Source organism: uncultured Sunxiuqinia sp. (genome assembly GCF_947495665.1).
GTDB lineage: Bacteria > Bacteroidota > Bacteroidia > Bacteroidales > Prolixibacteraceae > Sunxiuqinia > Sunxiuqinia rutila.
In genome coordinates this window covers 173,014-229,719 of the sequence record NZ_CANLZV010000007.1, presented here as the reverse complement: position 1 = coordinate 229,719, position 56,706 = coordinate 173,014, and the positions used below count along the sequence as shown (strand labels likewise).

At 43.4% G+C, this 56,706-nt stretch carries 62 protein-coding genes and 1 pseudogene (2 of these 63 cut by a window edge); 50 read left to right on the top strand and 13 right to left on the bottom strand.

Annotated features, from left to right (window positions below; genetic code table 11):
• The 6 genes from dnaJ to Q1A18_RS11140 all read right to left on the bottom strand — a co-directional run.
• On the bottom strand, positions 1–585 hold the 5' portion of the coding sequence (gene dnaJ / locus Q1A18_RS11165; RefSeq protein ID WP_299579747.1) for a molecular chaperone DnaJ. It extends 582 nt beyond the left edge of the window; only the first 585 of its 1,167 coding nucleotides appear in the window; its start codon is at positions 583–585; the stop codon falls past the left edge of the window.
• Between the two features lie 17 nt (positions 586–602).
• Positions 603–1,214, bottom strand: a complete 612-nt coding sequence (locus Q1A18_RS11160) for a nucleotide exchange factor GrpE (protein ID WP_299579744.1) — start codon at positions 1,212–1,214, stop codon at positions 603–605.
• 162 nt (positions 1,215–1,376) lie between these two features.
• Positions 1,377–1,901: a TlpA disulfide reductase family protein gene (locus tag Q1A18_RS11155; RefSeq protein WP_299579741.1), complete on the bottom strand. Its 525-nt coding sequence runs from the start codon at positions 1,899–1,901 to the stop codon at positions 1,377–1,379.
• A gap of 126 nt (positions 1,902–2,027) precedes the next feature.
• Positions 2,028–3,335 carry a UDP-N-acetylglucosamine 1-carboxyvinyltransferase gene (murA, locus tag Q1A18_RS11150; protein WP_299579738.1) on the bottom strand — a complete coding sequence of 436 codons (1,308 nt, stop codon included), beginning with the start codon at positions 3,333–3,335 and terminating at the stop codon, positions 2,028–2,030.
• A 17-nt stretch (positions 3,336–3,352) separates the two neighbouring features.
• Entirely contained in the window at positions 3,353–3,973 is a 621-nt protein-coding gene (locus Q1A18_RS11145; RefSeq protein WP_299579735.1) for a DUF4290 domain-containing protein, read from the bottom strand.
• Between the two features lie 181 nt (positions 3,974–4,154).
• Entirely contained in the window at positions 4,155–6,467 is a 2,313-nt protein-coding gene (locus Q1A18_RS11140) for a UvrD-helicase domain-containing protein (RefSeq protein ID WP_299579732.1), read from the bottom strand.
• A 178-nt stretch (positions 6,468–6,645) separates the two neighbouring features.
• Here Q1A18_RS11140 and Q1A18_RS11135 point away from each other — a divergent pair, with 178 nt between their 5' ends.
• From Q1A18_RS11135 to Q1A18_RS11120, 4 genes are all read left to right on the top strand, one after another.
• Positions 6,646–7,929: a gliding motility-associated C-terminal domain-containing protein gene (locus tag Q1A18_RS11135; protein WP_299579729.1), complete on the top strand. Its 1,284-nt coding sequence runs from the start codon at positions 6,646–6,648 to the stop codon at positions 7,927–7,929.
• A gap of 132 nt (positions 7,930–8,061) precedes the next feature.
• On the top strand, positions 8,062–8,946 hold the full coding sequence (locus Q1A18_RS11130) for a glycosyltransferase (RefSeq protein WP_299579726.1): 885 nt from the start codon (positions 8,062–8,064) through the stop codon (positions 8,944–8,946).
• 1 nt (position 8,947) lies between these two features.
• Positions 8,948–10,093, top strand: a complete 1,146-nt coding sequence (locus Q1A18_RS11125; RefSeq protein WP_299579723.1) for a glycosyltransferase family 4 protein — start codon at positions 8,948–8,950, stop codon at positions 10,091–10,093.
• 63 nt (positions 10,094–10,156) lie between these two features.
• On the top strand, positions 10,157–11,092 hold the full coding sequence (locus tag Q1A18_RS11120) for a hypothetical protein (RefSeq protein WP_299579720.1): 936 nt from the start codon (positions 10,157–10,159) through the stop codon (positions 11,090–11,092).
• A gap of 111 nt (positions 11,093–11,203) precedes the next feature.
• Here Q1A18_RS11120 and Q1A18_RS11115 read toward each other — a convergent pair whose 3' ends face one another.
• Both Q1A18_RS11115 and Q1A18_RS11110 read right to left on the bottom strand, forming a co-directional pair.
• Positions 11,204–12,517 carry an LruC domain-containing protein gene (locus tag Q1A18_RS11115; protein ID WP_299579717.1) on the bottom strand — a complete coding sequence of 438 codons (1,314 nt, stop codon included), beginning with the start codon at positions 12,515–12,517 and terminating at the stop codon, positions 11,204–11,206.
• A gap of 308 nt (positions 12,518–12,825) precedes the next feature.
• A complete protein-coding gene (locus tag Q1A18_RS11110) occupies positions 12,826–14,982 on the bottom strand; it encodes an elongation factor G (protein ID WP_299579714.1) in 2,157 nt (718 codons plus the stop codon).
• A 467-nt stretch (positions 14,983–15,449) separates the two neighbouring features.
• Here Q1A18_RS11110 and Q1A18_RS11105 point away from each other — a divergent pair, with 467 nt between their 5' ends.
• The 34 genes and pseudogenes from Q1A18_RS11105 to rplQ form a co-directional block, all read left to right on the top strand.
• Positions 15,450–17,639 (top strand): peptidase domain-containing ABC transporter, encoded by a 2,190-nt coding sequence (locus tag Q1A18_RS11105; RefSeq protein ID WP_299579710.1) that lies wholly within the window; start codon positions 15,450–15,452, stop codon positions 17,637–17,639.
• A gap of 128 nt (positions 17,640–17,767) precedes the next feature.
• A complete protein-coding gene (locus Q1A18_RS11100; protein ID WP_299579707.1) occupies positions 17,768–19,078 on the top strand; it encodes an HlyD family efflux transporter periplasmic adaptor subunit in 1,311 nt (436 codons plus the stop codon).
• Between the two features lie 195 nt (positions 19,079–19,273).
• The gene (rpsL, locus tag Q1A18_RS11095) at positions 19,274–19,648 is read left to right on the top strand and encodes a 30S ribosomal protein S12 (RefSeq protein ID WP_299579704.1); all 375 of its coding nucleotides are present in this window, start codon (positions 19,274–19,276) and stop codon (positions 19,646–19,648) included.
• A 119-nt stretch (positions 19,649–19,767) separates the two neighbouring features.
• Positions 19,768–20,244 carry a 30S ribosomal protein S7 gene (rpsG, locus tag Q1A18_RS11090; protein WP_299579701.1) on the top strand — a complete coding sequence of 159 codons (477 nt, stop codon included), beginning with the start codon at positions 19,768–19,770 and terminating at the stop codon, positions 20,242–20,244.
• A gap of 48 nt (positions 20,245–20,292) precedes the next feature.
• Positions 20,293–22,404: an elongation factor G gene (gene fusA / locus Q1A18_RS11085; RefSeq protein ID WP_299579698.1), complete on the top strand. Its 2,112-nt coding sequence runs from the start codon at positions 20,293–20,295 to the stop codon at positions 22,402–22,404.
• A gap of 20 nt (positions 22,405–22,424) precedes the next feature.
• Positions 22,425–22,730 carry a 30S ribosomal protein S10 gene (gene rpsJ / locus Q1A18_RS11080; RefSeq protein ID WP_299579695.1) on the top strand — a complete coding sequence of 102 codons (306 nt, stop codon included), beginning with the start codon at positions 22,425–22,427 and terminating at the stop codon, positions 22,728–22,730.
• Positions 22,731–22,751: 21 nt separating this feature from the next.
• Positions 22,752–23,369: a 50S ribosomal protein L3 gene (gene rplC, locus Q1A18_RS11075; RefSeq protein ID WP_299579692.1), complete on the top strand. Its 618-nt coding sequence runs from the start codon at positions 22,752–22,754 to the stop codon at positions 23,367–23,369.
• Positions 23,369–23,998: a 50S ribosomal protein L4 gene (gene rplD, locus Q1A18_RS11070; RefSeq protein ID WP_299579689.1), complete on the top strand. Its 630-nt coding sequence runs from the start codon at positions 23,369–23,371 to the stop codon at positions 23,996–23,998. Before rplC ends, rplD begins: the two co-directional genes overlap by 1 nt.
• Positions 23,999–24,010: 12 nt before the next feature.
• Entirely contained in the window at positions 24,011–24,301 is a 291-nt protein-coding gene (rplW, locus tag Q1A18_RS11065; RefSeq protein WP_299579686.1) for a 50S ribosomal protein L23, read from the top strand.
• Positions 24,302–24,310: 9 nt separating this feature from the next.
• Entirely contained in the window at positions 24,311–25,135 is an 825-nt protein-coding gene (gene rplB / locus Q1A18_RS11060; RefSeq protein WP_299579683.1) for a 50S ribosomal protein L2, read from the top strand.
• A 15-nt stretch (positions 25,136–25,150) separates the two neighbouring features.
• On the top strand, positions 25,151–25,417 hold the full coding sequence (rpsS, locus tag Q1A18_RS11055) for a 30S ribosomal protein S19 (RefSeq protein WP_299579680.1): 267 nt from the start codon (positions 25,151–25,153) through the stop codon (positions 25,415–25,417).
• Positions 25,418–25,454: 37 nt separating this feature from the next.
• Positions 25,455–25,868 (top strand): 50S ribosomal protein L22, encoded by a 414-nt coding sequence (gene rplV / locus Q1A18_RS11050; RefSeq protein WP_299579677.1) that lies wholly within the window; start codon positions 25,455–25,457, stop codon positions 25,866–25,868.
• Positions 25,869–25,878: 10 nt separating this feature from the next.
• Complete coding sequence (gene rpsC, locus Q1A18_RS11045) at positions 25,879–26,601, top strand: 30S ribosomal protein S3 (protein WP_299579674.1); 723 nt, start codon at positions 25,879–25,881, stop codon at positions 26,599–26,601.
• Positions 26,602–26,627: 26 nt separating this feature from the next.
• Positions 26,628–27,062 (top strand): 50S ribosomal protein L16, encoded by a 435-nt coding sequence (rplP, locus tag Q1A18_RS11040; protein WP_299579671.1) that lies wholly within the window; start codon positions 26,628–26,630, stop codon positions 27,060–27,062.
• A 2-nt stretch (positions 27,063–27,064) separates the two neighbouring features.
• Positions 27,065–27,268, top strand: a complete 204-nt coding sequence (gene rpmC / locus Q1A18_RS11035; RefSeq protein ID WP_299579668.1) for a 50S ribosomal protein L29 — start codon at positions 27,065–27,067, stop codon at positions 27,266–27,268.
• A 10-nt stretch (positions 27,269–27,278) separates the two neighbouring features.
• Entirely contained in the window at positions 27,279–27,536 is a 258-nt protein-coding gene (gene rpsQ, locus Q1A18_RS11030) for a 30S ribosomal protein S17 (protein WP_299579665.1), read from the top strand.
• A 2-nt stretch (positions 27,537–27,538) separates the two neighbouring features.
• Positions 27,539–27,904 (top strand): 50S ribosomal protein L14, encoded by a 366-nt coding sequence (gene rplN / locus Q1A18_RS11025; RefSeq protein ID WP_299579662.1) that lies wholly within the window; start codon positions 27,539–27,541, stop codon positions 27,902–27,904.
• A 17-nt stretch (positions 27,905–27,921) separates the two neighbouring features.
• Complete coding sequence (gene rplX / locus Q1A18_RS11020) at positions 27,922–28,245, top strand: 50S ribosomal protein L24 (protein WP_299579660.1); 324 nt, start codon at positions 27,922–27,924, stop codon at positions 28,243–28,245.
• Positions 28,245–28,802, top strand: coding sequence for a 50S ribosomal protein L5 (rplE, locus tag Q1A18_RS11015; RefSeq protein ID WP_299579657.1), 558 nt, complete (start codon positions 28,245–28,247; stop codon positions 28,800–28,802). The genes rplX and rplE overlap by 1 nt, the downstream gene beginning before the upstream one ends.
• A 3-nt stretch (positions 28,803–28,805) precedes the next feature.
• The gene (gene rpsN, locus Q1A18_RS11010; RefSeq protein WP_053187487.1) at positions 28,806–29,075 is read left to right on the top strand and encodes a 30S ribosomal protein S14; all 270 of its coding nucleotides are present in this window, start codon (positions 28,806–28,808) and stop codon (positions 29,073–29,075) included.
• A gap of 19 nt (positions 29,076–29,094) precedes the next feature.
• Positions 29,095–29,502, top strand: a complete 408-nt coding sequence (gene rpsH / locus Q1A18_RS11005; RefSeq protein WP_299579651.1) for a 30S ribosomal protein S8 — start codon at positions 29,095–29,097, stop codon at positions 29,500–29,502.
• A gap of 15 nt (positions 29,503–29,517) precedes the next feature.
• A complete protein-coding gene (gene rplF / locus Q1A18_RS11000) occupies positions 29,518–30,075 on the top strand; it encodes a 50S ribosomal protein L6 (protein WP_299579648.1) in 558 nt (185 codons plus the stop codon).
• 14 nt (positions 30,076–30,089) lie between these two features.
• Complete coding sequence (gene rplR / locus Q1A18_RS10995) at positions 30,090–30,446, top strand: 50S ribosomal protein L18 (protein ID WP_299579645.1); 357 nt, start codon at positions 30,090–30,092, stop codon at positions 30,444–30,446.
• Positions 30,447–30,451: 5 nt separating this feature from the next.
• On the top strand, positions 30,452–30,967 hold the full coding sequence (gene rpsE, locus Q1A18_RS10990; RefSeq protein ID WP_363322889.1) for a 30S ribosomal protein S5: 516 nt from the start codon (positions 30,452–30,454) through the stop codon (positions 30,965–30,967).
• Positions 30,968–30,972: 5 nt separating this feature from the next.
• Positions 30,973–31,152: a 50S ribosomal protein L30 gene (gene rpmD / locus Q1A18_RS10985; RefSeq protein ID WP_299579642.1), complete on the top strand. Its 180-nt coding sequence runs from the start codon at positions 30,973–30,975 to the stop codon at positions 31,150–31,152.
• 20 nt (positions 31,153–31,172) lie between these two features.
• Positions 31,173–31,619 (top strand): 50S ribosomal protein L15, encoded by a 447-nt coding sequence (gene rplO / locus Q1A18_RS10980; RefSeq protein ID WP_299579637.1) that lies wholly within the window; start codon positions 31,173–31,175, stop codon positions 31,617–31,619.
• Positions 31,620–31,623: 4 nt separating this feature from the next.
• Positions 31,624–32,967 carry a preprotein translocase subunit SecY gene (secY, locus tag Q1A18_RS10975; protein ID WP_299579634.1) on the top strand — a complete coding sequence of 448 codons (1,344 nt, stop codon included), beginning with the start codon at positions 31,624–31,626 and terminating at the stop codon, positions 32,965–32,967.
• 40 nt (positions 32,968–33,007) lie between these two features.
• Positions 33,008–33,229, top strand: a complete 222-nt coding sequence (gene infA / locus Q1A18_RS10970; protein ID WP_053187509.1) for a translation initiation factor IF-1 — start codon at positions 33,008–33,010, stop codon at positions 33,227–33,229.
• Positions 33,230–33,240: 11 nt separating this feature from the next.
• Positions 33,241–33,357, top strand: a complete 117-nt coding sequence (gene ykgO / locus Q1A18_RS10965; protein ID WP_082326576.1) for a type B 50S ribosomal protein L36 — start codon at positions 33,241–33,243, stop codon at positions 33,355–33,357.
• Positions 33,358–33,384: 27 nt separating this feature from the next.
• A complete protein-coding gene (gene rpsM, locus Q1A18_RS10960; protein WP_299579610.1) occupies positions 33,385–33,762 on the top strand; it encodes a 30S ribosomal protein S13 in 378 nt (125 codons plus the stop codon).
• 11 nt (positions 33,763–33,773) lie between these two features.
• Positions 33,774–34,163 (top strand): 30S ribosomal protein S11, encoded by a 390-nt coding sequence (rpsK, locus tag Q1A18_RS10955; protein WP_299579607.1) that lies wholly within the window; start codon positions 33,774–33,776, stop codon positions 34,161–34,163.
• Between the two features lie 20 nt (positions 34,164–34,183).
• Complete coding sequence (gene rpsD, locus Q1A18_RS10950) at positions 34,184–34,792, top strand: 30S ribosomal protein S4 (RefSeq protein ID WP_299579604.1); 609 nt, start codon at positions 34,184–34,186, stop codon at positions 34,790–34,792.
• Between the two features lie 19 nt (positions 34,793–34,811).
• Positions 34,812–35,804 carry a DNA-directed RNA polymerase subunit alpha gene (locus Q1A18_RS10945; protein WP_299579601.1) on the top strand — a complete coding sequence of 331 codons (993 nt, stop codon included), beginning with the start codon at positions 34,812–34,814 and terminating at the stop codon, positions 35,802–35,804.
• Positions 35,805–35,810: 6 nt separating this feature from the next.
• Positions 35,811–36,161: pseudogene (gene rplQ / locus Q1A18_RS10940) on the top strand (50S ribosomal protein L17); the annotation flags it as partial.
• A 280-nt stretch (positions 36,162–36,441) separates the two neighbouring features.
• On the opposite strand, the gene Q1A18_RS10935 reads toward rplQ, so the two are convergent.
• Complete coding sequence (locus Q1A18_RS10935; protein WP_299579598.1) at positions 36,442–36,807, bottom strand: response regulator; 366 nt, start codon at positions 36,805–36,807, stop codon at positions 36,442–36,444.
• A gap of 142 nt (positions 36,808–36,949) precedes the next feature.
• Here Q1A18_RS10935 and ettA point away from each other — a divergent pair, with 142 nt between their 5' ends.
• From ettA to Q1A18_RS10885, 10 genes are all read left to right on the top strand, one after another.
• On the top strand, positions 36,950–38,635 hold the full coding sequence (gene ettA / locus Q1A18_RS10930) for an energy-dependent translational throttle protein EttA (protein ID WP_299579596.1): 1,686 nt from the start codon (positions 36,950–36,952) through the stop codon (positions 38,633–38,635).
• Positions 38,636–38,898: 263 nt separating this feature from the next.
• A complete protein-coding gene (locus Q1A18_RS10925; protein ID WP_299579593.1) occupies positions 38,899–40,068 on the top strand; it encodes an OmpA family protein in 1,170 nt (389 codons plus the stop codon).
• A 230-nt stretch (positions 40,069–40,298) separates the two neighbouring features.
• The gene (gene priA, locus Q1A18_RS10920) at positions 40,299–42,770 is read left to right on the top strand and encodes a primosomal protein N' (RefSeq protein ID WP_299579590.1); all 2,472 of its coding nucleotides are present in this window, start codon (positions 40,299–40,301) and stop codon (positions 42,768–42,770) included.
• Between the two features lie 195 nt (positions 42,771–42,965).
• Positions 42,966–43,967 carry a bifunctional ADP-heptose synthase gene (locus tag Q1A18_RS10915; RefSeq protein WP_299579587.1) on the top strand — a complete coding sequence of 334 codons (1,002 nt, stop codon included), beginning with the start codon at positions 42,966–42,968 and terminating at the stop codon, positions 43,965–43,967.
• Positions 43,968–44,085: 118 nt separating this feature from the next.
• Positions 44,086–44,886 (top strand): AAA family ATPase, encoded by an 801-nt coding sequence (locus Q1A18_RS10910; RefSeq protein ID WP_299579584.1) that lies wholly within the window; start codon positions 44,086–44,088, stop codon positions 44,884–44,886.
• A gap of 15 nt (positions 44,887–44,901) precedes the next feature.
• The gene (locus tag Q1A18_RS10905) at positions 44,902–45,786 is read left to right on the top strand and encodes a ParB/RepB/Spo0J family partition protein (protein ID WP_299579581.1); all 885 of its coding nucleotides are present in this window, start codon (positions 44,902–44,904) and stop codon (positions 45,784–45,786) included.
• A 22-nt stretch (positions 45,787–45,808) separates the two neighbouring features.
• Positions 45,809–46,399, top strand: coding sequence for a DUF5683 domain-containing protein (locus Q1A18_RS10900; RefSeq protein ID WP_299579579.1), 591 nt, complete (start codon positions 45,809–45,811; stop codon positions 46,397–46,399).
• A gap of 8 nt (positions 46,400–46,407) precedes the next feature.
• Positions 46,408–48,027 carry a transglycosylase SLT domain-containing protein gene (locus Q1A18_RS10895; RefSeq protein WP_299579576.1) on the top strand — a complete coding sequence of 540 codons (1,620 nt, stop codon included), beginning with the start codon at positions 46,408–46,410 and terminating at the stop codon, positions 48,025–48,027.
• Positions 48,028–48,096: 69 nt separating this feature from the next.
• The gene (locus Q1A18_RS10890; protein WP_299579573.1) at positions 48,097–49,461 is read left to right on the top strand and encodes a hypothetical protein; all 1,365 of its coding nucleotides are present in this window, start codon (positions 48,097–48,099) and stop codon (positions 49,459–49,461) included.
• Entirely contained in the window at positions 49,458–50,978 is a 1,521-nt protein-coding gene (locus Q1A18_RS10885) for an MBOAT family protein (protein ID WP_299579571.1), read from the top strand. The genes Q1A18_RS10890 and Q1A18_RS10885 overlap by 4 nt, the downstream gene beginning before the upstream one ends.
• A gap of 80 nt (positions 50,979–51,058) precedes the next feature.
• Here Q1A18_RS10885 and Q1A18_RS10880 read toward each other — a convergent pair whose 3' ends face one another.
• The 4 genes from Q1A18_RS10880 to rluF form a co-directional block, all read right to left on the bottom strand.
• Positions 51,059–51,469: a DoxX family protein gene (locus tag Q1A18_RS10880; protein WP_299579568.1), complete on the bottom strand. Its 411-nt coding sequence runs from the start codon at positions 51,467–51,469 to the stop codon at positions 51,059–51,061.
• A gap of 244 nt (positions 51,470–51,713) precedes the next feature.
• Positions 51,714–52,916, bottom strand: a complete 1,203-nt coding sequence (locus tag Q1A18_RS10875; protein ID WP_299579565.1) for a glycoside hydrolase family protein — start codon at positions 52,914–52,916, stop codon at positions 51,714–51,716.
• A 220-nt stretch (positions 52,917–53,136) separates the two neighbouring features.
• Positions 53,137–53,589: a cold shock domain-containing protein gene (locus Q1A18_RS10870; protein WP_299579562.1), complete on the bottom strand. Its 453-nt coding sequence runs from the start codon at positions 53,587–53,589 to the stop codon at positions 53,137–53,139.
• 334 nt (positions 53,590–53,923) lie between these two features.
• Entirely contained in the window at positions 53,924–54,658 is a 735-nt protein-coding gene (gene rluF / locus Q1A18_RS10865) for a 23S rRNA pseudouridine(2604) synthase RluF (RefSeq protein WP_299579559.1), read from the bottom strand.
• Between the two features lie 233 nt (positions 54,659–54,891).
• Between rluF and Q1A18_RS10860 the strand changes: the two genes are divergently transcribed.
• Both Q1A18_RS10860 and Q1A18_RS10855 read left to right on the top strand, forming a co-directional pair.
• The gene (locus Q1A18_RS10860; RefSeq protein ID WP_299579556.1) at positions 54,892–55,770 is read left to right on the top strand and encodes a creatininase family protein; all 879 of its coding nucleotides are present in this window, start codon (positions 54,892–54,894) and stop codon (positions 55,768–55,770) included.
• A 290-nt stretch (positions 55,771–56,060) separates the two neighbouring features.
• Positions 56,061–56,706, top strand: the 5' portion of a protein-coding gene (locus Q1A18_RS10855) for a M20 family metallo-hydrolase (RefSeq protein ID WP_299579553.1). It continues 410 nt past the right edge of the window; the window shows 646 of its 1,056 coding nt (coding positions 1–646); its start codon is at positions 56,061–56,063; its stop codon lies off the right edge, out of view.

Sequence of the window (56,706 nt, the reverse complement as noted above, 5' to 3'; positions counted from 1 at the left end):
CATTTGTCCCAACAAGGTGTTGGTTACGCGGGTTACGTGGCCGCTTCCGCGACACGTGGAACAGGAGGTATAGTCATTGCCGCCTTGTGCTCCGGTTCCGTTACAGGAATCACAAGCTTTGTATTTCTTTAGCTTCAGTTTCTTTTCTACGCCATTGGCAATGTCTTTAAGCGAAAGGGTGACTTTTACGCGCAGATCGGATCCGCGATGCACTCTTCTGCCGCCTCCGCGAGATGACCCGCCAAAGCCGCCGAAACCGCCTCCGCCAAAGCCATGACCTCCGAAAATATCGCCAAACATGGAGAAAATATCATCCATGGACATATCGTGCTGGCTGAATCCACCGCCGCCGCCTGCTCCGCCAACTCCGGCATGCCCGAACTGGTCATAGCGTTGTTTCTTTTGCGGATTACTCAATACCTCGTAGGCCTCGGCAGCTTCCTTGAATTTTTCTTCAGCTTCCTTGTTGTCCGGATTTTTATCCGGGTGATATTGAATGGCTTTTTTGCGATAGGCTTTTTTAATTTCCTCGGCTGAAGCGTTTTTGCTAACTCCTAATACTTCGTAAAAATCTCTTTTTGTCATACTTGCTTTTTCTTTGTCTATTCGCCAATTACCACTTTCGAAAAGCGAATGACTTTTTCATTCATCAGATAGCCCTTTTGAATGACATCCACCACTTTCCCTTTGAGTTCTTCTTTAGGGGCAGGAATTTTAGTTACCGCTTCGTGCAAGTCGGTATCAAAGTCTTTTTCTAAGGCGTTAATTTCAGCAATTCCGTTTTGTTTCAGGAAATCCTGAAATTTGCTATAGATCAACAGGATGCCCTCTTTTAGTGGGTCTTTGTCGTCAATCTCGCTGAAAGCCATTAGCGCGCGTTCAAAGTCATCAATAACAGGTAGAATATTGACAATAACCGTTTCTCCACCTGTTTTCACAAGGTCCATTTTCTCGCGCATGGTGCGTTTGCGGTAGTTGTCAAACTCGGCTTGAAGACGAATGTGTTTGTCTCTTATTTCCTGCAATTCTTTTCCTAAAGCTTCGATTTTATCTTCAGGTTTCTCTTTTTTTGACTTCTTATCTTTTTTAGAGGCTTCTGCCTTTTCTGATTTTGCGTCTTGTTCAGCCGTTTCGTTTTGTTCCTGAGCAGTTGTTTCTGTAACTTCCTTTTCTTCTACTTGCTCTTGATCGTTGCTTATTTTTTCTTTGGCCATGTTTCTTCGTATTTAAAATTACCGGATTGTCGATTTACAAAAACGTTGCCATTTCGCGTATGGGGACAATTTGGCACACCTGGCTTGTCAATAGCTGACAAAAGTATAAAAAAAGAAAGGCAGCACGGGTGTACTGCCTTCCAATGCTATGTGGATATAATCTTATTTTAATAGTTCCTTCAAAGTAGCTTCAAGCGCTGCTCCACGCAGGTTCTTGGCAATGATTACCCCATCGCCGTCAATCAGGAAGCTTGCTGGAATACCGCGAACCCCATATACAGCAGCGTATTTGGCCTGCCAGCCATTTAAGTCTGACACATGGTAGTCCCAACCGAGTTTGTCATCTTCAATGGCTTTTTTCCAGGCTTCTTTGTTTTTGTCGAGTGACACGCTGAAGACCGTAAAGCCATTTCCGTTTTTAAACTTTTTGTCTTTAAATGATTCATAGGCAGCCACAACAGTTGGGTTTTCGCGCCGGCAAGGGGGACACCACGAAGCCCAAAAGTCAATTAATACCACTTTCCCTTTTAAGGAGGATAAGGTAAGTTCTTTTCCGTCAATTGATTGTTCTGCAATCTCAGGAGCTTTATTGCCAACGGCAAGACCTATTTTAACATCATCGCCGGCATATGATTGGGCGATCAGGCCTACAATCAATGTCAGTGTAATTAATAATTTTTGTTTCATCTTTCTTTTCTCTTAATTCAAAATTTCAACTCAAATCGAGCCCAATAATAGTAAAAATGCAACTATGTCACTATGTGGGCACGTCACTTTTTGAATTTATTAACAAAACGGCTTGTTGATAATCGATTAGCTGGTTCGAATGATATTGGCTCCGATAGCCTGCAAACGCTGGTCGATGGCTTCATAGCCACGGTCGATTTGTTCAATGTTAAAAATTTCGCTTTTCCCTTGAGCCGATAAGGCTGCAATTAGCAAGGCTACTCCAGCCCGAATGTCAGGTGATGACATAGTGGTACCACGAAGCGTGTGTTTTTTATTCAATCCGATGACTGTGGCACGGTGCGGGTCGCAAAGGATAATTTGGGCTCCCATGTCAATGAGTTTATCCACAAAGAACAGACGGCTTTCAAACATCTTTTGGTGTATAAGCACGCTGCCTTTGGCTTGGGTGGCTACCACTAAAAAGATACTTAGCAGGTCGGGTGTTAATCCGGGCCAGGGAGCATCTGAAATGGTCATGATGGACCCGTCGATGAAGGTTTCAATTTCATAGCCTTCCTGTTCGGGAATGAAAATGTCGTCTCCTTTAACCTGCAATTTGATGCCAAGGCGTTTAAAAGACTCAGGAATAATTCCCAGATGTTCAATTCCGGTTCCCTGGATGGTTATTTCTGAACCAGTCATGGCGGCCAGCCCAATAAAGCTGCCAACCTCAATCATGTCGGGCAAAATGGCGTGTGTGCATCCGCTGAGCTGTTTAACTCCTGTAATGCGAAGCAGGTTTGAGCCAATTCCCTCGATCTTTGCCCCCATTGAAACCAGCATTTTGCAAAGCTGCTGCAGATAGGGTTCGCAAGCTGCATTGTAAATGGTGGTAATGCCTTCAGCCATAACGGCAGCCATTAAAATATTGGCCGTTCCGGTAACTGATGCCTCGTCGAGAAGCATGTAGGCTCCCTGAAGTTTTTGGGTCGTAACCCGGTAAAAAAGGTTGACGGGGTCGTAAGTAAATTCAGCTCCGAGTTTTTGGAGACCAACAAAATGAGTGTCTAAGCGGCGGCGTCCAATTTTATCACCACCCGGCTGAGGAATCAGGGCTTTGTTGAAGCGCGCCAACAGGGGACCGACAATCATGATGGATCCGCGCAAGCTGCTGGCCTGACGAGCAAATTGCTCTGATTTCAGGTAATGCATATCCACCTGATCAGCTTGAAACTTGTACTGTCCTTTTTGCAAACGTTCGGTTTTAACGCCTAATTCGCTCAAAATTTCGATGAGTTTCAATACATCCCGAATTTCGGGAATATTGCTAATGATAACGGGTTCGCTGGTTAAGAGGGTTGCACAAATAACTTGCAATGCTTCGTTTTTTGCACCTTGAGGCTTTAGCGTCCCTGCTAATTTTTTTCCGCCTTCAATTTGAAATGTTGCCATCTCCTTGAATAGTGTTTTTAGTCGTTTTTGCGATGTTTTTTGGGGCCTCGGTTCGAGCCGGTGTTTTGTTTTTTGCGTGGGGCTGAACGGAAAAGAATATCACGTGTTTCGGTTAGATCCAAATCATCTCTTTGGATTTTTCCATCGGAAACAATTTCCAGATCCTTGTAAATTTTCTCATCATCTACGGCGTCTTTGTTCCACGTCAGGTAGGATTTCTTCATGTGGTTGGCCAGCAGGGTGATCAGAATTTCCTTTTCTTCGCCGCTTTCATATTGAATGGCTTCATTAACCATCAATTCCAATGTTTTTCCGTAGTAACGAAATTTGATTTTATTACTTGAGTAAGGTACTTTTTTGGGAGGCTCCTGAAATGTTTCCGGCTTTGGCGGATCATACGGATAATCGATATCCAACTTGAAGTCAGCCATAATTGCCAGGTGGTCCCAGAGTTTATGCTTGAAATCGTTGATATCGCGCAGGTAAGGGTGTAAGTTCCCCATGATGTCGATAATAGTTTGGGCCGCTATATTGCGTTCAGTACGGTCCTCAATGGTCATCACGTGATCAACCATATTCTGAATATTACGCCCATACTCCGGCAGGGGTAATTTTTTACGATTCGAGTTGTAATCCATTTAAAAAAAATATCTAATAAACTTTTGTGTCAAACAAGGTTGTACTAGTTCGGTAATACTATTGATAATCTGAAGTAAAGGAGATTTATCTACCTGCAAAGCTAAGTGAAAATATTTTGTTGACAAATTTAATTTGCGAAAAACTTGATTGGTTGGCTGTTATTCCCTTCCAGCCGTTGAATTATTCAACAATTTTTAGCTTGGCAAATTTAAGCAGCAATTGCTTTTGACCGGCATTGGGAAAGAACACGGTAGCTTTAAGGTTGGGAAACGTACCTTCAACCTGCTGGACCTTACCTTTACCAAATCGTTGGTGTTCAACCAACATGCCCGTTTGAATGTCGCGAGGGTCATCGCCATCAAAATTTTGAGCTTGCTTTTTGGCTTGCCGAAGTTGGACCAGTTTTTGGTTCATGCCCGGCTGATCGGCGGTAGTCGGCCGGCGGGAAGCTGCAGATGGTTTGCCAAATGTTTGTTTCTGAATGGCTTTGTCTTCACCCGGCAATTCGTCAAAGTTAAAGTCGGCTTCAGCTGGAAGTTCCAGAAACTGCATGTCAACTTCGCCGATAAAGCGGCTGGGATTGCAGAAATCAAGTTTCCCCCAGCGGTAGCGTTGTCTGGCAAAGCTGAGGTAGGCATTTTCTTCGGCGCGAGTAAGAGCAACATAAAACAACCGGCGTTCTTCTTCAAAAGCTTCAGGGGTGATGTTTCCAAACTGGTTGGAGGGGAATAGGTTTTCTTCCACTCCCACGATAAATACGTTTTTAAATTCAAGCCCTTTGGCCGAGTGGATGGTCATCAAGGTTACCTTATCGCGGTCTTCGTCTTTATCTGAATCCTGATCGGTAAGCAGGGCCACATCCTCCATGTAATTAGCCAGGTGGTTGGGCTGTCCTTCCTCGCGGGCATTGATTGAGAATTCCTGTATACCATTCAATAACTCCTGGATATTTTGGAACCGGCTTAGTCCTTCTGTTGTTTGATCCTTGTATAAATCTTTTATGACACCAGTCTGTGTGGCAATTTCGCTCGCCATTTCATAGGCATCGTTCAGTTCGTTTTTGTCCTGAAACTGTTTGATCAGGGCCGCAAATTGCTGCACTTTGCTGATGGTTCCTCTGTTCAGAGCGGCATGATTGACGGATTCACTTTGTTCGATAATCTCGAAAATACTGGTGCCCTGACTCATGGCTGCCTGCTCAAGCTTGGTCAGAGTGGTGGCGCCAATTCCGCGGGCCGGGTAATTAATAATTCGTTTGAGGGCTTCGTTGTCCTTCGGATTGATGACGATCCGGAAGTAGGATAGTAAGTCCTTGATTTCCTTGCGTTGGTAGAAGGATAGTCCTCCGTATATTTTATAGGGAATGTTGCGTTTTCGCAGGCATTCCTCAAAAATACGCGACTGGGCATTGGTGCGGTACAAAATTGCATAGTCGTAATAGTGGTAATGATGGCGCATGCGGGTTTCGCTGATTTCATTGGCAACCAAGTACCCTTCCTCGTTATCGGTTAAGGCCGAAAACACTTTGATGCGGTTTCCTTCGGCATTTTCGGAAAAAACCCGTTTGGGGAGCTGACGTTTGTTTTTTTGAATCACGCTGTTGGCTGCATTCACAATGGTTTGCGTTGAGCGGTAGTTTTGCTCCAGCTTGTAAACCTGGTGCTCGGGGTAATCTTTCTGAAAATTCAGAATGTTTTCAATTCGTGCTCCGCGGAATGAATAAATACTTTGGGCATCATCGCCAACAACGCATAGGTTTTTGTGTTTAGAAGCCAGGTTTTTTACAATCAGGTATTGCGAGAAGTTCGTATCCTGATACTCGTCAACCAAAACATAGTCAAATCGATCCTGGTATTTGGCCAGTATGTCTTTGTGGTCGCGGAACAAGATGTTTGTTTTCAATAGCAGGTCATCAAAATCCATGGCTCCGGCCAAAAAGCATCGGCGTGAATATTCCTTATAGAGCTCAGCGATGCGTGGCATGCGTATGCTCATGTCATATTCGCGTACCTGGGCATTGGTGGCATAGGCTGCGGGAGTAATCAGGCTGTTTTTTGCTGCTGAAATCCGGCTGGCAACCACGTTGACTTTGTATGTTTTATCGTCCAGCTTAAATTCTTTGATAATGGTTTTCAACAGGCTTTTGGAGTCTGCTGAATCATAGATTGTGAAATTTGAGGGGTAACCAAGAACTTCCGATTCCACCCGTAAAATGCGGGCAAAAATGGAGTGAAACGTTCCCATCCAAAGGTATTTGGCCGTGTGTGCCCCAACAACATTGGCAATCCGTTCTTTCATTTCTTTGGCTGCCTTGTTGGTAAAGGTAAGCGATAAAATGCTGGCCGGTCGTGTGCCTTGCTTCAGCAAGTGAGCAATGCGGTAAGTCAGTACCCGTGTTTTGCCAGAGCCGGCTCCGGCAATGATCAGGGATGGCCCTTCGGTATTTTCAACAGCTTGTCTTTGAGCTTCGTTTAATTCTTCAAGATAATTCACAATCACTATATTTCTAAGTCAGCCTCAAAAGTATAACCTATTTTCTTATTTCGAAGCATTGGCCTCAGCTAGTTTTCAACAAATGAGTTTTGAATGAAAAAATGAAAGATGGGTAAAAGATAAGTCAATTTTAAACGTTAATATTGTAATACAATATAATTCAAGCTGTTTTTTGAAGATGAAATTTAATGCGAAAACTTCACTTGTTGTCTTGCTGATTGCCTTGTTTTTTCCCTGTGTCGTTATGGGGCAGTTAACCGCTGTGTCGGACGATGTTGTGTCTACCGCCTACAGTTCTGGGAGTCAAGATCAGATTTATATTTTTTGTGCTGCTCCCGATGAGAATGCCGGGCAATTGACGGCAACTTCAAGTACGGCAGTAGCTGCCGGCTTTGAGTGGTTCAAATACAACCCGGGAACTGGAAGCTTTGATGCTTATCAGTCGGATAATTCGGGAGCGGCTTCGTCAACCATTAGCAATTTGGAGAGTGGATGCTATCGGGTTGAAGTGACTTTTGGAGAAACAACTGAACTTTATACTGCTTGGGTGATGAACAGCTGGTATGCTGCAACAGCCGAAATTACGGAGTCGACCTGTGACTATTTTCAGATACAAGCTGCTTTTGACGAAGCTTCGTCAGTTTATTATGATTTGGCTACAGGTTCCGAGTTGCAGGTTTTTAAAGATGTAAAAGTGCGATGGGAGGCCGATGGGGAGCCTGTTGCTTCGGTGTTGAGCCCTCAGGTTTTTTCGCCACCGGCAAGAAATACGGAATACAAATTGACTGTTTATGACCGCTTTGGGTGTCAGGTTAAAGTGCCGGTTTCTTATCAGAGTATTGTGACTGAGGCGTCATTTGATGCCACGCCGCTGGAGGGAGAGGCACCTTTGGAGGTTTTGTTCACAAGTACCTCGCTCAATGCTGACGGCTATGAGTGGTTTTTCTTTCGGGACCGGGATGAGCTGATTCAGGAAGGCCTTGATGGCGGAGTGGTAGAAGATAGTATTTTAGCAACTGCCATTGATGAGAACCCCGTTTTTATTTATGAAAATTCGGGTACTTACCAGGTGAAGCTGGTGACTACAAAGAATTCGGAAAACTTTGCATGTACGGATACCTTTTACCTGGAAGATTATATTGTTGTTCAAAACTCCTTGCTGGAGGTTGCGAATGTGTTTACCCCCAATGGAGATGGCGTGAATGATGTCTTCGTGGTTAAATACCGGTCGATCAAATCGATCAATATTCAGGTGTTTAACCGTTGGGGACGAAAAGTTCATACGTGGGAAAACAACAATGTGCAGGGCTTTGAGGAGACATCAAGCGAGTCTGTATGGGATGGCCGGATTGGTGGGCGTTATGCCAGTCCTGGGGTTTATTACTATGTTGTACGGGCAGAAGGACGTGATGGAGAAACTCAGAATGCACATGGTTTTGTGCACTTGTTTCGTGAAAAATAGATCTCTGTGGTTTAAGGCTCTTGTTTTCTGCTAAAGGGTCAGTGAACAAGTCGGTTTTGTATTTTGTTTTGTTTAACTTAGACGTGATGATTGCTCTTGATTGCGAAATGAAATGCCCCAAATCTAAACCGTATGCTTGCTCCAATATGTTTATTTACATACAACCGCCCTGCAGAGCTCAAACAGACCATTGATGCCTTAAAACGCAACTACCTGGCTTCGGAAAGTGAATTGTATATTTTTTCGGATGGTGCTAAGGATCAACAATCGGATGAAAAAGTGTTTGCTGTCAGGCAGTATCTGGAAACGGTTACCGGGTTTAAATCAGTCTCTCTTTCATGTGCTCCGGTTAACCGAGGCTTGGCAAATTCTATTATTGCCGGGGTTTCTAAGCTCCTTGCTCAATATGGGAAGGTCATTGTATTGGAAGATGATCTGATTACATCGCCGAACTTTCTTGATTTTATGAACCAGGCTTTGGTGTATTACGAAGATAATAAGAAGATAATGAGTATTTCGGGATACACCATGGACTTGCCTTCCTTGAAGAATCGGAAAGAAGATTTTTACCTGGGCTACCGTGCAGGCTCGTGGGGATGGGGCATATGGCAAGATCGTTGGGAGTTGGTTGATTGGGAAGCTCAAAGTTATCAGTCTTTTCGGTGGAGTTTTTTGAAGCAGTTTCGCTTTATGCGGGGAGGAATGGATATGCCTTACATGCTTTGGAAACAAATGACCGGGCGATTGGATTCATGGGCTATTCGGCTGGGGTATTGTCAGTTTGAGTATGATTTGCTCACTGTTTTCCCGGTTCGGTCCAAAGTGAAAAGTATTGGTTTTGGAGAGGAGGCTACAAACACCAAGAAAAGCCATCGTTTTCGAACGCACTTGGATGATGGTTTGAAGATGGATTTTGAGTTTTCGCCGGCTCCGGTCATCGACCCTTTGCTGGTTAAGGAGTTTCGGGGGAAATTCTCTCTAAAGTCGCGTATCGTTGAAAAATTTAAGTTAGCCTGATATGAAGCCGGATGTTTTGTTTCTTCTTCATTGGCCGTCAGCCATTCATGGCTCTTCCATTGTGGGACTGTCTATTAAAGAGAGTCGGGAGATTAATCGGGCTTTCAATACCAGGTATATTAACCTCTTGTTGTCGGATGAAGTGAATGAGTCTGGCGAATTGACGTTTCGAAAGTTCTATAAAGGCTTGCTGATCGCGGGAAGGCTGTTTAAGGAGCTGGTTCGAAGGCGTCCTTCTGTTTGTTATTTTGCCTTGACGACTACGGGGGCTGCCTTTTTAAAGGATTTTATTCTGATTTTTCTGTTGAAGTTGTTTCGGGTTCCTCTGGTGTATCATTTGCACAATAAAGGCTTTGAAGAGAGGAAAGATAGCTTCTTTTTTCGAAGGCTCTTTCATTTTGCGTTTGCTAACTCTGCTGTCATTCTTTTGTCGCGACATTTGTACTCTGATGTTGCTCCCTATGTTCAGCCCGGGCAGATCAGGATTTGTCCGAATGGGGTGACTGCTGCCCATTATCGGAATGGGCAGGAAAAGGAGGACATTCCCGAAATTTTGTTTCTTTCAAATCTGATTCGAGCGAAGGGGGTGGAAGTTTTGTTGGATGCCTGTTTGCTGCTGAAAGAGCGCAACTGTTCTTTTCGTTGTACCTTGGCTGGGGGTGATGGTGATATCTCCGGGATGGAGCTTGTTGAGCTGATTGAAGAAAAGGGGCTTTCGGCACAAGTGAGTTATGTAGGGTGTAAGTTTGGGGAGGAAAAAGAGCAGGTATTTAGTGCTGCTTCGATTTTTGCATTTCCAACTTATTATAAAGCTGAAACCTTTGGTTTGGTTAATGTGGAGGCTATGCAGTATCGGCTGCCGGTGGTGTCGACTTTTGAAGGAGGGATTCCGGATGTTGTTGAAGATGGCGTTACCGGTTTTTTGGTTCCCCAGAGAGATGTGGTTTCGCTGGCCGATAAGCTTGAAGTGTTGATTAAAGACGAGGATTTGCGTGTTCGAATGGGACAGGCGGGATATCGTAAGTATGAAAAAGAGTTTACGTTTCGAAAGTTTGAGAGTCGGTTGATCGAAATTTTGCAAGGGGGAATTAGTGTTTCGGCTGAAGTTTCTGGTCAATATGGATTGACTCGCTCAAGAAGGAAATGATTCCCCATTTTTTTTGTATTGGACGGTTTTTTGAAACTGAAAATAAATAAGAAAATTGAGTGTATGGATTATCAATTTTATACCTTGATGTATGTTGATTTTAAGAATAAATCGGCAGCAAATAATGGTGCGCACGGTGGTTTTGATCAGCAGATTCAAACTTATATTAAATGTTGTGAAAGCTTATCGGAATCGCTGCAATTTTTTACTTCTAAGTCCTTGGTGGTATTGACCAATCAACAGGAATATCTTGAACGATATTCCAATAAGTTGCAGTTTGTAGAAATACCTTTTCAGTTGGATGTTCCCCGTGGTATTGCATTTTATTCAGCGCATTTTAAGTTGGACGTATTTCGGTATTTTGGCTCTTTGGGAGAACAGGGGGGGTATTGCATTCTGGTTGATAGCGATGTGTTGTGTTTGAGTGCGATGCCGCAAAATCTAAAAAATTGTATCCGGAATAATATTCCTGCTTTTTACGATGTAACTGCTCAGCGTTACCCGGCTTATGGTAGAGAGCGTTTGATTCAGGATAAAGAAATTTTGACGGAGGGAGAATCATCATTGGGTTTGTGGTGTGGTGGTGAGTTTTTAGGAGGTGATGCTGCTTTTTTTAGACGGTTGAGTGAAGAGATTCGCCTTGTGCAGCAGCACTATTTTGAAAATTATCCCTTGTTTCACCATCAGGGTGATGAGGTGCTGGTGTCGGTTGCTCTTGAGAAAATGATGCGCCAAGGGGTTTGTTGTTGTGATGTTGGTGCTTTTGGTGGAATCGCCCGGTTTTGGAGTGTGCCAACTTTGCATGTTCAAAACAGTTGGAAGGCCTACGAAGATAGTTTTCTGATTCATCTTCCTACTGATAAACGGTTTATTTCTTCGGTGGTTAAGGTCGATGAAGGCTTGAAATTGCGCTTAGGGCGCCACTTATTCAGGGCAATTTTTCTGAATCGCTTGAAGTTTGGAGTTAAGAAGATATTGCCGTTTTTGAAGCGAAAATAGTTGCCTTTATGCAAGGTGGATTGTAATGCAAATAGGCAGCCAGAATTGGCTGCCTATTTGTTTTTGTCGAATTATTCAAATCGGGATATTCAGAAATGTGATTCAGTTAAGTTATTCACAGATTAGATCAAAAACTTTGGTTGCATCAGTCAGGTTATCTGCCCAGTTGGGATTCCAGCCGTCAGTGATGCTGGTAAAGCCTGCGTAAGCTTCGCCAATGTATGTTTTTTCATACGGCCATTGCCAGTTGTAGGGAATAATGATGCCATTCGGGTGTTCTTTTCCTTCTTCGTCAATCCATGTTGAGCCATCGGCCAGGTTGGCTTGGAGCTCCCAAATGTTCAGGTCGTAGGCGTTGGTCGTTCCCGGGTGCACCGTAATGAATGGTTCATAGGGGAAGTCCGGATCGAAATCAAAATTCTCATCGGTCAGAATTATAATGATGGCGTTGGCGTGAGGTTCGCAATCCGTGTCTGTTGGCAATGTGTTGGCAACAAATGGATAGGGAGCCTCGTTTTCTGCTGGTAAAACAGCTTTTGTACTCGCAAATACCGTAATGATATAGTAGTCTCCATCTTCTTCGATGTCAGCGTGTCCGTTGATCCCGCCAGTCAGGGCATCAACGATTCCTGTTTTTGGAATTTTGATTTTGAACGCGTGATCGTAGCTGGCTCCTCTGGCTGATGCGTAGATCGAAATTACCAGCATATCCTGAGAGCGGAGAACGTCTGATTTTATGACCAAGTCATTGTAGTCACCGTCGTTACCGTCAGCACCGTCTTTCATAAGGTCTTCCCAGGCATAGGTGAAGTCAACGGTGGTAAGGCACTCGTCAAGGCAGAATTCGAAGTATACTCCCCAGTTGTTGCCTGGAAACTGCATGGCATCGCTCAATGAAACTCCTTTGTCGGTTTCAGTGCAGAATCCCCCCCAGGCTGTTTCGCCATTGGAAAGAGCTGCGTGTGATGCAATATAGAAGCAGTCGGCATTAGGAGCTATCTCATCGATGTATTCTTTGGGAACAACAACGGTATAGCTAGTCATCATAGCAGATGCTTTCCAGCTCTTTTTAAATTCAAATTTTCCGGGAATGGCTCCACCGCCGCTTAGTTTTTTTGCTGCGTCAAATTGGTCGAGGTCGGCAAAAATGTCAAGATGAATCTCGGTGAGGTAAACACCTGATTCGGTTACGTTGTAGGTAACGTGAATGTCATCTCCGTCCTGCGAAACGATGACTGTGCCAACTTGCATGTGTTGACCTGCCACCAGGCAGACTTCTTTGCAGGGATAGTCAATTACCAGGTCTTTTAGTGTTTGTCTGTCAGTCATGTCAACCTCCTCGCAGCTTTGGTACGTTAGTCCAACTGTAATTAAAGCCAGGATGAACATGATGCCCTTTTTGTAGTTTAGAATCGCTCTTTTCATAAAAAATGATTTTACTTTTTATTTGTAATAAAGATTTGTTTTTATGTTACTCCGTATGGCTTTGAAATAGGCTGTGGCCATACATCGGAACAAACTTAGGGCACTTGCGAATTATGCACAATGGGTAATTTTACCCACATATGAGTTTTAATAAGGAGGCAGTGTTATTCGCGTATGGAGAAAAAGCATGTGGGGTGTTGGCGGGGGTGAAGGGGTGTTTTAAATTGAAAACCCCGGATAGGCTGTCCGGGGTTTTAGTCATAATTAGTTTGAATGCTAGTTATGATAGGATTAGAAATGGTCTTTTGTTAATCTTCTTCCTGTTCGGCGGCATAAGCTGCCAGAAGCTCTTCTTGTACTTCCTGTGGTACTTTTTCATAGCCGTCAAATGCAATGGAGAAGCTTCCGCGCCCTTGTGTTAAAGAACTGAGGGCGGTGATGTATTTGTGCATTTCCTTCAGTGGGACTTTGGCATTGATCTTTTCGAAGCCTCTTTCGCTGCCCATGCCCATGATTAATGCGCGTCGTCCCTGGAGGTCGCTCATGACGTCTCCCATGCGATCGCTTTGTACGAAAACTTCCAGGTTGTAAATGGGCTCCAGGATCTTGGGACCAGCATTTTTGAAGGCCTGAGAGAACGCATTTCGTCCGGCAAGTTTGAACGAGATTTCGTTGGAGTCTACCGGGTGCATTTTGCCATCGTAAACGTAAACCCGAATGTCTCGCGCATATGATCCGGTAAGTGGACCTTCTTCCATTTTTTCCATGATTCCTTTGAGGATGGCAGGAAGGAAGCGGGCATCAATGGAGCCGCCCACTATGCAGTTGTGGAAGATGAGTTTTCCACCCCACGAAAGCGGGTACTCCTGGGTGTCGCGAATGGAGAGTTTTTGTTCTTTGCCATTCATGGATACCAGTGTCTTTGGTTCGACGCCATCGATGTAGGGCTCGATAAACAGGTGAACTTCTCCAAACTGTCCGGCGCCGCCCGATTGTTTTTTGTGTCGGTAGTCAGCTTGGGCTAGTTTGGTGATGGTTTCCCGGTAAGGAATTTTGGGTTTGTCAAATTCGATGTCGAGTTTGTATTCGTTGTTGTAGAACCATTTTAGTGTGTTCAGATGGTATTCGCCTTGGCAGTGCACCAGCATTTGCTTCAATTCTTTTGAATACTCCACGATGTACGTCGGATCCTGATCGTGTAGCTTTTGGAAGCTTTCGCTGATCTTTTCCTCGTCAGCTTCGTTTACGGCTTTCAAGGCAACGGTGTGTCTGGAGGGGGGGAATTTGATTTCGGCAAACTTGTAACCGGCTGATTTTTCGCTGAGGGAGTTGTTGACATTGACATCTTTCATTTTTACCGTGGCGCCAATGTCGCCTGCGGTCATGGCCGCTACTTTTGTTCTGTTTTTTCCGGCAGAAACAAAGAGCTGGGAGATGCGTTCTTTGTTGCCATTTTTGGCAATGATCAGGTCTTGTCCTTCTTTTACGGTGCCACTCATTACCTTGAAATAGGTAATTTCCCCCACGTGCTGCTCGATGGTTGTTTTGAAAACCATCAGCGAAGTTGGTGCGTCTTCCCCTTTTTTTACTTCTTTTCCATTGATTTCAGGTACTTCGACGGCTTCGGCAGGCGATGGCGTGATGTTGGCGATGAATTCGAGCAGGCGGCCAACGCCCATGTTGTGTTTGGCAGCCGCACAGAATACCGGGAATAGGCTTCGGTCGATCATGCCAAGTTTGATGCCTTGGCGCATTTCGTCTTCGCTGAGGCTTCCCTTTTCAAAATAAAGCTCCATGAGGGCTTCGTCATTTTCTGCCGCCATTTCAACCAGTTCGTTGTGTAGTTCGTCAGCGCGTTCTTTTTCATCATCCGGAATTTCCAGGATTTCGGGTTTGCCACCATCTGCCGGATATTTGTAAAGCTTCATTTTCAAGACGTCAATAATTGAATCGAAGCCAGGGCCGGCGTTGACAGGGTATTGAACAACGGTTACTTTGTTGCCAAAGATGCTTTTGGCCTGGTCGACAGTTTGCTCAAAATTGACGTTTTCGTGATCCAGTTGGTTGAATACAAAGATCATTGGTTTGCCGGCTTTTTCAGTGTGGAGGCACACGGATTCAGTGCCGGCTTCTATTCCGTGAGGGGTGTTGATGGTTACAATGGCGCTTCCGACAACATGAAGTGCGGAAACAACACTTCCGCGGAAATCGTCCATTCCCGGGGTGTCGATAATGTTAATTTTTTTGTCGTTGCAGAAGGAGTGGAGAACAGTGGAGAAGACTGAGTTGCCATAGTCGTGCTCGATGGGCAGGTAGTCAGATACGGTGTTTTGGGATGAAACCTCGCCTCGCCGGTTGATTACTCCACCCTCAAACAGCATGGCTTCTGCGAGGGTGGTTTTCCCACTGCCAGCATTTCCAATTAAAGCAATGTTGCGGATTTGATCTGTTTTATAGATTTTCATTTCGTTAGTTTTTATTGGTTAAAACACGTTTTGTAGGTTGAATTTCCTATGGAAGTCACCAAAATTAGTAATAATTTATTAACAAACAACGATGGTTCTGTGGGTGAAATATGTTATAGAAATGCTTTTTGGAATGTGTAGTCTTTTTTATTTCTGAAAAACTTATATGGCGCTTGTTTTTGTTGATGGGGGTGAAGGTGCCAGCAAGCGGGGTGGTGTATTTTTTTTTTTTTTGAAGGAGGGGGGCTTATTGGAAGGAGCTAGTTTAAGGCTTTTCCGATGGTCGAGTTAGGAACAATAGATAGGCGGTATTTGGATTAATCGCTATTGTGCTTTTTATTTCTTCGGAAAGCTATTGGAGGCTAAGTGCCGGGCTTTCGCTATTAACCGGCAATTGTGAATAACTAATCGCAAGGGTCGGCAAATGAACGTTGATTTCCTGTAATTTTAAGGAGTAAAATAGTGTTATGCCTCGTTTTCCTCATTATAAGCAACCCGACGCCATGGATTGCGGGCCAACGTGCCTGCGGATGATCGCCAAGTTTTACGGGCGCAACTTCAATTTGAACTACTTACGGGAACAATCACACATTTCGCGCGAAGGTGTTTCGCTGCTTGGTGTCAGTGATGCCGCAGAAGCGATTGGGATGCGTAGTTTGGGAACCAAGGTGACTTACGCCCAGTTGGTGAAGGATGTTCCGAAGCCTTGTATTGTGCATTGGGATCAAAACCATTTTGTGGTTGTTTACCAAGTAAAAAAGGGGAAGGTGTATGTGGCCGATCCGGCTTTTGGCTTGGTGAAGTATAATGAGCAGGAGTTTAAGAAGCATTGGTTGGCTACGGTGACAGCCGGAGAGGAGAAGGGGATTTGCCTCATGTTGCAGCCTACGCCGGCTTTTTATGATCAGGATGATGAGTCCGATGACCGCACAGGTTTTGCGTTTCTGTGGCGCTATGTTCGGCCGCATCGTCGCCTGGTGGGGCAGTTGTTGATTGGTTTTTTGGCCGCGAGCATTATTCAGCTGATTTTTCCATTTCTGACACAAAGTATTGTTGATGTTGGAATCAATAACCAGGATATCAGCTTTATTTACCTGGTGCTGGCAGCTCAGATGATGTTGTTTGTGGGTAAAATGTCGGTTGATTTTATCCGTTCGTGGATTTTGCTGCATATCAGTACCCGTATTAATATTTCCATTATTTCTGACTTCCTGATAAAGTTGATGAAATTGCCCATTGGCTTTTTTGATACCAAAATGATTGGCGATTTAATGCAGCGCATTCAAGATCATCGCAGGATTGAGCGGTTTCTGACCACGCAAACTCTGAGTGTTTTGTTTTCGTTGTTCAACCTGGTGATTTTTGGTGTCGTGCTGGCCATTTACAGTTGGCAGATTTTGGCGGTGTTTGTTGTCGGATCCGTTTTGTATATGGGGTGGGTGTATTTATTTATGCAGCGTCGTCGCCAGCTCGATTATAAAAAGTTCGCCCAGTTGAGCGAAAATCAAAGCATGTTAATACAGCTGATTAATGGGATGCCCGAAATCAAACTGAATAACTATGAAAAGCAAAAGCGCTGGGAGTGGGAGCGTATTCAGGCGCGGCTGTTTCGGGTGAATGTGCAAAACTTGTCGGTGGATCAGTACCAGCAAGCGGGATCGGTTTTTATCAATGAAACCAAAAATATTATTATTACGGTTTTGGCGGCTATGGCTGTGTTGAATGGGCAAATGACCCTGGGGATGATGTTGGCTGTGCAGTACATTATCGGGCAGTTGAATGCCCCGCTTTCTGAGCTTATTAGCTTCATGCACCTGGCGCAGGATGCCAAGATTAGTTTAGAGCGATTGGGTGAAATTCATAATAAGGAGGATGAGGAGAAGAAAGGCGATCCGCGCATTAATACGATGCCGGCCGAGCGTTCCATTGTTATTTCCGATTTGGTGTTTCAGTATGAAGGACCACATTCTCCCAAGGTGTTGAATCGGATTGGGCTGACTATTCCGGAGAAGAAGTTGACCGCGATTGTTGGAACCAGTGGAAGTGGTAAAACGACATTGGTAAAATTGCTGTTGGGGTTTTATCCGCCAGTGGCCGGAGCGATACGTGTGGGCGATACCGATTTGAAGAACTTTTCGCAGCAATGGTGGCGCACCAAGGTTGGAGCGGTGATGCAGGATGGGTTTATTTTTTCAGACACCATTGTTAATAACATAATTGTGGGCGATGAGCGCATTGATAAAGAGAAATTGTTGTTTGCCGTGAAAACGGCCAATATTCAGGATTTTGTAGAAGGTTTGCCCTTGGGCTATAATACCCGAATTGGCCAGGATGGACATGGCTTGAGTCAGGGGCAAAAGCAGCGAATACTTATTGCAAGAGTGGTTTATAAGAATCCGGAGTACTTGTTCTTCGACGAGGCGACCAATGCCTTGGATGCCAATAATGAAAAGGTGATTATGGAAAACCTGGATCAGGTGTATGAGGGGAAGACGGTTGTAGTTGTGGCGCACCGGTTGAGTACGGTGAAGAATGCTGATCAGATTGTGGTGTTGGATCGGGGAGAGATCGTCGAGGTTGGTAATCACAATGAATTGACGGCGAGGAAAGGCGCTTATTATAACCTGGTGAAAAACCAGTTGGAGTTGGGTAGTTAGGTTTGGCTTTTATTTGTATCGCATTCGTGGGAATGTTCGTGTTTTAGATAGAATCCGGCAATTCAGTTTGGTGGAGAAAATGCACCTAGGGAAAATAGGTTTAGTAAGGATTGAATAGAGTAATATATATGCCACAGAATGATAACATAGAAATTCGAAGTGACGAGGTTCAGGAAATCATTGGGAAGTCGCCGTCGTGGTTGCTCCGAAGTGGCTTGACGATGATTTTGATTTTTGTAATGCTGTTGTTGTTGGGTTCCTGGGTTTTTCATTATCCTGATATTATTCGGGCGCGCATTGTGGTGCTTTCTGAAAATCCGCCGGCGCACATTGTGGCTCGCAATACCGGTAAGATTGATCAGTTGTTTGTGGAGGATAAGGATACAGTGCGGAAGGACCAGTTGATTGCTATTTTGGAGAATTCTGCCGATTATCAGGATGTGATTCGTTTGGGAGAAGATCTAGATCAGTTGGAGGGGTATTTTATTACCTTCGATACTTTGTTTTACCGGCCGCTGAAGCCGGATTATCGATTGGGCGAAATTCAAGCTGATTTTTCGTCGTTTTTACGCCTGTATAATAATTACATCAGTTTTGTGAGGTTGAACTTTTATCCGCAAAAAATTAAATCACTGCAAGCGCAAGAGCACATGCTGCGTGTTTACTATGATCGTTTGTGGTCTCAGCGACAGATTCTGGAAAATGAGTATCAGATTGCTTATGAGCAGTTCAGGCGCGACTCTGGTCTGTACGTGCGTGATGTGCTCTCGCTGGTTGATTATAAGAAATCGGAGTCATCGCTGTTGCAAAAGAAATATAGTTTCAATGGAGCTCGAACGGATCTGGCTACCACGCAGAAGGAGATTATTCAGCTTCAGCAAGAAATAATTGGTGCAGAAAAGGAGTTTGAAGACCAGAAACGGCAGGCGCAGTCCGGGTTGATTGAGGCTTTGAATGTGTTGAAAAGCCGTCTGGATTATTGGAATAAGGCTTTTGTGTTGCAGACGCCGATTGATGGAAAGGTGACGTTTACCAATTTCTGGAGTAAAAACCAACAGGTTAAAAGCGATGATGTTGTGTTTACTGTTGTGCCTGAGGTGGAGAGTAAGATTATTGGTCGGGTTACATTGCCGCTGCGCGGTTCTGGAAAAGTGAAGCCGGGGCAGGTGGTTAATATTCGGTTCGATAATTTTCCCTATATGGAATATGGTATGGTTCGGGGAGTCGTGAAGTCGATTTCGCTGGTTCCTTCCAATGATAATTACATTGCAGAAATTGACCTTCCGCAGGATTTAGTTACGAATTATGGCATTCCGCTTACCTTTAGTCAGGAGATGAAGGGTGAAGTTGAGATTATTACCGAAGACCTCCGGTTGATTCAGCGTTTCTTCAATCCGATCAAATCCATCCTGAAAGAAAAAGTTATGGATGCGAACTAAATCCCAATTTAATTTTGGGGTAAATTCCAAAAAACAAGTAGAAAAGCTATTGTTATTTTCTGAAAATTAGTACTTTTGCCTGCCGTTTTTGGAGAGTTCTGTCAAAAACGCAAGCGGAATGCATTGATTTTGACGATTTTTCAATACCTTTGCAGTCCATTTTGGAGAAATATTAATGATTAATTAAATAGTTGTATGCCAACGATTCAACAATTAGTAAGGAAAGGACGTACAGTGCTATCGGAGTCAAGTAAGTCTCCCGCATTGGATTCTTGTCCTCAGAAGCGTGGTGTTTGTGTGCGTGTTTACACAACTACACCAAAGAAACCGAACTCGGCTATGCGTAAAGTTGCCAGGGTAAGGTTGACAAACCAAAAAGAAGTGAATGCCTACATTCCAGGCGAAGGTCATAACCTGCAAGAGCACTCAATTGTATTGGTGCGCGGCGGTAGGGTGAAAGACTTGCCAGGGGTACGTTATCACTTAGTTCGCGGTGCATTGGACACTGCCGGTGTTGAGGGACGCACACAAAGACGTTCTAAGTACGGTACGAAAAGACCGAAGAAGTAATATTGAGAATTGACCGCTTGCAGTGGTTTGGTTGAGTAAATGAGTCCGGCAGGGGTCGGATGAACTGAAGCTCCAAATCGATAACACAACCAATTCGAATAACACTAAAGAAGATTACGATGAGAAAATCGAAACCAAAAAAGAGGATCATTCTTCCCGATCCTAAATTTAACGACGTTCTAGTTACACGATTTGTAAACGACATGATGCAGCACGGTAAAAAAACCGTGGCCTATCAAATTTTCTACGATGCGCTCGATATCGTTGATTCACGCATGAAAAACGACGAGCTTTCTGCCCTCGATATCTGGAAAAAAGCCTTGGAGAACATTACTCCGGCAGTCGAAGTTAAAAGCCGTCGCGTAGGTGGTGCTACATTCCAGGTTCCAATGGAAATTCGCCCTGAAAGAAAAGTGGCAGTTTCTATCAAAAACTTAATCCTTTTTGCCCGTAAACGTTCTGGTAAGTCTATGGCAGACAAGTTGGCTGCTGAGATTCAGGCTGCGTTCAATAATGAAGGTGGTGCCTACAAGCGGAAAGAAGATACGCACCGCATGGCTGAAGCAAACCGTGCTTTTGCACACTTCAGATTTTAGGATTGGGGTAAATTAGTTTAATAAGGATTAGAATATTGGTTTATTAGCATGGCAACAAAAGATCTAAAATATACAAGAAATATCGGTATCATGGCTCACATTGATGCTGGTAAAACAACCACCTCGGAGCGTATCCTTTATTATACCGGATTAACGCACCGTATTGGTGAGACTCACGATGGTTCAGCCACAATGGACTGGATGGAGCAAGAGCAGGAAAGAGGAATTACAATTACCTCTGCAGCAACTACTACATTCTGGAAACACAATGAGAGCCAGTATAAAATTAACATTATTGATACCCCGGGACACGTTGACTTTACTGTTGAAGTAGAGCGTTCATTGCGTATTTTGGATGGTGCTGTCGCTTTGTTTTGTGCAGTAAGTGGTGTTGAAGCTCAGTCTGAAACCGTATGGCGCCAGGCAGAGAAGTATGGTGTTCCACGGATTGGTTTCGTCAACAAAATGGACCGTTCAGGTGCCGACTTTTTCAATGTTGTTTCTGAAGTTCGTGAAAAATTAGGTGCTAACCCTGTGCCAATTCAGATTCCAATCGGATCTGAAGCAAGCTTTGAAGGGGTGATTGACCTGATTGAAATGAAAGCTATTCGTTGGTACGAAGATGCTACATTGGGAACAGACTATAAACTGGAAGAAATTCCAGCTGAATTGAAAGAACAGGCTGACGAATACCGTGAAAAATTGGTGGAATCAGTTGCTGAACTGGATGATGCCTTGATGGAGCGTTACTTCGAAGATCCGGATTCAATTACTTCCGATGAATTGCTTTCAGTTATTCGTCAGGGAACATTGAAGCAGATTATTGTTCCAATGATGTGCGGTTCTGCCTTTAAAAACAAAGGTGTACAGCGCTTGCTGGATGCTGTTGTAGAGTTTTTGCCAAGCCCAATGGACAAAGAAGAATTGGTTGGTATAAACCCTCAAACAGGCGAAGAAACTGTTCGCCATGCTGATGTTGAAGAGCCTTTGTCTGCCTTAGCATTTAAAATTGCTACAGACCCATTCGTTGGTCGCTTGTGCTTTATTCGTGTGTATTCCGGAAAAATTGACGCAGGATCAACTGTTTACAATTCAAGAACCGGAAAGAAAGAGCGTATTTCGCGTCTTTACCAAATGCACTCGAACAAGCAAAACCCCAAAGATGTCATTGAAGCAGGTGATATTTGTGCAGCAGTAGGTTTTAAAGATATCCGTACAGGAGATACTCTTTCAACTGAGAAAAGCCCAATTACTCTGGAGAGCATGGATTTCCCAGAGCCAGTAATTGGTATTGCTGTTGAGCCTAAAACTCAAAAAGACATCGATAAACTTGGAATGGGATTGGCTAAATTGGCCGAAGAAGATCCAACATTCAAAGTAAACACGGACGAAGATTCAGGACAAACGGTTATTCGTGGTATGGGTGAGCTTCACCTGGAGATCATTATCGATCGTTTGAAACGTGAATTCAAAGTCGAATGTAACCAAGGGAAACCACAGGTTGCATATAAAGAAGCCATTAGCCAGGAAGTTGAATTACGTGAAGTATTCAAGAAACAGTCTGGTGGTCGTGGTAAATTCGCTGATATCATTGTGAAAGTTGGACCAGCCGAGGAAGGCAAGGAAGGCTTAACATTTATCGACAGCGTAAAAGGAGGTCGGATTCCTAAAGAATTTATTCCTTCTGTACAAAAAGGTTTTGAAACAGCGATGTTGAACGGTCCTTTGGCCGGATTCCAACTGGATAGCCTGAAAGTTGAATTGCTTGATGGTTCATTCCACGCGGTTGACTCGGATCAGCTGTCTTTCGAAATCTGTGGTCGTCAGGCGTTCAAGAGTGCAGCTTCTAAAGCCGGTCCTAAATTATTGGAGCCGATTATGAAGACTGAGATTGTTACTCCTGAAGAATACATGGGTGATATTATTGGTGACTTGAACCGTCGACGCGGACAGGTAGCCGGAATGACTGAGAAAGCCGGAGCACGGGTAATTAAAGCTACAGTGCCACTTTCTGAAATCTTCGGTTATGTAACCGTATTGAGAACACTCTCTTCTGGTCGAGCAACTTCATCAATGGAGTTCTCACACTACGAAGAAGTGCCAAAACAAATGGCAGTGAAAGTACTTGAGGAAATGCAAGGAAAAGTAGAATTATTATAATATAATTATTTTATCTCATCATGAGTCAAAAGATCAGAATTAAGCTGAAGTCGTATGATCACAACTTAGTGGACAAGTCGGCTGAAAAGATCGTTAAGACTGTAAAAACAACAGGTGCAGTAGTAAGCGGGCCCATCCCGCTTCCTACTCACAAACGTATTTTCACAGTGTTGCGTTCCACTTTCGTGAACAAAAAATCACGTGAGCAATTTCAGTTGTCGTCTTACAAACGTTTGATCGACATTTACAGCTCAACAGCTAAAACTATCGACGCCCTAATGAAACTGGAATTGCCCAGTGGTGTTGAAGTAGAAATTAAAGTATGATAACCTGTAAAAAGTAAAAAAATGGCAGGAATAATCGGTAAAAAAATCGGAATGACATCCGTATTCAGTGTTGAGGGAAAAAATATTCCATGCACTGTGATCGAAGCCGGTCCTTGTGTTGTAACACAAGTGAAAACGGCTGAAACCGATGGCTATAACGCTATTCAGCTTGCTTACGGTGACAAGAAAGAAAAGCACACCACCAAAGCTGAGTTCGGACACTTCCAGAAAGCTGGAACAGAGCCAAAGCGTAAAGTTGTCGAGTTTCAAGACTTCGAAAGTGATTACAAACTTGGTGATACCATTACTGTTGATGTAATCGAAGAAGGTAGTTGGGTTGATGTTACAGGCATTACCAAAGGAAAAGGTTTCCAAGGTGTTGTTAAGCGGTATAACTTCCGTGGAGTAGGTGATGCTACACACGGTCAGCACAACCGTCTGAGAGCTCCAGGTTCGCTTGGTGCGTCTTCTTACCCTTCCAGAGTATTTAAAGGAATGCGCATGGCTGGTCGTACTGGCGGTGCTCGCAAAACAATCGAAGACCTTCGGGTTTTGAAAGTAATTCCTGAAAGTAACCTATTAGTTGTTAAAGGATCAATTCCTGGAGCAAAAGGATCATACGTAATAATTAATCAGTAATGGAAGTACAAGTATTAGATAAAACAGGAAAGGAAACCGGAAGAAAAGTTGGTTTGCAAGACCAAATCTTCGGTATTGAGCCTAACGACCATGCTATTTATCTTGACGTAAAACAGTACTTGGCCAACAAGCGCCAGGGAACACACTCAGCGACTGAGCGTGGAGAGATTGTTGGAAGTACAAAAAAGATTAAACGGCAAAAAGGTACTGGTACTGCACGTGCTGGTAGCATCAAGTCACCTTTGTTCAGAGGTGGTGGTCGCGTATTTGGACCTCGTCCAAGAAACTATGGCTTCAAATTGAACAAAAAAGTAAAAGCTTTAGCGCGTAAATCGGCTTTGACTTACAAAGCAAAAGCAAGCGATATTTTAGTTCTTGAGGACTTTAGTCTGGAAGTACCAAAAACCAAAGAGATGGCTAACATCAGTAATAATCTGAAGATTACCAATAAAAAGTCTCTTTTCGTTTTACCAGACGAAAATAAAAATATATATTTGTCCTCCAGAAATTTAGAAGGTGTTTCTGTTGTAACTGCTTCTGAGTTAAGCACTTATCAGATCATGAACGCCAATAAGGTGATCTTTTTTGAGAGTTCGGTAAGTAAGATCGAAGAACAGTTTAAGATTTAAGGGGGAAAAATAATGGATATTTTGATCAAACCCATAGTGACAGAAAAGATGACGGCACAGAGCGAAAAGTTCAACCGTTATGGATTTGTTGTCCGCAGAGAAGCAGATAAACAAGCGATTAAAAAAGCAGTTGAAGAACTGTACAATGTGAGTGTAGCTTCCGTTAATACCATGGTTTATGGTGGCAAAAACAAAAGCCGCTATACAAAAGCCGGGGTGATTAAGGGAAAAACGGCTGCTTATAAAAAAGCAATCATCACATTGGTAGAAGGAGATACAATTGATTTTTACAGTAATATTTAATAAAACGAAATGGCAGTAAGAAAATTAAAACCAGTTACTCCGGGTCAAAGGCACAAAATTATTGGCGCTTTTGATACCATTACTGCATCAACGCCTGAGAAATCATTGTTGAAGCCCATGCAGAAGTCCGGTGGTCGTAACAGCCAAGGACGCATGACAATGAGGTATATAGGTGGAGGGCACAAGAAGAGATACCGTGCGATTGATTTCAAACGCGAAAAAGACGGTATCCCTGCACGTGTAGAGTCTATTCAGTATGACCCGAACCGCTCAGCCCGTATTGCACTGTTGGTATACGCCGATGGTGAAAAGCGGTACATTTTGTCTCCCAACGGATTGCAGGTTGGACAGACAGTAATGAGCGGATCAGGAATCGCCCCTGAAGTAGGTAACTCAATTCCACTTAAAGAAATCCCTCTAGGTACTATTGTACACAACATTGAGCTTCAACCTGGACAAGGTGGCGTAATGGTGCGAAGTGCAGGAACATATGCACAGTTGACCTCAAGAGAAGGAAAGTACGCAATTGTAAAGTTGCCTTCTGGTGAATCCCGTATGGTACTCGTTACTTGCAAGGCTACAGTTGGAACTGTTGGAAATACGGAACACAACTTAGAAAGATCTGGAAAAGCAGGTCGTTCTCGTTGGTTAGGAAGAAGACCACGCGTACGTGGTGTCGTTATGAACCCGGTTGATCACCCAATGGGTGGTGGTGAAGGCCGTCAGTCAGGAGGACATCCTCGTTCACGCAATGGCTTGTTAGCAAAAGGATTCAAAACTCGTGCTAAGAAAAAAGCTTCCAATAAGTATATTGTAGAAAAACGCAAGAAATAATAAAAGGAGTAGGATATGAGTCGTTCATTAAGAAAAGGCCCATTCATTGCCTATAAGCTTGAGAAAAAAGTTGACGCAATGAATGAAGCAGGAAAAAAGTCAGTTATTAAGACTTGGGCCAGAGCATCAGTAATCTCTCCCGACTTTGTAGGGCACACCATTGCAGTGCATAATGGAAACAAATTTATTCCAGTTTATGTCACAGAAAACATGGTCGGCCATAAGCTTGGCGAATTTGCACCTACAAGAACTTTTAGGGGACATGCCGGAAACAAACGCTAAGGCATGAGAATCTCATTAACTAATAAAAGAAATTACGATGGGTGCTAGAAAAAGAAATAGAGCAAATGAGCTGAAAGAAGCTCGCAAATCACAATACTTTGCGGTATTAAAAGACTGCCCTACTTCTCCAAGAAAAATGAGGCTGGTTGCCGATATGGTTCGCGGAATGGAAGTAAACCGGGCGTTGGATGTCCTGAAGTTTTCCTCAAAAGAAGCTTCACGCAAAGTTGAGAAACTGTTGATGTCAGCCATTGCAAACTGGCAGGCTAAAAACGAGGGAACTCGTTTGGAAGAAAGCAACTTGTATGTGAAAACAATTGCGGTTGATTCAGGACGTATCTTGAAGCGTCTGCGCCCGGCCCCACAAGGCCGTGCACACCGGATTCGCAAGCGTTCAAACCACGTTACAATTTGCGTTGATAGTAAAACTGTAGAAAACGATAACGAATAAATAGTAATACATGGGACAAAAAGTTAATCCAATCGCTAATCGTTTAGGGATCATCCGTGGATGGGATTCCAACTGGTTCGGTGGAAACGACTATGGTGATAAGCTGGTTGAAGATACTAAGATCCGCAAATACTTGAACGCCCGTTTGGCTAAAGCAAGCATTTCACGGATCATTATCGAAAGAACCTTGAAGCTGATTACTATTACAGTTCACACGTCAAGACCTGGTATTATTATTGGCAAAGGTGGTCAGGAAGTCGACAAATTGAAAGAGGAGTTGAAAAAAATCACCAACAAAGAAGTTCAGATCAACATCTTTGAGATTAAAAGACCTGAACTGGATGCCCGTATCGTTGCCAACAATGTTGCACGTCAAATTGAAGGTAAAATTGCTTACCGTCGTGCTACAAAGATGGCCATCGCCTCTACCATGAGAATGGGTGCGCAAGGAATTAAAATTTTAGTATCCGGTCGTTTGAACGGTGCTGAAATGGCGCGCTCTGAAATGTATAAAGACGGTCGTACTCCTTTGCACACGCTGAGAGCTGATATTGATTATGCTTTAGCGGAAGCTTTAACAAAAACCGGTTTGATCGGTGTTAAGGTTTGGATTTGTAAAGGCGAAGTCTACGGAAAACGTGACCTCTCTCCCAACCTCGGACAAAAGAACGCTCAAGGTGGCGGTCCTCGCGGTGGCGGAAGAAGTGGCGGTTTCAAAAAGAGAAGAAAATAATTCGAAAACCTTTTAATTAAAAAAGGATGTTACAGCCGAAAAAAACAAAATTTAGAAGAGTACAAAAAGGACGAATGAAAGGGAATGCCCAACGCGGTACAGAACTTGCATTCGGTTCTTTCGGTATAAAGTCGTTGCAAAGCGCATGGCTTACCGGTCGCCAAATTGAGGCTGCCAGGGTTGCGGTAACTCGTCATATGCAACGTCAGGGTCAAATTTGGATCCGTATTTTCCCAGATAAACCTATTACTAAAAAACCTGCCGAAGTACGGATGGGTAAAGGTAAAGGTGCTCCTGAAGCATTCGTAGCTCCGGTAACTCCCGGTCGTATCTTGATCGAAGCTGATGGCGTTCCATTCGAAATGGCAAAAGAAGCCTTGCGTTTGGCCGCTCAGAAACTTCCGGTAACTACGAAGTTTGTTATTAGACGTGACTATGTTGAATCTATTAAAGAGGATTAAAGATGAAAGCATCAGAAATTAAAGAGTTAACAGACAAGGAAATCCAGGAAAAAATCCAATTGGAGAAAGAAACCTTGGCACGTCTAAATATGAATCATGCAGTTTCTCCGCTGGACAACCCGATGAAAATCAAGGAAGCCCGCAAGAACATTGCACGCCTTCAGACCATCAAGCGTCAGAGGGAATTGAATCAAAATCAGAATTAATTTGTAGTCAATGGAAGCAAGAAATCTGAGAAAAGAGCGTATCGGAGTTGTTGTCAGCGACAATATGGATAAAAGTATTGTTGTAGCGGTGAAGCGTAAAGAAAAGCACCCCATTTACGGAAAATTCGTAAATAAGACAACCAAGTTATACGCCCATGACGAAACAAACACTTGCAGCGTAGGAGATACTGTAAAGATCATGGAAACAAGACCTTTAAGCAGAAGCAAGCGCTGGAGATTAGTTGAAATTATTGAAAGAGCTAAGTAATCATGATACAACAGGAATCAAGATGTGCAGTTGCCGATAACAGTGGTGCCAGAGAAGTTCTTTGTATCCGTGTTTTAGGCGGAACAAAGAAACGTTACGCATCAATTGGCGATAAAGTGGTTGTTACTGTAAAAAATGCAATCGCTGGAAGTGATATGAAAAAAGGAACTGTGTCAAAGGCCATCGTTGTTCGCACTAAAAAGGAAGTACGTCGTCAGGATGGATCTTACATCCGCTTTGATGATAATGCAGTCGTTTTATTGAACAACACTGGAGAGATGCGCGGAACCCGTATTTTTGGCCCTGTTGCAAGGGAACTTCGTGATAAAAACATGAAAATTATTTCGCTTGCACCTGAAGTGCTTTAATGCATAAATTAAACAAAATGCAGACAAAATTACACATTAAAAAAGGTGACACCGTTGTTGTTATTGCCGGTAACTATAAAGGTCAGCAAGGCAAAGTTCTCGAAGTAATTCGGGAAAAAACCAGAGCAATTGTGGAGGGTGTTAATATGGTTAAAAAACATACCAAACCCAACGCGGAAAATCCGCAGGGAGGTATTGTTGAAAAGGAAGCACCAATCCACCTGTCAAACCTAATGCATGTTGACCCAAAAGAGGGCGGCAAAACACGCATTGGGCGTAAGCTCGGAAGCAATGGTAAACTAGTACGTTATTCAAAAAAATCTGGAGAGGAGATTAAGTAATGGCTTATACACCAACACTTAAGAAGAAATATTCGGAAGAAATCATTCCTGCGTTAGCTAAGGAATTTGATTATAAATCTGTTATGCAGGTTCCGAAATTGGAGAAAATTGTTCTTAACCAGGGTGTTGGAGCTGCTATCGCGGACAAAAAAATCATTGAAGTTGCCACTGAGGAAATGACAATGATTGCCGGTCAAAAAGCAGTCCAAACCAAATCAAAGAAGGACATCTCCAACTTTAAACTGAGGAAAAAAATGCCCATCGGTGTCCGTGTGACACTGAGAAAAGAAAGAATGTATGAATTTCTTGAGCGGCTAATCAATATCTCGTTGCCACGTATTCGTGACTTCCGCGGTATTGAAAGTAAAATGGACGGACAAGGCAACTACACCCTTGGAATTCCAGAACAAATTATTTTTCCTGAGATCAACATTGACAAGGTTAACCGTATTAACGGTATGAACATTACTTTTGTAACCTCTGCGAGCACGGATGAAGAAGGTTTTGCCTTGTTGAAAGAGTTAGGTTTACCTTTTAAAAACGTAAAAAAGAACTAAGTTATGGCTAAAGAATCAATGAAAGCCCGCGAGGTAAAAAGGGCAAAACTTGTTGAAAAATACGCCGAAAAAAGGGCCCAGCTCAAAGCTGAAGGTGATTATGAAGGTTTGCAGAAATTACCTAAAAACTCGTCTAAGGTACGGATGCACAACCGTTGTAAACTAACCGGACGTCCAAAAGGTTATATGCGCCAATTCGGAATTAGCCGGATTAACTTCCGCGAAATGGCCTCAGAAGGTCTGATTCCCGGTGTTAAGAAAGCAAGTTGGTAAACTATTAAGTACAAAAGTAATGAGTAAAATTACAGACCCGATAGCAGATTTTTTAACCCGCGTGCGTAACGCTCAGGCAGCAAAGCACCGCGTGGTTGATATTCCTGCTTCAAACATAAAAAAAGAAATTACCAAAATCTTAAAAGATAAAGGGTATATTTTGAACTACAAGTTTGAAGATGATGTGAATTTCCAGGGCAACATTAAAATTGCTTTGAAATATCATCCTGAAACAAAACAACCAGCTATAAAATCCATCAAACGGATTAGTAAACCTGGTTTGAGACAGTACTGCGACAGCGAGAATATTCCTCGTGTACTTAACGGCCTGGGAGTTGCTATTATTTCTACCTCAAAGGGTGTGATTTCTGACAAAGAGGCACGCGACCTGAATGTAGGTGGTGAAGTTTTATGTTACGTTTATTAATAAGGAGGAATAGTAATGTCAAGGATAGGTAAATTACCAATCGAACTACCAGCCGGAGTAACCGTTACTGTGAGCCCGGAAAACGTGGTGACAGTGAAAGGGAAATTAGGCGAACTTTCGCAAAAGGTAGATCCCGAAATGGAAGTAGCTGTTGAAGAAAACCAAATCTTGGTAAAACGCCCAACTGAACAAAAAAGACACCGTGCCCTGCACGGCCTTTACCGTTCATTGGTCAACAACATGGTTGTTGGAGTTTCTCAAGGCTATGAAATTAAGTTGGAACTTGTAGGTGTTGGTTACCGTGCAGAAAATCAAGGACAATTGTTGGACTTGGTTTTAGGACATTCTCACCACACGTACCTGAATCTTCCAGACGAAGTTAAAGTTGAAGCTGTTACTGATAAACGTAACAACCCGACTGTAACTTTGAAAAGCTGTGACAAACAGTTGGTCGGCCAGGTAGCTGCGAAGATACGCTCATTCAGAGCACCAGAACCATACAAAGGAAAAGGTGTGAAGTTTGTCGGTGAAGAATTAAGACGTAAAGCTGGTAAATCAGCCTCTGCTAAATAGTAAAATTTGAAACCATGGCTTTAACGAAACAACAAAGAAGATATAGAATTAAAAAGAGAATCCGGAAAATCGTTACCGGAACTTCTGAAAGACCTCGTTTGAGTGTATTTAGAAGTAACAAGCAAATTTATGCCCAATTGGTCAATGACCTGGATGGTACGACTTTGCTTTCAATCTCTTCATTGAATAAAGAAATCAGCGAAAAAGAAGGCAATAAAGTAGAACAAGCTGCTTTGGTTGGAAAAGCATTAGCTGAAAAAGCAAAAGCAGCCGGAATCGAAAATGTTGTGTTCGATCGTAACGGATATTTATATCACGGTAGAGTAAAACAATTAGCTGAAGCTGCCCGTGAAGGTGGCCTTAAATTTTAATGATTATGGCAGGAAGTATTAAGAAAGTCAAAACAACTGACATTGAACTTAAGGACCGTTTGGTTGCAATTAACCGTGTAACCAAAGTGACCAAAGGGGGTAGAACTTTCAGCTTTTCAGCAATCGTTGTTGTCGGAAACGAAGACGGAATTGTTGGATGGGGACTTGGTAAAGCAAGTGAAGTCACTACCGCGATTGCAAAAGGAGTTGATGCTGCGAAGAAGAATTTAGTGAAAATTCCTGTTCACAAAGGAACAATCCCTCATGAGCAAATCGCCAAATTTGGTGGAGCCCGTGTTTTCCTGAAACCTGCAACATCAGGTACCGGAGTAAAAGCCGGTGGTGCGATGCGTGCCGTACTGGAGAGCGTTGGTATTAACGACATCCTTGCGAAATCAAAAGGATCGTCAAACCCTCATAACCTGGTTAAAGCAACCTTCAATGCATTGCTCGAACTGAGAGATGCCCGCACTGTTGCTGAACACCGTGGAGTTTCTTTAGAAAAAGTATTTAAAGGATAGGAACTATGGCTAAGATTAGAATCACACAAGTAAAAAGCAAAATTGGTTCCAATAAAGTGCAGAAAGCAACAATTGAAGCACTTGGAATTAAGAAGATGAACCACTTTGTAGAAAAAGAAGCCACTCCTCAGATTTTAGGTATGGTGAGCAAAGTGAGCCATTTGGTGAAAGTTGAAGAAATTTAAAATAGTTTAAGCTAAAAATTATGGATTTAAGTAATCTTAAACCTGCAGCAGGATCCGTAAAAAAAGATAAGCGTATTGGTCGTGGCCAAGGCTCCGGACGTGGTGGTACATCCACACGTGGTCATAAAGGAGCTCAGTCAAGATCAGGATATAGCCGTACACGCGGTTTCGAAGGCGGTCAAATGCCTTTGCAACGTGTTGTACCAAAATTCGGATTCAAGAACATTAACAGGATAGAATATAAAGCCATCAACTTGGATACATTGCAAAAACTGGCAGAAAGCAAATCGCTTACTGCCATTGACGTGCAAACCATCGTTGATGCCGGTCTGGCTGCTAAAAATGACCGGGTGAAGATTTTAGGAAATGGCGAATTGAAGTTGAAGTTAGAGGTGAAAGCACATGCCTTTTCTAATTCCGCAAAAGCAGCTATCGAAAAACTAGAAGGAACCACAGAAACACTCTAACCTGATGAAAAAATTTATCGAAACCCTAAAGAATATTTATAAGATTGAAGACCTGAGGTCTCGTTTGGGAATTACACTATTCTTTCTTTTAATATACCGATTAGGATCGTTTGTTGCATTACCTGGTATTGACCCCGCACAGCTGGGCGAGTTGAAAAACCAAACCTCAGATGGGTTGCTGGGGTTACTGGACATGTTTTCAGGGGGAGCATTCTCAAACGCATCTATTTTCGCTTTAGGGATTATGCCTTACATTTCAGCTTCCATTGTAATTCAGTTGATGGGAATAGCCGTCCCATATTTCCAGCGGTTACAAAAAGAAGGGGAATCAGGAAGAAGAAAGATCAATCAAATTACCCGTTATTTAACGGTTGTGATCTTAATCTTCCAGGCACCTGCGTATCTTGCTAATTTAACATTTCAGTTACCAGCAGAAGCCTTTGCAGTTAGCGGCTGGATGTTCAAAGTAACATCAACAATTATTTTGACTGCCGGGTCGATGTTTGTGATGTGGTTAGGAGAACGCATTACCGATAAAGGAATAGGGAACGGGATTTCATTGATTATCATGATTGGTATTATTGCCCGACTGCCTTTCTCTGTTTTTGCCGAGTTTATTAGCCGGCTCGAACAGCAAGGCGGGGGCATGGTCATGTTCCTGGTAGAGTTTGTTGTTTTGTTTGTTGTATTTATGCTCACCATTCTGCTGGTACAAGGTACCCGCAGAATTCCGGTGCAGTATGCTAAACGAATAGTAGGCAACAAACAATACGGAGGAGTACGTCAGTATATCCCGTTGAAAGTGAATGCCGCCGGAGTTATGCCAATTATCTTCGCGCAGGCAATCATGTTTGTTCCAATTACTCTGGTAGGTTTTACCAATTCAGACAGTATGAGCGGTTTTGCGGCTGCATTTTCTGATCACACTGGGTTTTGGTATAACTTTTCTCAATTTGTACTGGTGATATTGTTTACGTATTTTTATACAGCGATTACAATCAATCCGGTTCAAATGGCCGAAGATATGAAGAAGAATGGTGGTTTTATTCCAGGTGTTAAACCCGGAAAACGGACTGTAGAGTTCTTAGATACCGTGATGTCTCGTATTACACTGCCAGGATCTATTTTCCTTGGGATTGTAACTATTTTGCCAGCTTTTGCAATGATTGCCGGAATTAACACTCAGTTTGCCTACTTTTTTGGAGGTACCTCGTTGTTGATTTTGGTGGGTGTTGTTTTGGATACTTTACAGCAAATTGAAAGTCATTTGTTGATGCGTCACTATGACGGACTGATGAAATCAGGGCGGATTAAAGGACGTACCGGCGGAGCTGGTTCAATGATGTAATCTATAACAAACAAGCAAAAGAATTTAAACGAAAATTTTTATGGCAAAACAGCCTTCGATAGAACAAGACGGAACAATCATTGAAGCATTATCAAATGCCATGTTTCGAGTTGAACTCGAAAACGGGCACGTGATAACAGCACATATCTCTGGTAAAATGCGTATGCATTATATCAAAATTCTTCCAGGAGATAAAGTTAAAGTGGAGATGTCTCCCTACGACTTAACCAAAGGAAGGATTACTTTTAGATATAAAAATTAAAGTACGAAATAATGAAAGTAAGAACATCCATTAAAAAACGCAGTGCCGAGTGCAAAATTGTGCGCAGAAAAGGCCGTTTGTATGTGATCAACAAAAAGAATCCAAAGTTCAAACAGCGTCAAGGATAATTAATTAACTTTGTAAAAAATTTATTTATGGCTCGTATTGTTGGAGTTGATATTCCTAATAATAAAAGAGGAGAAGTTGCACTGACTTATATTTATGGCATTGGCCGTAGTCGTGCGAATAAAGTCCTCGCTACAGCTGGTGTTGATGCAAATTTGAAAGTACAGGATTGGACTGATGATCAATTCGCTGCTATTCGCAAAACCATCAACGAAAGCTTTAAGGTTGAAGGCGAATTACGTTCTGAAAACCAACTGAACATCAAACGACTGATGGATATCGGTTGTTACCGTGGCATTCGCCACCGGATTGGTCTTCCTGTTCGCGGGCAAAGCACTAAAAACAATGCTCGTACGCGTAAAGGAAGAAAGAAAACTGTAGCTAATAAGAAAAAAGCCACTAAATAATTAATTGAATTATGGCAAAAAAGACAAGTTCCAGTCGGAAAAGAGTTGTTAACGTTGAAGCTACTGGCCAAGCGCATATTCATTCTTCATTCAATAATATCATTATCTCACTGACCAATAACAACGGAGAAGTAATCTCTTGGTCATCAGCAGGTAAAAAAGGATTTAGAGGATCGAAAAAGAATACACCTTATGCTGCCCAGGTAGCCTCTGAAGAATGTGCAAAAACTGCATATGATCTAGGACTCAGAAAAGTAAAAGTATTTGTGAAGGGCCCCGGAAACGGTCGCGAATCTGCTATTCGAGCCATTAATAGTGTGGGTATTCAAGTGAGTGAAATCGTTGATGTGACACCATTGCCACACAATGGTTGCCGCCCATCTAAAAGAAGACGTGTTTAATTTTTTTTAACGAAAAAGTAATGGCAAGATATACAGGACCCAAAACAAGAATTGCCCGAAAATTTGGTGAACCAATTTTCGGACCCGATAAAGTACTTGAGAAAAAGAACTATCCTCCAGGTATGCATGGGCAAACTGGCCGCAGACGTAAAAAGTCTGAGTACGGTGTCCAGTTGATGGAAAAACAAAAGGCGAAATATACTTACGGTGTTTTAGAGAAGCAATTCTCAAACCTGTTTAAAAAAGCATCAGCATCTAAAGGTGTTACCGGTGAGGTATTGCTGCAGTTGCTCGAAGCCAGATTGGATAACGTGGTTTACCGTTTGGGATTAGCTGCTACCAGAGCAGGAGCTCGTCAGTTGGTTACCCACAAACACATCATGGTTAACGGAGAACTAGTTAATATTCCTTCATACCAACTTCGCCCGGGAGATATCGTTAGTGTGCGCGAAAAATCAAAATCATTGGAAGTAATTACCAATGCCTTGACTTCGCATCGCTACAATAAATTCGCTTGGTTGGAGTGGGATGGTGCCCAAATGAGCGGTAAATTTTTAAATCGCCCAGAACGGGAAGAAATTCCTGAAAATATCAAAGAACAACTGATTGTAGAGTTGTATTCTAAATAATAAATTACTCAGTATTATTATGGCAATATTAGCGTTCCAAAAACCTGACAAAGTAATAATGGTTGAATCCGATGAGAAATTCGGTAAATTCGAATTTCGTCCGTTGGAGCCCGGTTATGGTATCACAATCGGTAATGCTCTTCGTCGGATCCTGTTATCGTCTTTGGAGGGTTATGCAATTACAACGCTCAAAATTGAAGGCGTTGATCATGAATTTGCGACCATTAAAGGAGTGATGGAAGATGTAACTGAAATCATTCTGAATCTGAAGCAAATTCGGTTCAAACGCGAAGTTGAAGATTTTGATAGCGAGAAAGTTTCTATTTCTATTAGCGGTCAGGAAGAATTTACTGCTGGTGACATCAACAAGTTTATGACTGGTTTCCGGGTTTTGAATCCTGAATTGGTAATTTGCCGGATGGAAGCTGATGTTAAATTGCAGGTGGAATTAACAATCAACAAAGGGCGAGGCTATGTTCCCAGCGCTGAAAATAAGCCTGTAGATGCTGAGTTTGGTTTAATTCCGATTGACTCCATCTTCACACCAATCAAAAATGTGAAGTATGCTGTTGAGAACTATCGTGTAGAGCAGAAAACCGACTACGAAAAGTTGGTTCTCGACATCAACACCGATGGTTCAATTCATCCTAAAGATGCTTTGAAAGAAGCGGCAAAAATTCTGATTTATCACTTCATGCTATTCTCTGACGAAAAGATTACACTCGACTCGGATGAGAAATTTGCCAACGAAGAGTTTGATGAGGAAGTATTGCACATGCGTCAATTGCTGAAAACAAAATTAGTGGACATGGATCTTTCGGTTCGTGCGCTGAACTGTTTGAAAGCGGCTGACGTGGAAACTCTGGGAGAATTGGTTACCTACAATCGCAATGATTTGCTGAAGTTCAGAAACTTTGGTAAGAAATCATTGACCGAGTTGGATGACCTGTTGAATGGCATGAACCTGACATTCGGAATGGATATAAGTAAGTATAAACTTGACAAGGAATAAGCACAAATGAGACATAATAAAAAATTCAACCATCTTGGAAGGAAAAGTGCTCATCGGAAGGCGATGCTGTCAAACATGGCAAACTCGTTAATTCTTCACAAGCGGATTACCACAACGGTAGCCAAAGCAAAAGCACTGCGGATGTATGTTGAACCGCTTATTACAAAAGCAAAAAACGATACTACGCACTCACGTCGTATGGTTTTTAGCGTCTTGAAAAGCAAAACGGCTGTTGCCGAACTTTTCAGAGATGTGGCAGAAAAAGTAGGCGATCGTCCGGGTGGATACACTCGGATCCTGAAAACAGGAAACCGTTTAGGAGACAACGCAGAAATGTGTATTATCGAATTGGTTGATTACAATGAAAACTTGTTGTCAGCGAAAGAAGATAAAAGCAAAAAACGTCGTTCTCGTCGCGGTGGTTCAAAAGCAAAAGCAACTGAAGCAACTGCAACTCCTGAAAAAGAAGAAGTTGTTGTTGAAGAAGCAAAAGCAGAAGAGCCAGCAGCTGAGGAAACAAAAGCTGAGGATGAAGAAAAGAAGGCTGAATAATTCCGATTATCAGACAACTAAAATAAAAAGAGCTGGCCATATGGTCAGCTCTTCTTTTTTTCACGAATGCTAATTTTACCTGGAATTAATTACCAAGGTAATATTCTAATTTCTCTTTCAGTAGATTAACTTGAATTGGTTTGATGAGATAATCATTCGCCCCAAAAGTCAGGCAGCGTTGCCGGTCATCATCATCACTACTGGTGGTGCAGAAAATAATTGGGGTTTGCTTGTTGATATTGGTCCCAAGCGATCTGATTTGACGGGTTGTTTCTGCACCATCAAGGAGGGGCATCCACAAGTCCATTAAGATTAAGTCGTACTTGATACTTTGCGTTAAATGTAAGGCTTCATCTCCTCCACTGGCCATATCAATCTCGTACTCATTTCTTAAAGAGTAAAACAAAAATTTGAGGTTGATGGGGTTATCATCTACAACTAAGATCTTCAAACCTATTCTATTTTAGTCCATATAAATACTCGATTAAAGGTAGCTATATATGTATTGAATTTCCGTTACTTTTGCTAATTGAGATTTGGCTTATGCTAGCTGAATAGATGGATTGGATTAAATATTAAGAAACATACATAAAATGACAGAGGACAAAAAGATTATTTTTTCGATGTACCGGGTGAACAAGACGTTTGCACCCCAAAAGCAAGTGTTGAAGGATATCTCCCTTTCGTTTTACCTGGGAGCAAAGATTGGAATCATCGGTTTGAATGGTTCCGGAAAATCGACCTTGCTGAAGATAATTGCTGGCTTGGAAAAATCGTACCAGGGAGAAGTTGTTTTTTCACCAGGATATACCGTTGGTTACTTAGAGCAAGAACCACATCTTGATCCCACCAAGACCGTAAAGGAAATTGTGGAAGAAGGTGTTCAGGAAGTGGTTGATGTGCTCAAGGCGTATGAAGAGGTGAACCTGAAGTTTGGTGAACCTGAAGTGTTGGAAGATCCGGATAAAATGGAAGCTTTGATGGCCGAGCAAGCGAAACTTCAGGAGAAAATTGATCGCTTTGATGCCTGGAACCTGGACTCCAAACTGGAGCGTGCGATGGATGCTTTGCGTTGTCCTCCAGGCGATCAGCTGGTGAGTGAACTTTCCGGAGGAGAGCAACGCCGGGTAGCTTTATGCCGTTTGTTGCTGAAAGAACCGGATGTATTGCTTCTGGATGAGCCTACCAACCACTTGGATGCCGAATCGGTACAGTGGCTTGAAATGCACTTGCAACAGTATAAAGGAACGGTAATTTGTATTACTCACGACCGTTATTTTCTGGACAATGTGGCCGGATGGATTCTGGAACTGGACCGAGGCGAAGGCATTCCATGGAAAGGAAACTATTCTTCGTGGCTGGAGCAAAAATCAAATCGTTTGGCGCAGGAAGAAAAACAACAGTCCAAGCGTCAGAAAACCTTGCAGCGTGAGCTGGAGTGGATTCGCATGGCGCCCAAGGCCCGTCATGCCAAAGCCAAAGCACGTTTGAATGCTTACGATCAGTTGATGAACGAAGATTCGAAACAGAAAGAAGAGAAACTGGAAATCTTTATTCCTAACGGACCTCGTTTGGGTGAGAAGGTAATTGAAGCCCATGGTGTTTCGAAAGGCTTTGGTGATCGTTTGCTGTTTGAAGGACTCGATTTTGTATTGCCGCCCAATGGTATTGTAGGTGTTATTGGTCCCAATGGCGCGGGAAAAACAACCTTGTTCCGGATGATCATGAAGCAACTGGAAGCGGATCAGGGCACCTTTGAAGTAGGGGAAACCGTAAAAATCGCCTATGTTGATCAATCGCATGCTGCAATTGATCCCAATAAAACGGTTTATCAGGTTATTTCCGGAGGAAACGATTTGATGGCCATGGGGAACCGACAAATTAATGCACGGGCTTATGTGTCCCGCTTTAATTTTGCCGGATCCGATCAGGAGAAAAAATGTGGTGTGCTGTCCGGTGGAGAACGTAACCGGCTGCATTTGGCTATGGCTTTGAAAGAAGAAGGCAACGTGCTGTTGCTGGATGAGCCAACCAACGATATTGATGTGAATACTTTGCGGGCGTTGGAAGAAGGTCTGGAGAGCTTCGCAGGATGCGCTGTGGTTATTTCGCACGACCGTTGGTTCCTGGACCGGATCGCTACTCATATTTTAGCTTTTGAGGGCGAATCAAAAGTGTACTATTTTGAAGGAAGCTATTCAGAATACGAGGAAAACAAGAAGCAGCGTTTGGGTGATGAAGAACCGAAACGAATTAAGTATAAGAAATTGGTGAAGTAATTTTGCTTCTTAAGAATTGGGAAAGTCCGGAGAATATCTTCGGACTTTTTTTATGAAAAATTACAGCTTTATTGTTGAATTGCTCAACGGTTTATTATATATTTGATACTTATGTAGTTATTGTTTTGTTAGATCAAAGCAGAAAGGGGAGGCAGGAACAATTTCGCACGCATATTGTTTGATTACATATTCTTGTTCGTTGTTAATTCTTCAATTACAATCAAATACTTAATTTTTTTAATCCTGGATAAACAATTAAAATTATGAGAAAACGAATAATTCTATTAGTAATTAGTAGCCTTTTTATTGGAGCAAGCTATGCGCAGGACTCCTCTTCTGGAAAAACCGAATTCAATCATTGGTCAATTGACGCAGGTATCGGATTAACCAAACCCTATCGTAATGTAGCCCGAGGTTATAGTACAGCAACACCTGACTTCTTAGCAGGAGAGCTTGGGGCCCGGTACATGTTCAATGAGTTTTTTGGATTAAAAGCGGGCTTTGTTTATAATAACTTTCAAGCAGAAAAGTCAACACTTGACTTTACAACCAAGCAATACGAGTTCGACCTTCAAGGGGTGATTGGAATTGGGCGTTTGTTGCGTTTTGAAACTTGGACACAAACCCTTAACCTTTTAGCTCACGGAGGTTTCGGTGTTGGGTTGCTGGACTTTGATTTGCTTGATGACAATGATCATTTCGCTACTGCTTTGGCGGGTTTAACCGGTCAAATTAAACTCTCGCCCAGGGTGGCATTGAATATCGACGGAACCATGGGCTTTCATGTGCACCAAAACCGGACTTGGGACGGAACTATGCCAAGAAATAATGAACCTTTTGTGTTTAACGGAACCATTGGATTTTCGTATTACCTGGGTAAAAAAGCGCAGCATGCCGACTGGGTAGTGCGCGAGAACGAATACTTAGCTTTGATGGACGAGCGCATTGCTGATTTGGAAGCTCAGATTAAAAAATCGCGCGAAGAAGATGCCCGAAAAGTACAGGAAGCTGATGATCAGTTAGGACGTCGTATTGATGATCTGGATGGGCAAGTGGCTATGCTGGCTAATGCTGGCGACGATGACATCGTTGGTCGGTTGATTAACGAAGGCTATGTGAATATCTTCTTCGATTTTAACAGCTCAAAAATAGATAAAGGTGCCGCAGATGCCATCAACCTTTTGCGCAATTACATGATGAAGAATGCGAATGTAGCTGTTAACCTCATTGGTTATGCCGATGAGAAAGGCACGGAAGAGTACAACAAAAAATTATCAACTAAACGAGCTGAAGCAGTTGCGGAGCTCTTGGTTAAGTCGGGAATCGACAAATCACGTCTTCACACAGAAGGAAAAGGCGAGGATACGAGTGTTGACGAGAGCTCTCCAAATGCTCGCCAGTTGGCCCGCAGGGTAACTTTCAGTATCCGTTAAGTGTACCGTGAAGGTGTAACCTTTATTAGCGAAAAAATAATGAAAAGACCTCGGGGCAATGCCTCGGGGTCTTTCTCTTTTCCACGCTCCGGGCAAACTATTATTAAGACAGGAAACCTAAAGATTGAACATTAGACAGCGTGCCCGGCTTGCCATTGTTTTGGGCAGGGGAGAAGCCGAAAATCGCGTTGGCTTTCTTCAAAACGAATAAAAATTCCGATGTTTGCACTATGTCAATTCCGATGTTTGCAGATCTTATATTACCGCTTCCTTTACGTGATAAATTTACGTATCGGGTATCTCCCGGCTTTGAACCCAATATGAAAGTGGGCATTCGGGTTGTTGTGCAATTTGGAGCCCGGAAGTTTTTTTCGGCTTTGGTTTATCGTTTGCACAATCAGCCGCCTGAAGGTGATTTTGAGCTGAAGGAAATTGATGCCATTCTGGATCGGGAGCCGATTGTTAACCGGGCACAGATTATCGCATGGGAGTGGGTTGCTGATTACTATTGCTGTTCTTTGGGCGAAGTTTTCAAGGCTGCACTGCCTTCGGCCTTAAAGCTCGAAAGTCAGTCCAATGTCAGCTTTAATCCTAATTTCGATCTGGACAGCCCCTTAACCGGCGAGGAAGAAGCTTTACTACTCATGCTGAAAGGCCGGGGACAAACCAATATCCGTGAAATAAACCAGTTCTTGGGTAAAAAATCGTCCTATGCGACGTTGAAAGTACTGTTGGAGAAGAATGCAATACTGATGGAAGAAAAGTTGAAGGATAGCTACAAACCCAAAACGGTCACTTTTGTGCAGCTTGCGGAGCGGATAGCTTCTTCGGAACAGCTGGAAAAAGCCTTTGAAGAAATAGGCAGGGCTCGCAAACAGAAGGAACTTCTGGAGTTTTTTGTACATGAAACCAGCTTCAGCTTTGATCAGAAAAGCCGCTTGCCCAAGAAGGACTTGCTGGAGCAAAGCGGGCTTTCCGATGCTGTTTTAAAAGGCTTGGTTGAGAAGGATATTCTTGCTGTCGAATCGATTGAGATTGGCCGTCTGGAAATGAATCATACCGATGATCAATACTTGTACGATTTGAATGAAGCTCAGGAAAGTAGCTATCGGCAGTTGAAAGATGAATTCAAAACCAAGCGACCTGTGTTGTTGCATGGGGTAACCTCAAGCGGTAAAACCGAGATTTACATCAAGCTGATCGAGGATGTTTTAGCCGAAGGCAAGCAGGTATTGTACCTGGTTCCGGAAATTGGACTGACCTCTCAGTTAATAACGCGTCTAAAGCGTGCTTTTGGTGATCGGGCAGGCATTTACCATTCCAAATTCAATGATGCGGAACGCGTTGAAATCTGGTTCAATATTTTGAATGACAACAAGGAATCCTACCAGGTGGTGATCGGGGCTCGCTCGGCGGTCTTTCTACCTTTTAAGAAGCTGGGCCTTATTGTTGTGGACGAGGAACATGAAAATAGTTACAAACAGTTTGATCCGGCGCCGCGCTACAATGCTCGGGATTTAGCGGTTGTTTTGGGACAAATTCATCAGGCTCCGGTTTTATTGGGAACAGCTACGCCTTCGTTTGAAAGCTACTTTAACGCCAAGCTGGGAAAATACGGTCTGGTTGAACTGAAGGAGCGTTTCAAGGGAATTGAGCTTCCGGAGATTGTGGTATCAGACATCCGAAAAGCAACACGCCAAAAGCAAATGGTCTCCTTGCTTACGCCAGCCTTGTACGATGAGGTGAAACTGGCGCTCGAAAATAAAGAACAGGTGATTTTATTTCAAAACCGGCGGGGCTTTGCGCCTTACATGCAATGTACAAGCTGCGGATGGATACCAAAATGCAAAAATTGCGATGTGAGTTTAACTTATCACAAGTTTCGAGCAGGATTGGTGTGTCACTATTGTGGGCATACCACCAGTGTTCCCATGCATTGTGAGGAATGTCCTTCCGATGAAATTCAAACCAAAGGTTTTGGAACCGAGCAGATTGAAGAGGAATTGAACCTGCTTTTTCCTGCGGCTACTATTGCCCGGATGGATATGGATACCACTCGCGCCAGACGTGCCTTTGATCAGTTGATTTACAAATTTGAGAACCGGCAAATTGATTTACTCGTAGGCACCCAAATGGTGACTAAAGGACTTGATTTTGATCATGTTCGAGTGGTCGGGATTCTAAATGCGGATCAGATGCTCAATTTTCCCGACTTCCGGTCTTTTGAACGTTCATTTCAGTTGATGGCTCAGGTAAGTGGGCGTGCCGGAAGGAAAGGGAAACGAGGGAAAGTGGTGATTCAATCGAGCCAGCCGGAGCACGAAGTGCTGCAGAAAGTGGCCCACAACGATTTTATCCAATTGTTTAATAAACAGATGCTTGAGCGCAAGCTTTTTCGCTACCCGCCGTATTTTCGTTTAATCAAGATTGTGGTCAAGCATAAAAACCGCGATCGGCTGGATTTGGGGGCGAATCAGTTGGCTTCCATCTTGCGAAATCAATTTCGCAATCAGGTGCTTGGACCCGAGTATCCGGTCATTGGACGAATTCAATCCTGGTATCAAAAGGAAATTTGGCTGAAGCTGGACAAAAACAAGACACTGGGACAAGGGAAGAAGTTCTTGATGGATTCAATCGATCAGGTTAAATCACTTCCGAATAATACGGGCTTAGTCATTTATGCCGATGTCGATCCGATGTAGAAGATTGCTTGGAAGCTACTGCAAAAGCAGCAGGAACTTGGGGAGCGGTTTGCGTTGTTAGCCGTTTATTTCCCAAGGGATCCGGAAGCAATGTGGCGGAGCGGAGCAGTGGTGAACTCAAGCTGAGGGGACGAATTTATTTTTAGCACTTTCAATTTTTACTACTTTTGTAGGTCACAAAAATCAGATAAAACAGTGGAAGAGTTTAAGGTTCAGGAGGTTTTTACCAAATTTTCCAACATGCGGGCACTGGTGGTCGGTGATGCAATGGTTGATTCTTACCTGTGGGGATGCGTTGATCGTATTTCGGCAGAAGCTCCTGTTCCCATCGTGACTGTTCAGCAGCGTGAAGATCGAATTGGAGGAGCCGGCAATGTGTCGCTGAACTTGCAGTCGCTTGGAGCAACTCCTGTTCTGGTGTCTTTAGTAGGAAATGATCTGAAGGGCGATAATTTCATGCAACTGCTCCGCGAAAAGGGCTTGTCCGGTACCGGGATACTGCGATTGGACAACCGGCAAACAACGGTTAAAACCCGGGTAATGAGTGGCAAAAAACAAGTGCTCCGGGTTGATGAAGAGGTAACCGAAGAAATTGATTCGGAGGTGGAAAAACTGGTTTATCAGCGTATTGAACAGCTTATCAATAGCCAGAAGTTTGACCTTGTAATGTTCATCGATTACGACAAGGGAATGATAACCTCAAGCCTAATCGATAAAATTATTTGTTTGGCTCAGACCAAAAAGCTTTTGATTGCGGTTGATCCTAAAAAACGGAATTTTAATAATTACTCCGGAGTTCACTTGTTTAAACCCAATTTTAAGGAGTTCAAGGAAGGACAAGGAGTGCCCGTTGAGAAGGATAACATTCCGGGGCTGTTGGAAGCTGCCGAAGCATTTCGGAAAAGCAGCAAGCAAGGGATGATCTTTGTAACTTTGTCCGACTCTGGAGTTATTATAAGCAACGGGCAAAATCAAGATCATTTTCCGGCAGAGGTTCGTGATATTGCCGATGTTTCGGGGGCCGGAGATACCGTCATTGCTGTTGCAAGTTTGTGTATGGCAGCGGGCATGTCCAGCCAGTTTGTAGCCCAGTTATCGAACCTGGCTGGTGGGCTTGTTTGTGAGCGTTCCGGGGTTGTTCCGATTGATCAAGAGCAACTTATGCGAGAAGCGCAGCGAATGGAGATGGCCCCGTGAATTAAGGGTTTTGGAATCAGGCGATTAAGTCGGACACACAATATAAATTTTCAATAAGCCAATCATTTTATGCATAAAATATTAACTTTGGAACTTAGCGAAAATCACTAAAAGAACTATGGGAAAAGTTATTGCACTAGCCAACCAAAAAGGAGGCGTAGGAAAAACAACATCAGCGATTAATTTGGCGGCCAGCCTGGCTGTGTTAGAATACAAGGTATTGATTATTGATGCTGATCCTCAGGCAAACGCTACTTCCGGAATCGGCTTTGATGTTAGAGATGTCGAGAATAGTATTTACGAGTGTATTGTGGATGATATTGATCCACGGGAAATCGTTTTAAAATCTGAAATCGAAGGATTAGACCTGATTCCATCACATATTGACTTGGTTGGTGCCGAGATTGAAATGCTCAATCTGCCCAATCGCGAAAAAGTCATGAAAGTAGTGATTGAAAAGCTTCGGGATGACTACGACTTTATTCTGATTGACTGTTCGCCGTCATTGGGATTGATTACTGTCAACTCGTTGACCGCTGCCGATTCAATCATTATTCCGGTGCAGTGCGAATACTTTGCTTTGGAAGGTCTGGGAAAACTGCTGAATACCATTAAAATTATTCAGACCCGTTTGAATCCTGATTTGGAGATTGAAGGTTTCCTGCTAACCATGTACGATTCACGCTTAAACTTATCAAACCAGGTGTTGGAAGAAGTGCGTACTCACTTTGGAGATATGGTTTTTGAAAGTACAATTTCAAGAAATATCCGGCTAAGTGAAGCTCCCAGTTATGGGAAACCAGTTGTTTTATACGATGCCAACTCACGAGGATCAGAGAACTACATGGATCTGGCTCGGGAAATTGTGCAAAAGAACGACCTGACCAAGGTCAAAAATACAGAAAAAGTAATCGATTAAATAATTCGCGTATTCATGGCAAAAAGGAATGCATTGGGTAGAGGGCTAGGCGCTTTGATTGATGATGCGGATCGGGACCGGGATCAGGATCGGGAAGTTAGTTCATCAATTAGTGAAATAGCAATTGAAGAAATTGAAGCGAATCCGTTTCAGCCCCGGACTAAATTTGATGAGGAAGCATTGAAGGAATTGGCCGCTTCCATCAAGGAAATTGGTATTATTCAACCAATCACACTGCGCAAGGTCGCCCATCGTAAGTATCAAATCATTGCGGGGGAGCGGCGTTTCAGAGCTTCGAAGCTGGCAGGGCTGGAAACCATCACCGCTTATGTGCGTAAGGCAGAAGATGAAGGCATGCTGGAAATGGCCTTGGTTGAGAATATTCAGCGTGAAGACCTGGATGCCATTGAAATTGCCCTGTCGTATCAGCGCTTGATTGACGAGTGCCAGTTGACCCAGGAAAGTTTGAGTGATCGGGTAGGAAAAAAACGCTCAACAGTGAGCAACTACCTGCGGTTGTTAAGACTTCCGGCACTTATTCAGAAAGGAATTGTCGAAAAAACCATTTCCATGGGGCATGCCCGTGCTTTGGTTAACATTCAAAACCCGGAAGATCAGCTGGCTATCTATCAGGCCATTCTGGAAAATGAGCTTTCGGTTCGTAAAGTGGAAGAACTGGTGCGCGAGCTGAATTCATCGGAAAAGAAAGCGAGCAAACCAGAGCCTAAAGCCAAGCACCCGGAAGAATATGGAGAATTGAAAGAACACCTGAGTCGCTTTTTTAACACAAAAGTTGACTTTACGCTCAACAATAAAGGGAAAGGAAAAATCGTTATTCCGTTTGGGTCGTCAAAAGACCTGGAACGAATTATTAGCATTCTGGACAAGCGAAATGGCTAATACGATTTCAAAAAAGAAAACATTGAACAATATAATAAAAGCCGCACTCGTAATCCTGTTTTTAACAACAGGATTTATTGCATCTGCCCAGAAAATTACAGCAGCTGACAGCATTGACATTGCCTTTGAAAAACCGAAGCACTCGCCTCGGAAAGCAACAATTTATTCCGCTGTTTTGCCGGGCATGGGGCAAATTTACAATAAGAAGTACTGGAAAGTTCCGTTGGTTTATATTGGCTTTGGTGCTTTTGGTTATTTCATCGATTGGAATAACGATCAATACCTGATTTACAAACAAGCTTATGCCGACCTTCGGGACGATGATCCAAACACCAATTCGTTTCAGCAGTTTAATGAAGACGGACGGTGGGACAGCCAGATGCAACAGTTTAGCAACAGGCTTGAGCGAGCTAAGGATAATGCCCGGCGTAACCGCGACCTGGTGATTATTTCGACCGCAGCCTTTTATGTACTCAATATTATTGACGCCAGTGTGGATGCCCATTTTTTTGATTTTGATATCAGTGATGATCTGACATTTAAATGGGTGCCCGGGCCAATCTATTGTGCCGACCAACGAGGAGTAGGAATTCATTGTAGGATAAGATTTTAAAGGAACATATGACTAAAAAAGCAGGATTAGCCGGATTTCTTTTATTGAGTTTGGCCGTGTTGAACACCTTTGCAGACCGGAATGATAAAGAAGTTTTGAAACGGATTAGCAGCATTGAGGTGGTGGCCTTGGATAGTGTGGACGGATATGAAAAGAGGTATCGAATTCCCGATGAAAACCTGAATGATCTTTTTGCTGAAAAGATTGACAGTCTCTTGAATTCCTGGTACATGCAAAATGTATTTGAAATGCCGGTAGGCGAGGCCTTGCAAGATAGTCAGCCCATTGTCGCCATTCCTGATTCGGTTTATATCAATCGGTTGCAGGCCATTGACAGCTACATTGATTTATCTTACAACAAAACGGTTAAGAACTTTATTGAGTTATATACCCAGCGTCGCCGCGATCAGGTGGAGATGATGCTGGGACTAGCCAGCTTTTATTTTCCCATTTTTGAAGAAGCGTTGGACAAGTACGATTTACCCATGGAGTTGAAATACATGGCGATCATAGAATCGGCTTTGAACCCGACAGCTCGCTCGCGGGCCAATGCCGTTGGCTTGTGGCAATTTATGTATGGTACCGGAAAATGGCTTGGGCTTGAGATCGGAACCTTTGTTGATGAACGGCGAGATCCGGTAAAATCAACCGATGCAGCTGCCCGTTACCTGAGCCAGTTGTATAAAATTTACAAGAACTGGCACCTGGTGATTGCAGCCTACAACTGTGGTCCAGGAAATGTGAATAAGGCCATTCGTCGTTCGGGCGGTACGCGTGATTATTGGGCAATTTATTACCGTTTGCCACGCGAAACCCGTGGGTATGTTCCTGCTTTCATTGCCGCTTCTTATGTGATGAATTATTACAACGAACATTCGCTAAAGGCGCGTTACCCCGATTTTCCGATTGTTACCGACACGATCATGATTAATAGCTACCTGCACTTTGACCAGGTTTCTGCCTTGACGAATATTCCGGTAGAAGCCCTGCAGGCGCTTAATCCGCAATATCGGATGAACATTATTCCGGCTAAAAAGGAGAAGCATTATGCCCTGAAGATTCCGATTGAGTCAGTGGCTGACTTTATTGATAATGAGGATCAAATTTATGCCTACAAGCGTGATGAGTTTTTTCCAAATAATGAAATCATCAACCCCAAAAGCCGCAATAGCTACCATGTATCCAGTGTAAGTGGAAAAGACAAAGTGCTGTATACGGTGAAATCGGGTGATAATTTAGGTTTTATTTCAGAATGGTTTCATGTACGGATTTCTGATTTGCGCTATTGGAACAACATCAACCGAAACCTGATTCGCGTGGGGCAAAAATTAGCCATTTATGTTCCCCAGGGGCAAGCTGATTTTTTTGCCAAGATCAATCGGATGAGTTTTGCTGAAAAGCAAGCCTATAAAAAGAAAACACCGGTTACAAAAGCGGTTTCAGCCAGTACACAAACAAGTGCTGACGGAAAGTTTGTCTACTACACCGTTCGTCGTGGCGATAACCTTTGGTCCATTGCCCGGAAGTTTCCCGGGGTGTCGAATAACGACATCATGCGGTGGAACAATATTCGCAATGCCAATAAAATTCAGGTGGGACAAAAACTTAAAATTCAAACCCGCTCTTAAGGAAGTCTTTCAGGTATTTGCAGATACACGATTTTAACTTTACTTTTAGTGGGAAGCTAAAATCGCACCATGACACCTGTTCGGGAATTTGTATATTTTCTTATTTTACTTCTCATTTTTTCCTTTATCCTTTTGTTGTGGAAGGAAGAGGTTCCTGCGCCCGTTTCGGTAGCAGAGTTTAACGAACCGGTGGTAGATACGCTTGTGCAAGCCGAGCCAGCCGCTGATTCTTTGCAGACTATGCAAACGCCGGAGGATGAGCCTGCCACAGAGCCTAAGGTGGAGCGGGAACTTTTTCAGCCAAGTCCTTTTGTTTTTGCCGAAAGCGATTCTGTTCACTTGCAATTTTTAACCGATCGTTTGCAGAACGCCAATGCATCAAAGTTACCCGTTCGGATTGTTTACTTTGGGGATTCGCAAATCGAAAATGACCGGATTACTTCGGTTTTGCGTAAGCAGTTACAAGCACAATATGCGGGTCGCGGACCCGGTTTTGTACCTTTGGATGAGTATTACAATACCCATCACCGCTTGCTGATTGAGCCTTCCGGAAATTGGGAAATCAAAACTTTTCAGGATAAGGATTTTGTGAACGAAAGTTTGTTGTTCAAAAATGCCTTGTTAACAGCAGCTAATCCCGAAGGGTGGTTTCGAATTCGGCGGATTAAGCGATTGGGGCCGAAGCCCGATTATGAGTTGATGAAACTTTATTATACCGCTCGCGACAGCTGCAGGCTCACCGTAAGGCAGGGAAAGGATGTGATTTATACGGGGTTTTTACTACCGCATGAAAGAGTATCTACTCTTGATTTTCAGTTTAACCGAACACCGGATGACATTCGCTTTGATTTTACGGTTCGCGACACGCTGAATATTGCGGGCTTGTCACTGGAAAGTGGCGGTGGTGTGCTGGTGGACAATGTTGCTTTGCGCGGCTTGTCTTATCCCACTTTTGATGCCTCGAACCAGGAGATGATTCACCAAATGCTGAATCAGGTGAATGTGGGGCTGTTTGTGTTGCACTTTGGAGTGAACCTGGTGCCCTACATTTCGAATAATTACCGGCATTTTGAACGAAATTTTCAGCGTCAAATTAGCTATTTGAAGAGCATCCGTCCCGAAGTCCCCATCCTGATTATAGGGGTTTCGGATATGGCAAAAAAGCTGGATGGGACGTATGCTTCCTATCCCAATATTCCCCAAATAAAAGCGATTCAATATGAATTGGCCATGAAAAATCACACGGCTTTTTGGGACTTGCAAAACTTCATGGGTGGGGAAGGGGCCATGGTGCAATGGGTAAACCGAAGCCCGGCTTTAGGGCGGACGGATTATGTGCATTTTTCAGCGGAAGGGGCGGCTGTGGTTGGTAAGGAATTGGCGCGTTTGCTTTTGGAAGAGTTAAAAACCGATCGGAATTTGGTTACACGATGAAGGAGTCGATCAAACATACCATGGAGAGTATCTGGCAGTATCATCCGGATGAACCCTTGTTTTATACCGGACTGGCCTTTTGGATTGCTTTTACAGCCTTTTTGGGGATTTACGCCTTGGTGTATCGGCAAAAAGCTATCCGTAACGGGTATTTGCTCTTGATAAGCTGGTTCATTTATTACCAAATGAACGGTGCTTTTTTGCTGTTGTTGGCTTTTTCCTGTGCGGTAAATTATGGGTTTGGTCTTTGGATTCATGCGCAATCGCGAAAACGATTTGTCTTGGCTGTAGCTGTCGGGTTTAATTTATTGGTGTTGGCTTATTTTAAGTACACCTATTTTTTTATTGAGCAGGTTAATGCTTTGTTTCAAGCCAACTGGGAAGTTTTCAACTGGGTAGGCTGGTTGATTAACCGGGCTGTTGGCAGTGTGGTTGATGAACAGTCGATTTTGCTTCCCATCGGAATTTCGTTTTACACTTTTCAGGCCATCAGCTACCTGGTTGATGTTTATCGCGGCGATTCCAAGGTGGTGAGAAATCCCTTGGACTTTAGCTTTTATTTGAGTTTTTTTCCCCAATTGGTGGCTGGTCCCATTGTGCGGGCTTCCTCTTTTATTCCGCAGTTGTATCAAAAATTTCGCCTGAAGAAGGAGGAATTCAGTCATGCCTTGTTTTTAATCACCAAAGGGCTGTTTAAGAAGATGGTTATTGCCGACTTTCTGGCTATGAACCTGATCGATCGAATTTTTGAGGCGCCCATGGCATATTCCGGCTTTGAAAACCTCCTGGCGCTTTATGCCTATTCCATCCAGATTTATGGCGATTTTTCGGGTTATACCGATATTGCCATTGGCCTGGCCCTGATCCTGGGGTTTAAAATTCCGGTAAACTTTAATGCGCCCTACCAAGCCACCAGCTTGACGGACTTTTGGCATCGCTGGCACATTTCGCTGTCGCTTTGGTTACGCGATTACCTCTATATTCCTTTGGGGGGAAACCGAAAGGGAAAGGGGCGTATGGTCGTCAATATTTTAATTACGATGGTGCTGGGTGGTTTGTGGCATGGCGCAAACCTGCGGTTTATTATCTGGGGCGCAATTCATGGTTTGGGGCTGGTAGTGGAAAAGCTGGTTCGAAAGGCCTTTTTACATCATGCAAGGCCCCGGCGTTGGAAAAAGCCGATTGCGGTCTTTTTTACCTTTCAAGTTGTCAGCCTGACCTGGCTTTTCTTTCGGGCACGAGACTACAGTGCTGTGCAACAGTTTTGGTTCCAGCTTCGGTTTCATTTTTGGCCCGAAAATATCAGCATGGGTTGGGAAAGTTATCGTATGGTACTTGGCATTTTTGTCCTCGGGCTGGTGCTGATTTGGGTGCCCAATCGGTACAAAGAAAAACTGAGAGGCGCTTTTATCAACCTTCCGGTATGGGGACAGCTTCCCCTGGTGTTATTGGTGCTGTTGCTAATTGCTTTTGTTGCTCAGGCCAACTTGCAGCCGTTTATCTACTTCCGGTTTTAGGGCATAAAAAAAAGCTTCTACCTGTTTGCTTTGCAAGTAGAAGCTTCGAAGCTATAAAAGCCTATTTCGTATTCTCTGTTTTAGCGTCCCCGAAAGACTCTGCCCAATGCAAATTTTCCTCCACCGTAAACCAATATGGTTAAGAAAACAATCAGGTAGAGCAAAGCCATTTCTTTGCTTTTAAAGGCATCCGATGCATGAATAATGAATGCGGCTACTGCCATAGTGATGATGATAGGGATGCTGGCCAGTCGGGTACCAATACCCAGTATCACCAGAACGGAACAGAGAAATTCTGCAAACACCGTAAGGATCAGCGAAAGGGTTGACCCTATGCCGAAAGGGTCTGGAAATTGGGTATTGCCTTCAATTAAGTTCAAAAACTTGGGAATGCCGTGAGTCAGCATAAAACCACCTGCGGCTACCCGAAAAATAAGTAACCATAAGTTCACTACCGCATCGTTTGTTCGCGGGCCGAGTAATCTTGCCATTGTTATAGATTGATTTTTTTTTATTCGAAAATAATTAAACTTCTAAAAGGAACGCTGAATTCAAGCGATTAGTTTAGGTCGATAACAAAAAAAATGATCTGCGAATCTGGATCGAAAGGCTTAATCGCTGGCGATCAGAACGAATGGCTACCAGGCAATCTTGTTAGAACAGGACTGCTGATTTGAAAGCAAAAGGACTTCATGAAGTCCTTTCCATTTGGGAACTGTCTTTATGTTTTGGCAATCAGTTTGTTTCGAGAGGAATCTGAACATTGAATGAAGCGCCATCTGTTCGTGTATTCACCTCTGTTATGGCACCGGCACAGTATAAAACTGTGGGGTTACCATCTTCGTCAATCAAAAGTTGGGGGCGCTCCAGCCGGTTCATTTTTATCGTATCTCCCGATTGAAGAACGACTTCTTTCTTCATGAAAAACGTATTGACCGGCTTGGTCCATTTGATGCCATCGAGTGATTCAAGTAGAGCCAGCCCCGGTTTATCCTCAGTTATTCGGCCTGTAAAATCCTTGAGCACGACATAAAATTTTTCGTGTTTGGGATGATACCAAACATACGGATCTTCACCACTGGCAATGGTGCCATCTTCGTTTCGAACATCAAAAACAAAATGATCCGTAGGCGTGAAAGGGCCGGCAGGTGAGTCGGCAATTGCGACTCCATGAACGCCTCGCCAGCCTGGATTATAAAAGTTTCCTTTAAAGAAGAGTAAGTATTTGCCATCGCCAGGGCGCTGAACAACCGAAGGGTTAACAACGATGATGTTGTCGGGTTTGGGTTCAGTGCCTTCGGGCGAGGGAGCCACAATGTTATCTGGCTTCACTCGGGTTCTTGGCGAAAGCAAGGGGTTTTCTGATCGGCTATAGTTTCCTTGAACTAAGTCGTCAAAGCTTTCAAATTCAATCACACCAATGCACTGACTTTGCTGAACGCGGTTGCGTTTATCGACTTTTTCTCCTTTCGATCCAGTGGGTTGTGGGCCCGGATCTTTACCACCTACGTAATACAAATAGTAGCGATTATTGAATTTTTTGACATGGGGGTTATGTGCCATTTGGGCATCCCAAGCGGTTGAATCTCCTTCGGCCTGCCTGCCTTTGAGCACCACTTTCTGAAATTTAAAATCCCTGTCGGGATAGTCTGAAACCGCATAGGCAATTTGCGAATGAAGGACCCAGGAGTCGGAAAACTTGGGCAGAGAATCACCGCATTCCCAGGTTGAGTAAAGCATGTGGTATTTGCCATCATCGCCTTTAATCACGCTGCCTCCCCACACAAAGCGATCAGGATCGTTTAAAGTGGATGGCCCGGAGAGCACATGGTCATCTATTTCAGCAGCTATTGGCTTTGCCTTTACGGTGACGTTTTGGTTATTGGTACAGCTTAAGCATAGATAAGCCAGACATAAGATTAGGATTGATGATTTCATAGTGCTAGTTGGTTATTGGTGCTCCTTTAGGCTCAGGAGCTTTCGTTTTTTTTATACTTTAAACGAAGCAAGAGTTTGCCTCTGCTTGTGCGTTTCAGAAAGCTAAGGTGCTGTCAGAAAAAACAAAAAGGCTTTCCGAATTGGAAGGCCTTTTGAGGTATCAGATAATAGGAACATGCCGTCTTTGGAGGCTGTACAGATTCCAAAGAAACGTATTCCTTTATTTTATTTGTTTTACTTTGACTGCCGTTGGCCCTTTTTGTCCCATTTCAACTTCGAAGCTCACTAAGTTTCCTTCTTTGATATCTTCCAGAACATTATTGATATGGACAAAAATACTTTCTTTTGTTTCCGAATCGCGGATGAAGCCATAGCCTTTCGATTCGTTGAAAAAAGTTACTGTACCCTTACGTATCGGATCAATTTCTTCATTCGGATCGCTTTTAGGTACGCTGACTTCGATATCTTCGATATTGACTTCAGCTTTTTGAGAGGGATCGGGGGGAGTGTCGGTGATGTTACCATTCTCGTCGACATAAGCGATCATATCGTCCAGGCTTCCTGACTTTTCATTGTCTTTTCTGGCCAGTCGTTTCTTCTCTTTCTCTTTTCTCTTTTTCTCTTTTTTGTTTCGTACTTCTTTTTTGTTAAACGATTCTTGAGATCTACCCATAAATTCTTTTCTATTTATTGTTACTTATAATTTTTATTTTCCGCATTTCTTGTGATTCAGACGAAATAGCAGGCCGGATTATTTTGGTATTCTGGCGCTTGTTGGTATACGCATGAATGACAATTCGGTTGTTATGAAAAGGATCAAAAAAAGGAAACAATACTGAACGAATAATAAGGAGTGGATCAAGTTTGAATACTGCCATTTTTGAACCTGTAATATCGGCTAAGTTACAATTTTATTTGTTGGAATAATAATTTCTGTTCTCAGGTTCCCTTAATTTCATTTTTAGACAACAATTTCCCGTTTGTTTGTGCTGAAAACGAATCGGGTATCAGTTGTTTGGAGTGTCGTGTGTTTTGGTTGAATCAGACACCAGTCGGTTGATCTCTTTGAGTTCTTTGGCCGTGAGGTACCGCCATTTGCCAACAGGTACATCGAGTGAAATATTCATTATCCGCACGCGCTTCAATTTGGTCACCTCATAGTTCAGGTATTCACACATGCGGCGTATTTGCCGGTTAAGCCCTTGGGTTAAAATTATTCTGAAAACGTATTTGCTAATCTGTTCTACCTCACACTTGCGGGTAACGGTATCCAGGATTGGAACACCTCCGGCCATTTTCTGAATAAATGTTTTTGTGATGGGCTTATTGACCGTTACAATGTATTCTTTGTCGTGGTTGTTGCGGGCACGCAAAATTTTATTGACAATGTCTCCATCGTTGGTTAAAAATATGAGCCCTTCGCTGGGTTTGTCAAGCCGCCCGATGGGGAAAATGCGTTTGGGGTAATTGATGTAGTCGATGATGTTGTTCTTTTCTACACGGGTGTCGGTTGTACAAACAATACCCACCGGTTTGTTGAACGCGATGTAAACCGGCTTTTCTGTAGGTTCAGAAATCAGTTTGCCATTTACCCGTACTTCATCGCCGGGGCCTACTTTCGTCCCCATTTCAGGTTTCTTCCCGTTTATGGTTACTTTGCCTTGTTCAATCAATTTGTCGGCAGCCCGGCGGGAACAGAATCCCACTTCGCTCAGGTATTTATTAATTCGTGTTGTTTGCATGTCCTCCTTTTCTATTCTTAACAACAACCTATGGGCTGTTGGGTTTTCCGGTCAGCTGCCCGTATTTTCTTGCAAATTCTGGATGCTGCGTTTGGTGAACCTGCAAAATTTCCAGTTCAAGAACAATAACGCAAAGTGTTGATTAATAGAATAACTACAATCCAGTGGCTACGTTCAGCTGTTTTCAGAAAATAAAGTGTAAATTTAAGCAAACCTACTAAATTCCTGAATGAATGAAAACATGGATTAACCTTAGCATTCTTTTTTTTCTTGTATGTGGCCTGCAGGCGCAGGAGCTCTCTTTCCGCTTAGAGGAGCTAACCGCTCCGGATTACGTGCAAGCAGTTGAAAAGTCGTCTAAAACCTGCATTTTACCTATTGGTGTGTTTGAAAAACATGGACCACACCTGCCTTTGGGTACCGACTTGTACATCGCCCGTGAACTGGCCCTTCGTGCTGCGGCGGCGGAGTACACCCTTGTTTTTCCCTGGTATTACTTTAGCCAGATTAATGAGGCCCGTCATCAGCCGGGAACCATCTCTTACAGTCCTGAGCTGATTTGGAAAATGTTGCAGGAAACGCTTGATGAGCTGGCTCGAAATGGGTTCGAAAAGATCATTATCGTCAACGGACATGGGGGCAATAATGCCTTTTTGAACTACTTTGGTATGGCGCAGCTTTCCGAAGAACGGGATTATAGCCTGTATTGGTTTCAACCCAATTACGATTCCGAAGTGCTTGAGCGTATGGAAGAGCTGACCCAGCATGATGAGTATGATTCACATGCCGGCAACCGCGAATCTTCGCTGATGGCGGCCATCCAGCCGGAGGTGGTTCATCCGGAGCGGGCTGGTCAGCAATCGGGTGTGGATCAGGACCGGTTGAAACACCTCTCGAACGTTTATACCGGCATTTGGTGGTATGCCAGTTACCCCAATCATTATGGGGGCGATGGTGCTAAAGCCAATGCCGAGGCTGGTGCCTTGCTGCTGCAGTCGGTGGTGGATCAGCTGGTGAAAACAATCCGGACTGTAAAAGCCGATGAGGGCGTGCCTGCTTTGCAGAAACAGTTTTTTAAGGAGGCTGCTGACCCGTTAAAGACCAGGCAATAGCCTGACTGACCAGAATGCGGAGTGGCTGTTCGTTGCGAATAGCCACTCCGCATTTTTTACGGAAGGTGGGAGATGGGTATGTGCTTCCTGAAATCGGGAAGCATGGTTTGCTCTGTTTTTTGCCATTGCTGAGTTGTTGCCCGGTGGCATGTTTCCTGTTTTTTAAGAACGCTTTATCAGCTGCTTGAAGTCCTTCTATTTCGAAGGGATTGTTACACGAACTTAAAGAAAAACCGTATTTTTAAAGTTCTGTATCAATCAAGAAATTTGGAATCAGCTAATTCAAGTACATGAAAGAATATATTGATTTACTAAGGAAACTTATTCAGACCCAGTCGTTCAGTAAGGAAGAAGAACCTGCAGCCGGATTAATTCGAGCGACTTTAACTGCCAAGGGCATTGCTTTTCAAACGAAGAATAACAACACCTGGGCGCGCAATCACAGCTGGAAGGAAGGGCTGCCGGTGATTTTGCTGAACTCGCATGTTGACACGGTACGGCCGGCCAAAAACTGGACCAAAGATCCTTTTGGGGCGGAGTTGGATGGCGATTGCCTCTATGGTTTGGGAAGCAACGATGCCGGAGCATCGCTGGTTACTTTGCTGGCCGTGTTTGTCCACTTCAATGAACAGGAAAATCTTCCTTTTAACCTGATTTATGCGGCTTCGGCAGAGGAAGAAATTTCGGGGCCCAATGGGATGGCCAGCCTGATTGAGGAACTGGGACAAGTGGACCTGGCCATTGTGGGTGAACCCACCCAAATGCAGATGGCCATTGCCGAAAAAGGGCTGATGGTGCTGGACTGCACGGCATACGGAAAAGCCGGTCATGCTGCGCGTAACGAAGGTGTGAATGCCTTATACAAAGCACTGGATGATATTCGCCTGCTGCGGGATTATCGTTTTGAAAAGGTTTCGGAAGTATTGGGTGAGGTGA

Bases quoted from the DNA above. Each gene is read 5' to 3' on its own strand.
- Q1A18_RS11160 (WP_299579744.1), bottom strand. From the start codon at position 1,214: ATGGCCAAAGAAAAAATAAGCAACGATCAAGAGCAAGTAGAAGAAAAG.
- Q1A18_RS11155 (WP_299579741.1), bottom strand. From the start codon at position 1,901: ATGAAACAAAAATTATTAATTACACTGACATTGATTGTAGGCCTGATC.
- murA (WP_299579738.1), bottom strand. From the start codon at position 3,335: ATGGCAACATTTCAAATTGAAGGCGGAAAAAAATTAGCAGGGACGCTA.
- Q1A18_RS11145 (WP_299579735.1), bottom strand. From the start codon at position 3,973: ATGGATTACAACTCGAATCGTAAAAAATTACCCCTGCCGGAGTATGGG.
- Q1A18_RS11135 (WP_299579729.1), top strand. From the start codon at position 6,646: ATGAAATTTAATGCGAAAACTTCACTTGTTGTCTTGCTGATTGCCTTG.
- Q1A18_RS11130 (WP_299579726.1), top strand. From the start codon at position 8,062: ATGCTTGCTCCAATATGTTTATTTACATACAACCGCCCTGCAGAGCTC.
- Q1A18_RS11125 (WP_299579723.1), top strand. From the start codon at position 8,948: ATGAAGCCGGATGTTTTGTTTCTTCTTCATTGGCCGTCAGCCATTCAT.
- Q1A18_RS11120 (WP_299579720.1), top strand. From the start codon at position 10,157: ATGGATTATCAATTTTATACCTTGATGTATGTTGATTTTAAGAATAAA.
- Q1A18_RS11115 (WP_299579717.1), bottom strand. From the start codon at position 12,517: ATGAAAAGAGCGATTCTAAACTACAAAAAGGGCATCATGTTCATCCTG.
- Q1A18_RS11110 (WP_299579714.1), bottom strand. From the start codon at position 14,982: ATGAAAATCTATAAAACAGATCAAATCCGCAACATTGCTTTAATTGGA.
- Q1A18_RS11105 (WP_299579710.1), top strand. From the start codon at position 15,450: ATGCCTCGTTTTCCTCATTATAAGCAACCCGACGCCATGGATTGCGGG.
- Q1A18_RS11100 (WP_299579707.1), top strand. From the start codon at position 17,768: ATGCCACAGAATGATAACATAGAAATTCGAAGTGACGAGGTTCAGGAA.
- rpsL (WP_299579704.1), top strand. From the start codon at position 19,274: ATGCCAACGATTCAACAATTAGTAAGGAAAGGACGTACAGTGCTATCG.
- rpsG (WP_299579701.1), top strand. From the start codon at position 19,768: ATGAGAAAATCGAAACCAAAAAAGAGGATCATTCTTCCCGATCCTAAA.
- fusA (WP_299579698.1), top strand. From the start codon at position 20,293: ATGGCAACAAAAGATCTAAAATATACAAGAAATATCGGTATCATGGCT.
- rpsJ (WP_299579695.1), top strand. From the start codon at position 22,425: ATGAGTCAAAAGATCAGAATTAAGCTGAAGTCGTATGATCACAACTTA.
- rplC (WP_299579692.1), top strand. From the start codon at position 22,752: ATGGCAGGAATAATCGGTAAAAAAATCGGAATGACATCCGTATTCAGT.
- rplD (WP_299579689.1), top strand. From the start codon at position 23,369: ATGGAAGTACAAGTATTAGATAAAACAGGAAAGGAAACCGGAAGAAAA.
- rplW (WP_299579686.1), top strand. From the start codon at position 24,011: ATGGATATTTTGATCAAACCCATAGTGACAGAAAAGATGACGGCACAG.
- rplB (WP_299579683.1), top strand. From the start codon at position 24,311: ATGGCAGTAAGAAAATTAAAACCAGTTACTCCGGGTCAAAGGCACAAA.
- rpsS (WP_299579680.1), top strand. From the start codon at position 25,151: ATGAGTCGTTCATTAAGAAAAGGCCCATTCATTGCCTATAAGCTTGAG.
- rplV (WP_299579677.1), top strand. From the start codon at position 25,455: ATGGGTGCTAGAAAAAGAAATAGAGCAAATGAGCTGAAAGAAGCTCGC.
- rpsC (WP_299579674.1), top strand. From the start codon at position 25,879: ATGGGACAAAAAGTTAATCCAATCGCTAATCGTTTAGGGATCATCCGT.
- rplP (WP_299579671.1), top strand. From the start codon at position 26,628: ATGTTACAGCCGAAAAAAACAAAATTTAGAAGAGTACAAAAAGGACGA.
- rpmC (WP_299579668.1), top strand. From the start codon at position 27,065: ATGAAAGCATCAGAAATTAAAGAGTTAACAGACAAGGAAATCCAGGAA.
- rpsQ (WP_299579665.1), top strand. From the start codon at position 27,279: ATGGAAGCAAGAAATCTGAGAAAAGAGCGTATCGGAGTTGTTGTCAGC.
- rplN (WP_299579662.1), top strand. From the start codon at position 27,539: ATGATACAACAGGAATCAAGATGTGCAGTTGCCGATAACAGTGGTGCC.
- rplX (WP_299579660.1), top strand. From the start codon at position 27,922: ATGCAGACAAAATTACACATTAAAAAAGGTGACACCGTTGTTGTTATT.
- rplE (WP_299579657.1), top strand. From the start codon at position 28,245: ATGGCTTATACACCAACACTTAAGAAGAAATATTCGGAAGAAATCATT.
- rpsN (WP_053187487.1), top strand. From the start codon at position 28,806: ATGGCTAAAGAATCAATGAAAGCCCGCGAGGTAAAAAGGGCAAAACTT.
- rpsH (WP_299579651.1), top strand. From the start codon at position 29,095: ATGAGTAAAATTACAGACCCGATAGCAGATTTTTTAACCCGCGTGCGT.
- rplF (WP_299579648.1), top strand. From the start codon at position 29,518: ATGTCAAGGATAGGTAAATTACCAATCGAACTACCAGCCGGAGTAACC.
- rplR (WP_299579645.1), top strand. From the start codon at position 30,090: ATGGCTTTAACGAAACAACAAAGAAGATATAGAATTAAAAAGAGAATC.
- rpsE (WP_363322889.1), top strand. From the start codon at position 30,452: ATGGCAGGAAGTATTAAGAAAGTCAAAACAACTGACATTGAACTTAAG.
- rpmD (WP_299579642.1), top strand. From the start codon at position 30,973: ATGGCTAAGATTAGAATCACACAAGTAAAAAGCAAAATTGGTTCCAAT.
- rplO (WP_299579637.1), top strand. From the start codon at position 31,173: ATGGATTTAAGTAATCTTAAACCTGCAGCAGGATCCGTAAAAAAAGAT.
- secY (WP_299579634.1), top strand. From the start codon at position 31,624: ATGAAAAAATTTATCGAAACCCTAAAGAATATTTATAAGATTGAAGAC.
- infA (WP_053187509.1), top strand. From the start codon at position 33,008: ATGGCAAAACAGCCTTCGATAGAACAAGACGGAACAATCATTGAAGCA.
- ykgO (WP_082326576.1), top strand. From the start codon at position 33,241: ATGAAAGTAAGAACATCCATTAAAAAACGCAGTGCCGAGTGCAAAATT.
- rpsM (WP_299579610.1), top strand. From the start codon at position 33,385: ATGGCTCGTATTGTTGGAGTTGATATTCCTAATAATAAAAGAGGAGAA.
- rpsK (WP_299579607.1), top strand. From the start codon at position 33,774: ATGGCAAAAAAGACAAGTTCCAGTCGGAAAAGAGTTGTTAACGTTGAA.
- rpsD (WP_299579604.1), top strand. From the start codon at position 34,184: ATGGCAAGATATACAGGACCCAAAACAAGAATTGCCCGAAAATTTGGT.
- Q1A18_RS10945 (WP_299579601.1), top strand. From the start codon at position 34,812: ATGGCAATATTAGCGTTCCAAAAACCTGACAAAGTAATAATGGTTGAA.
- ettA (WP_299579596.1), top strand. From the start codon at position 36,950: ATGACAGAGGACAAAAAGATTATTTTTTCGATGTACCGGGTGAACAAG.
- Q1A18_RS10925 (WP_299579593.1), top strand. From the start codon at position 38,899: ATGAGAAAACGAATAATTCTATTAGTAATTAGTAGCCTTTTTATTGGA.
- priA (WP_299579590.1), top strand. From the start codon at position 40,299: ATGTCAATTCCGATGTTTGCAGATCTTATATTACCGCTTCCTTTACGT.
- Q1A18_RS10910 (WP_299579584.1), top strand. From the start codon at position 44,086: ATGGGAAAAGTTATTGCACTAGCCAACCAAAAAGGAGGCGTAGGAAAA.
- Q1A18_RS10905 (WP_299579581.1), top strand. From the start codon at position 44,902: ATGGCAAAAAGGAATGCATTGGGTAGAGGGCTAGGCGCTTTGATTGAT.
- Q1A18_RS10895 (WP_299579576.1), top strand. From the start codon at position 46,408: ATGACTAAAAAAGCAGGATTAGCCGGATTTCTTTTATTGAGTTTGGCC.
- Q1A18_RS10890 (WP_299579573.1), top strand. From the start codon at position 48,097: ATGACACCTGTTCGGGAATTTGTATATTTTCTTATTTTACTTCTCATT.
- Q1A18_RS10885 (WP_299579571.1), top strand. From the start codon at position 49,458: ATGAAGGAGTCGATCAAACATACCATGGAGAGTATCTGGCAGTATCAT.
- Q1A18_RS10880 (WP_299579568.1), bottom strand. From the start codon at position 51,469: ATGGCAAGATTACTCGGCCCGCGAACAAACGATGCGGTAGTGAACTTA.
- Q1A18_RS10875 (WP_299579565.1), bottom strand. From the start codon at position 52,916: ATGAAATCATCAATCCTAATCTTATGTCTGGCTTATCTATGCTTAAGC.
- Q1A18_RS10870 (WP_299579562.1), bottom strand. From the start codon at position 53,589: ATGGGTAGATCTCAAGAATCGTTTAACAAAAAAGAAGTACGAAACAAA.
- rluF (WP_299579559.1), bottom strand. From the start codon at position 54,658: ATGCAAACAACACGAATTAATAAATACCTGAGCGAAGTGGGATTCTGT.
- Q1A18_RS10860 (WP_299579556.1), top strand. From the start codon at position 54,892: ATGAAAACATGGATTAACCTTAGCATTCTTTTTTTTCTTGTATGTGGC.